Below are 55,727 nucleotides of genomic sequence, written 5' to 3' on the forward strand. Positions count from 1 at the left end.
TGCTTCCTCAAGCGCCTTTCTGATCTGCCTGATCTTCCTCGCCACCTCTCCCGAATCCCCGAAGCGCCTTACCGCCTCCGGGTGGGGCAAAACAAAATCCGCCCGGTCTCCCAGAGCGGATTTGACGGTCTGGCCCAACGCCACTATGATTTGCGGGCTGGCTTTATTCAGCTCTTCTTCCAGCCAACTGCGCCATTCCTCGATTTCCCCTGCAGTCGGTTCGCGCACGCGACCTTGGTCATCGGTAAGATACACCGGCACGGCGTTGGTCAAGAAAACCTCCCGGCGGTCTAGCCCAAGAGGCTTAAGATAAAGCTCGTTCAAAGTCTCACCGGAGGGGCCTACGAACGGTTTGCCACGGGCCGCCTCGACCGGGCCGGGGGAAGCGCCAACAAAAGCAATCTTGGCTCCTTTCGGCCCGGCGCTCGGGATGATTTCCTGCGCCGCCTTCTGAAGCACCTGGCCGCGCTTGGCTACGTCAATGGCTTGGGCGGCAGTATACGGCTCCTTGCGGGTGGCATCTACATCCACCACGCGGGCACCGAGCCAGGCAAGCTCTTTCTTATCCTCATCTGGGATAAGCTCCAGGACCTCGCATGTGATGATGTCACCAATCTTGGCCCTGATGTTCGTGGAGAAGGTCTTGCCTAGGTCAATATACTCATTACCATCTACCTTGCGGGTATTGCGCCACTCCATGCCTACGCTCGGCAGGAGGCCGCCCCAGTAGTTGTAATCACCTGCCTTGGTACGCTGGACGTCAAGGACGATAACCTTAAGCTCAATCACGCGCTTAAGTTTGAACCATTCGTCAGTTGCCCCACCAGTCTCATATGTCCCCGCAACGGACTTCGCCACGAGGCCCTCCGAACGGTCCTGGGCGAACGCCCACCGGGCCGCAACCTTCGCCTGCTGGGCCGACTTGCACCACCGTAGCGGAGAGAGAACCAAGGGTATCTGGAGTTTGATCGATTCCAGTACCTCACGCCGCTCGCGGAACGCCTTGCCGCCCAAGTCCTCGCCCCAGTAGAGCACGTCAAACACGGTCAGGACGGGCTCCTCTCCCTCGGCGAACTCGGGTTTCTCCGCATTGAACTTCATCAGGTCGGGCCGGGCCACCCGCTTCCCGTCTCGAAGCATCCCGAGATCGCAGTCGAGGATGAAATCCTTGTCCAGTTTCTCCAGGGTTGCCTTGACGGCCGGGAACTTGTGGAGTTGGTCCTTGCCATATTGGCCCTCAAACCACAGCCGCAATTGGTTGCCTTTACGCTCAGCTATGCAGCGGAACCCGTTGTGCTTCGGTTCTATGGCAATGGGCCACCGATTCTTAGCCCATTCCAACAGCTCGTCTATCGTATAGGCCTCCGTATATCCCGCCATGCTTGGCTTTGGTGGCGTGAACTTCTCGAACGGCACCAGTACCGCTTTGCTCACCGTTTCCGGTTTGCGAAGGACACCGCGCACATAAACCAAATCTCCATTCTCGACCTCTTCCAACTTCTCAATCTCAAACTTGGGCCTGCCTTCTAGCAAATCATCCTGAGTCCAAAAAACGAAGCTGGATTTATTCCAGAAGCTTTTATGACCTGGGTGGTTGAAAGCTCCCTCGCCTTTTGTGCTCGGCACTTCGAAGACAAGCCTGCCGCCGGGCTTGAGCACCCGGTGGATTTCGGCCATTATCTTCTCCTTGTCGGCCAAGTGCTCCAGAACATGGTTCGCCCGGATCTCATCAGCGCTGTTATCAGGATATGGGATACCTTGCTCCAAGTCGTAGACAACATCCACCTGCGGGCCAGGCTCTTTATCGATGCCCACATATCCCTCTGGCTTGGCATCGCCGCAGCCGAGATCGAGCCGAAAAGCACGCAAAGCATCCGCCTTTTCCACATCTTTGAGCTGCCTTCCCGCACAAGGGACCCGCAATCCCGCCTTCCTCGCCTCCTCTTCGCTCCAGAGCACCTCCTGCCCCCGCTCCAGCCCCGCAAGCACATGATAAATCTCCCCGCCATGATCCAGGTGCTCGATGCGGTACTTGTTCCCCAGATGGTCCACCAGCACGCAGTGATGGGCCTCATCATCCGGTTCATGCATGTGGTGCAGTAGGTACTCCCAATCTTCCAGGGGATCGCCCGCTCCCTTCACCACCTGCCGCTTCAGCCCCTCGCGCCTCAGCACCAACGAATAGCAGGGTATGTAATCGGCATGGCTGCCCTGGGGCGAATCGATGAAATGCAGCCCGCCTTTCTTCTCCGGGTCCAGCACCTTCCGCACCGGGAGCCACACATTATCTGCCTGAATCAGGAAGTTCTCGCCGGACTCGTCCCTGTGCGCCCGGAATAGCACATCTATATCTCCGGGATTCTCCTTGCCGGTGGCTGCGGAGCCTACCACGCAGACGAAGTTCGGAACCACAACCACTTCTTGCGGGAGCTGGGCTAGCTTCGCCTCTAGGCTCTGAGCCTTCTTCACATCACGCAACTTCTTCGCTTCCTGCACCAGCTCGCTGCTTTCGTCGTAGTCAAAGCCACGGCGGTCGAACTCCTCCATAACCCACACGGCGGCGTTAACCACGGGTTCCACAGCGTCCCCGCGCTTCTTGGCGTTGGAGTACCACTGGTGCAGCCTGAGCCACGCCTGCCTTACCTCTTCATCCGGAGCTTCTTTCAGCTTATCCGGCCTCATCTCGGACAGAGCCATTTTCTCCAAGAATGACGGCTCCTCCGGCTCGCGCCAGCGGGCCTTGCCGCCGGCGACGGGCATAGTAGCACGGTGGAGGTCGCGCATCAGCCAATCAGGGAGATATTGCTTTGCTTTTTCGAGAAGGGTTTCGAGATACTCTTTGCTGGGCATTACAGTCTTCCCACCTCTACCAATCCATACGCGCACCTACAGCGAACATGAATTGGGGGATACATCTTCGGTCCGTAAGGTGTATCAAACGGTGCGTCAATTGGCTTCCGCTGACCATCAATCGACAAGCATTTAGGGCATAATCTGTCGTCTGGAGTTGTGATATACTCCTTCATAAAATTAGCTGGTAGCAAACCTTTGTCTTTCGCATCTAACCAGGCCAAGTGCTGGCCAGCATTGCTTGCGGTCAATGTTTCTGTACGAGCTATGGTCTCCGCCCTATCACGCAGCATCCTCTTTGCATAAGCCTCTGCCCGCCTATCGGCCTCGGTTCTGCTTACACCCGCCTCCAGCTGCCTGCGCCGGAAGTTCTCCACCGCTCGGCTTTGTTTTTCCGTCAACCCGATGTGCTGGATAATCTTTCTCGCCTGCTGATACGGATGCCCGCCCTCTTCAAACGCCTGCCGGATTATCGCCCGGATCGCCTGGCGGCTTTCCTCCGCAACCTGTGTGATTAACTCGCCCGTATGCCGGTTTATAAACTCGACCGCCCGGGGGTTGAGCAGGTCGAATCGCAGTTCCATTTCCAGCTTCTTACTCAACTCCCGGGCGGTGGCTTTTCCCGCTTCGTCCACGATTTCCCGGAAGACTTCTCTTACGGTCATAAGCCCTGCCCCGAATGCGCCCCAGTCGATCATGCTTTCCACCGAAGCCAGGTCGCCATTCTGCAGGGCTTCGGCCATCCTTGCCACCACTACTTTCTCCTGGGTAGCGGCTACGGCAAGCAGAAATGCTTTTTTGACCTGGTCTAATCTGCTGTCGGCTATCCGGTGCAGCAGCTTCCATTCGGGATCTTCGGGCTTCACGGCCTTGAGAATTGGCCGTTTCCGGTTGGGCGGTCTTGACCTGAACATCTACTCCTCCTCCACGCTCCCGCTCGGCAGGTTGGCCGCTTCGAGCAGGTATTTCTCAAGCTCTTTATTCGGGAATAAAGTTGCGCCCGCTCCAGCTAACTTCGATATGAAGTTGCCCAATTCCTCCAGGTCCACCGATTCCACGTCTCCGTGCCTGATCTCCGGGTAATTTTCGACCTTAAAATCATTCAGCTTAAAGAGTCGCGGTATAGCATGGGTATTAAGAACGTCCTCGATCTCGTCCAGAAAGGCTCCTAACGCCACGGCAAACAACTCGGTCTTGGAGCTTGCCAGCGCAAAGCTCCCTACCTTCTGAGTTCCCAGCATGATGAAGTCAGCCAGCACCGTCTGCGCAATCTGCGTATTGTACCGCTGGATGATGGCGCTGGTATCGAACTGTCGCCGACTACCCGTGGATAGCAAGGTAAAGTCGTAAAGCTTGTTGCCCTTTTCATCGTAGGCAAGAGGCATTACTATGCCTTCCTGCTGGTCGCGCCGGACCTTGGTTACCAAGTCTTTAAAAGCCTGGAGCGCCTGTCTCTCCTGGTCCGTGCCGGGTGAGGCTACGTTGGGGGGCACCCACACCACGGGTAAACCCGCCAGGTCGCGCTCGATGCCCATGCCTTCGATAATCTCGACGTTTTTCTTGAAGAACCAGGGCTTGTAGCAGTTCCTCAGCAAACTCCGCCCTTGCGGTGAGTTCTTGACCGACTCCGTTCGAAAGAGGAGTAGCTTTTCGATCGGAATTTCCTGTTGCCTATAGTCAGGTGGTGCTACCTGCCTGATGCCCTGGATTCCGCCTTCCTCATCGAACACCCATTCCCGTATCGTGTCCTGGCTGCGGATCGAAAACTTCCGCCAGCCGATTCTGCCATCATTGTACTTGCTGCGCTTCTTCGGGTCCTGACTATCACCCATACGGCGCTTGTACACGATCTCGAAAACCGAAAACCCATATATCAGCATGGATAGCACTTCGCCGATGAAGTCCTGCCATGAATGGCTGGTGTCGTAGATGCATTCTTCCAGGAACCTGGCCGCCTCCCTATCGGCATTGCCGGTCCCGGCCGCCTCTACCCTCCAGGTAACCTGCCGGCAGAGCATCTTTATCGCGAAGAGGATGGCACCGATTACCGGGTCGTTGTCCGACATCTCCCGGTAGACTTTTATAGCCTTAATCCCCTGGAGATCCGGCAGCCACTCCTCGTAGATATTGCCGCCCCAGCGAGATAGGCCGGTGCTGCCTAGCTCAAGAAAAACGTTTGTCTCCGCCAAACTTATCGCCTCCAGCGGCTTATGCCGTCAATACCGATTGGGGTAAGGACTGCAGCTAGAGATCGAGAATTAAACCGATTCAGCGCCTGCGTCATAGCATCAACCTGGTCATCGTTTGCCCCGTTAGGGAACGCCGCGCACTCTTCGACGAAGTCGTGCACCCATGGCGCAATACTCGGATCGGGTAAATACACATTACCGGCCTCGATATCGGGCGAGACGGCCGCTGCTCGGGCCTCCTTGCTGCCCTGCGGCTCGACCGCGATAAGGCCTGGTATCTCCCGCTTTAGTGTGGCAATTACTGCAGGGCCGTTAGCCTTGTCTTCTACCAGCTTTGCGCGTGCCTGCGGCCACCTAGCCGATAGCTGCCTAACTGCCTGTAGCGTGGCCGGGAAGTCCATCCGGTCGCGCACCTGGTCCAGCAGGTACTTATCGGCTCTTTTCCGGCCCCAGACCTGGCCCACTACATAGCTCCCGCTTGTGGTCTCTTTGAAGCTCATGTCCCAGGACTGGATAACCTCATCAAACCGTTCCGGCAGTTGGCGGTAGTACCGCCACCAGGAACGCTTCAGAATACCGCCCTCCATTGGCGAAGGCCGCTGCTGGTATAGGGCGTTCCACCAGTAAGAGCCTAGGCGAATCTTAGTTGCCTCCAGCGTTTCCTTCGTAAACAGTTCTGGGCAAAGCGGCTCCCCCGGCTGTCGGCCAAGCATGTCGTTTTCTTCAGCCAAAGCAGGTAGGTTTACTACTTCCCACCTGTCCCCGCCCTCTTCTTGGGCTCTTAATAGACGCCCCGCTAGGTCATCTTCATGCCACCGGGTCATGACCAGGATAATTGCTCCTTCTTCCTGGATGCGGGTCGAAAACGTTGCCCGATACCAATCCCAGGTCGCATCGCGGTAGGTCTGACTCATGGCTTCCTGATCGTTCTTAACCGGGTCGTCTATAATTGCCACGTTGGCGCCCTTACCCGTGATAGGCCCTCGCACGCCCGCCGTGACCATCCCGCCTTCGTGCTCGGCTATGTCCCACCTAGCTGCAGCTGCCGAGTCGTCCGAGACTTTAACGCCAAATAAAGAAGGCCCGAATTCTTCAAGAAGGTTCCGGGCCTTTCTTCCCCAGGTAGCTGCAAAATCGGCTTCGTAGCTGGCCAGGATTATACGCTTGTCTGGAAATGTCCCTAGGTACCAGGCCGGGAAGTACCGGCTGGTCAGCTCACTCTTGCCGTGTCTTGGCGGCATGAACACCATAAGGCGTCTAATGCGGCCAGCCGCCACATCTACCAGTTTACGGTTTAGTAAAAGCAAGTGCTCAAACGGTGTCCACCGACCCTCGCTCACCGTGTAGGCGAAGTGCGCCGGTGTCACGGCCCGCAGCGCGGCGTAGGAGCGTTTCGGCAAGGTCGAGGGCTTCCGGATCGGCAATGATGCGCTGGGTGATGTCGTACTCATACCTGCTCGTCACCTCCGGCCTCGCTGTGGGCTTGCCGGAAAGAAGCTGCGCGTCCAAAATGCCGTAGTGCATAGCACCCACAACCGCCCGGAGCCAGGCAGCACTGTCACGGTCTTTGGCCTTTGGGCTGGCCATGAATTGGCGAGTCTCCCTAACCCCATTCTCGGCTAAAGCGTAGAGCTCATCGGCTAAGGCCTTAAGACGGTCAACGATATAATCTTTGACTTCGGCTACCGCAGCCTGAGTAGCCTGTTCGGCCAAAGCCTCCAGCTTTTTGGGCGTTCTGTTCCGTTCTGGCTGTTCCGTTCCACTAGCCTTGTTCCGTTCCGATAGCCAGCGCCCGATAGTAGCCAAAGGGATACCTGTAGCTTTGACAGCCTCACGAACAGAAGTTTGTTGAGCCAAGGCAACAGCTCTCAGTTTTTCCTCCTCTGACCATTTACTCCTAGCCACAGGTATCACCCCCAAACGAAAAAGCCGCCCCCCTCCCGGACGGCTCCCTGGTAGCATTATATATCAGCTATCTTCTTATGTTGTCGCAAAAAAGTCGCAGTTTCTTTGAACTGTGCATCAGACCAAGGCTTCTCTTTTGGAACAAATTCTTTCAACCGAATACTTGATAATTACAGATGGGGAAACATCTGTTTCGCCTTTTTTTAAATCCTTTTGCCATTGACTTTTAAACCTGTCCCAAGCATGCACAGCATTTTTAGCTTTTACTACAACTTTACCTGCCCAAACATTCTTACCTTCTTTACAGAGATACTCAATCAAATAAAAATCCATTTTACAATCTCTCCTTTCAAATTCACATTCTAAACATACTGTTCAATACCACCCCAGCCGCTCCGCTATACCATACACAAACCCGCTCCGGTAGCGGTGGAAGGTTGCCCGATCCATTGCCGCTATCCCTGCCATCTGGTCGGCGGTCAAGTCGAAGCGGTTTCGGCCCTCCATCTGCACCTTAATCTCCGGTGGTGGCTCCCAATCTATTGCAAGCCCATACTTTATCCAAATTACTTTACGGCCTTCCTCTCTTGCCCTGGCATAGGTATCAGCTATAGCCCTTGTAATTCTTTCCATCTCACGCAAAAGTAGACTATCCGCCAATCTCGTACCTCGACGCTCCACCTTGCTTTCCGGGTACAAATCCTGCCCCACGGCAACCGCAACCGGAGACTCGCCGCTTAAGATAATCTCCCGCCGCAGTTCCTCTATCTGCCGCAAGGTGTCATAGTAGGCATATATTTCCGCCTCGATATGCCTGTAAGTTGCTCGTTTAAGCTTCATTTTGCCACCCCCACCGGCTGTGTTATAATCTAGGTGTCAAAGCCCTTTTAACCCCGGCAGGGGTTGTTTTTTATGTAGCTGCCTCACCAGCCAGAAGTCCCCCGGTACCAGGCTTAGGTCTCTCGCGCATAAGTTGCTCCCACTGCCTAAAACTTAGGCTAAGCGTAAGCACAGGCTGTGGCCCCAGGCTGGAGCGCAAGCCAGCCCAGGACCATAAGAACGCCGCAACGCTTGGTTGGAAGTATTCAATATACTCACCGACAGAAATCAGGCCGAACATTCTTCCCGTTTCCTCTCCACCGTTACCACGCTCCAGTACCCATCGAGCTCCGGCACACAGACTGCCACCAATCCATCGCCCAGTGACACCTCAATTGCCATATCGCGAACCTCGGCGCCGCTCGGCAGCATCCCTAGAAGGTGCCGCCTCACCCGGGCCGCGGTAAGCTCGCCAGCGCCGCCGCGCTCCCTCCAGCGCTGGCGCGCATGGCTAGTAATCATCACCGTCGTAGAACGCCTGCGCCTCGGCATATCGCTCATCCTCCGCCTCCGCCGGTAACCATGGAATTGCTTCTGGGAGTTCGCTCAAGACTATTTCTGCCCGCTCATCTTTACGGTTGGCCGCCGGGTATATACCGGTCCCGCCGCCGTAAGCCACAATCTGCCTGTCATTTGGGATAACCCCAGCGTACTGTAGGCCATCCTCCACAGCTTTGAGGTAATTACTGAGGTCCCCGCGGCGCTGTCCGCAAAGGTAAAACCTTGCGGTTAGACACACCGGCCCGCTCAGCACCGGAACCCCCGCCGCCTTAGCGGCCCAGGCTACGGCTTCCTGGTAGGCCAGGCTCCTTCTGGCGCGGCTTGTCCACTTCCCCCGCTGAGTCATTCTTGCCGCCGGGACAGGGCGGCCGGGAACCACAAAGCTAACCATCTCGGTGCGCTCCTTTCTGACGGAGCCGTCCAACCCAGGCCTGAAGGTGCTCATCCCAGGTCGCCTCGTACCGGACAGCCAGGGTAAGCCCCCGGCGCTCAAGGGCGTGCACCAGCGCCGCGCAGGCGAAAACCTTGGCCATCTTGCTGTCCTGCCCCTGTTTCACCGGAGCCGGGCGGCAGGGTATGCCGTCATCCTCACGCCTGAGAGTAAGGATGGAGCCATCAGGGCTGAGGTAGCACGCAATCCTGTCCCCGGGTTTAAAGCTCGCACCAACCAGCCCGCCCATGTATACCTGATGTCGCTTGGTAACCGAGATAAACGCATCTTTGAGCCGTACTCCGCTGTGACCGCTCGCAAACCGCTCGCACAATGATAGGTCAATGGTAGTGTGCACCTCCCCCGCCGGCTCAGGCCGGATTCTTTCCTCCTTCTTTGCCGGCCCAGGCTCGCGCAGGGTAATGATGTCGCTGGACCTACTTCCGCCAATCACTTCGGCTAGTCTTGCCATCGTATCTACCTCCCTTCATCTCAGCCTCACGGGCAGCACCAGATACAGGCATGCAACTTCTTTTTCTTGTCGAGGTCTGATAATTGCCGGGCCTGTTGGGCCGTTAAATTCAATGACTACTTCTTCTGCGCCAACTGCCTGTAGCCCGTCCAGCAGGTAACGAGCGTTAAAGGCGATTTCCAGCTCCTCGCCTTCAATCTTGGCTGGAAGCTCTTCGTGCATTTCGCCTCTCTCCTGCCAGGCACTTTCGACAGACACGGATTGGCCGGACAGCTTCAGCCGCAGCACAGGCGTCTTGGTTTTGTCGTCCGGCCTGCCTATTACTAGAGCTCGCTGGACGCTGGCAGCAAGCTCACCAGCGTCGATCTCTATCCTGGTCTGCCACTTTTTCGGAATAACCTGCTGGTAAGCAGGAAATCTTCCCTCCAGCAGCCGCAATTCAGTCTCAAAATCTTTTGTTGATAGGGTACATGCGTTCTCAGCTATCCCGAAAAGAAATTGTTCCCTGCTTAAAAGCCGGATCATGTCCAGCAGGTTTTTACCGGGAACCAAAATGCTCCAGGGTTCAAGCGGGGTGTCCAAGACTTTGCCCCAGGCATAGGCCAGCCGATGGGTATCGGTAGAAACCACATGCAGAGTACCTTCTGCGTCCGCCTCAATAAAGATTCCGTTAAATACCCTACCGGTATCGTCTCTGGCTACAGCTGCGCCGCCCTTCTGCACTGCCGACCTAAAGAAATCGACAGGCAGTGAAAAGCCGTTGCTTGTTACTGCTGGGAATCCCGGAAAGTCTTCCACGGGGTAACCATTGATTTTCCAGCGCGAGTCTCCCCGGCTCAGAAGCACCGACCGAGGAGCATCGGGGTCGCTCTGTATAAAGAGCGGCCCGGGAGGCAGAAAACGTGCCAGATCGGCCAGATCTCGGGCGGGAAGAGCTATCTCCCCCTCTTCCTCCACCTCGGCAGTAATGCTAAGCCGGACGGAAAGCTCCAAATTGGTCGTGGTTAAAGCAAGCGTACTTTCCCAGGCCCTAAGCAACACTGCTCCCAGGATTGGTAAAGTGCTGGTGGGAGAAGAAGCCTTCAGGGTTATCTGCAATGCCTTATGGAGATCTTCCTGGTTAACACGAAGCCGCATTGTCTCCAGTCACTCCCCTTGCTCTCAATTCCAACTTCCTTATCCGCTTCACACTCTCGGCCATGTACTCTCTCCTTCTCTGCTCAATGGCCTCATGGCATTCCTTACAAACTCTCCGTCCGGGCATGGCCTGTCCGCCGCAGATGGTGCAGTCAGGCATACTCATTCCTCATGCCATCGTGCATTTTCTTGATCCATAACTCCTCAACCGGACACGGCACGCAATCAGGAAACTCCCGGCACACTAGGTCTTTCAACAGCACGTGCGCCGCATCTACATGCTCTCTAACTCGTTCCAACGCGACTTTTACCGGAATGGACATGACTCCTCGCCTTCTTTCTTCTCTGCCTCCAGCTGGCCCATTATCTTGCTAAAAAGGTGCTTAGCCAGCCACAGGCAGTAACAGCCGGTCACGTTTTCGCTGTTCCTGGACTGCCAGATAGCACAGTTGTCGCAGTGACCGTCAAACCGGTTGCATACATTGGTGTTCAATAGCTCCAGCGCATCATCGACCAGCCCCTTAACCCGCCTGATAACGTCCATTTCGGGTGTAATAACCACGGGGATCACCTCCCTCCATGCTTGCTCATGTACCTGCCCACCGGCACCAGCTCGCCCTTCTCCCGCCAGATGATCGTCCGCATGAGCAGGTCGTGCTCTTCCAGCGCCTTCTCCCAGCACTCGCGGCAACGGCCCGTTATGCCTATGTCCTTTGCCGCGAAAACATTTCCGCAACTTACACAGCGGAGCGGCCCTTCTATCATTGACATGGTTACTCGCCTCCTTTGACTTCAGGGCGGGCCGGATTCGAACCGGCTGTGGCGGTCACCCCGATATTTACCTCGGGGTCAGGGTGTCGCCGCCCCGACGGCAGTTTTCGCTGTTTTACGGAGGTGGCAGACGCGGTATCCTAGCGGTGTGCACCCCTGCCTATTCGTTCACCTGCTGCCATTTGCCATACCAGCCCCCCGGCGTGTTCCCACCACGCCGCCGCCCTGAAAACTTTACTCCAGCGGGCACAGACACATTTTTTCCTCGATCATGCGCTCGATGGCGTCTATGATGTTTTCCACCTGCTGACGCTCGCCGTCATGCCACGCCCGCTTCAGCCCAGCTTCCTTCCACAGCGTCTTGATGTAGTAGACTAACAGGTGCTTGGCCTCCTCTCTGGCCAGCTCGTAGCGTTCAGACATTTTGCTCATTTCCCCCTCGCAAATGACTCAATTCATAGAACGTTACCTGTACGTCTGCAACCATAATCGCCCTACCTATAACCTCCACCACCCACGGTACTACGGCATCACCCAAAGCCATCAGCCGTTGCCTCCTGTACGGGCCGCCCGACGCGAGCCTCGGCGGTTCCCAGCCGTACTGCTCGCACCCGAGGGGAGCGGGCCATCTATGGCCGTCCAGCCAGGGGGAAAGCCTTGTAAAATCTCTACCCACTCTGGATTGAGCGTACCCGTAGAGTGTTCCTTTGATCGGTGGCAGACCACTTCCGGTAAGTCCAGCGACAGGTTGGTTCTTTTCCTCTTCTCCAGCCTGGCGGTTATCTTCTCCGGATCCGTCCCGCCGCTCCGGTAGTCCCTCGCCTTGGGAGTGGGCCACATCTTTACCACCGTCTGTAAGTCCGGCCCGCCCGCCCCGTGCAGCCCCGGCCCGTTGGCGTTCTGAGCCTTGGGAGTGGGCCACATTTTGCCAGGATTGTGCCTCACCTGATCCGTCAGCGTTACCGCACTCTTGCCCGTCTTCAGGCACTCTTCGTAGAACTCCCTGCTCTTCGGCCCCTGGTTGGCGTTCCACGCCTGGGGAGTACGCCACAATCCATACCCTTGGCCGGACGTGCGGGGCACCGACGGCACAAGCCGGAATAACAAACGTCCCTGTTTCGTAACCTTCGTTTTCCAAGTCAGAAAGCACAGTGTCGAGTGCCAGATTGACGATGTTAGCAACGTTTTCGCCAAGCACCCAACGGGGCCTGAGGGCCTTGATGATTCTAAGCATTTCCGGCCAGAGGTAACGGTCATCCGCCTTGCCTCTTCGCTTCCCGGCAATGGAGAACGGTTGGCAGGGAAATCCCCCGCAAATAAGGTCAACTGACTCCAGTTCTGCTGGATCGATTGTTCTGATGTCGCCATACCGCTTCACCCCCGGCCAGTGCTTGGCAAGGACGGCCTGCCTGAACGGGTCGTTTTCCACCTGCCATGCAATCTGCATTCCGGCCCGTTCCAGACCCAAATCCATCCCCCCGATTCCGCTGAACAGGCTACCTACCCGCATAGATCCTCACCCTTACCCGCTTCCTACCCCACTCAAGCGCCTCCGCCCGGCTGGGCATGAACACATCTATCCTCCTGCCCCTAATCAGCCTCCCGGTATCGAGCGCCGTCCCCCACCCGTAGCCTTCTACCCACAAGCGCGTCCCCAGCGGTATCACCTTGGGATCCACCGCCACCGTGCCCACCTCGGGCCACGTCCCGGTGGCCGTGCGATTCCCGGTATGGGTGTAGGCGGTTGCCCACATGACAAGCTCCCGGTACTCCGGGGCCTCCCGCCTCGCCTGGTTGAACCGTTTACCCTGATAGACCAGGGCGCCTCTCGTATCGTCGGTAACCCGCCAGCAGCTACTGGCCAACGGTTATCGCCTCCTATCTGTCTGCTGATCACTCTCCTGTCCCGCCTCTCTCCGAGCCAGCCCGGGTTGTCCCTGCCGGCCCGGTAGCAGTGCTCGCAGATCGGCCAGGCCACCTCGGGGTTTTGGTCGCTCCAGCAGTACCAGAACTCCACCATATACACCGCCTTGTCCTCGCAGAAATGGCACCTCATGCCGTCTCATCCTCTCTCGCCAGGTCCCGGAACTTGGCCAGGTGCTTCTCAAACTGCAACTCCACCTCGAATGTCGGGCCGTTTCGGTGCTTCGCGACCGAAAGGCAGGCGATCCCCGGCCTATCCGTTGGGTCGTAGAACTCGGGGCGCCACAGGAGCCAAACTTGATCGGCATCCTGCTCGATGTTTCCGCTTCCGCGCAGGTCGGCAAGCTGAGGGCGCTTGTCCTGCCTGCTCTCCGGCATGCGGTTCAACTGGCTTAGTAAGAGCACCGGGATCCCGAGGCTTTTAGCCAAGTCTTTGAGCGACCTAGTTACCTGGCCGATCAGGTCGTTTGTAGACATCCCCGGCCTACGCGGCTCGTTGATGAACTGCAGGTAGTCGATTGCCAAAAACTCAATCCCGTACACCTTTTTTGCCAGCCTGGCCCTCCCGGCTATCTCTGCCGTTGAAAGTCCGCTGGAGTCATCGATGTAGAGCGGAACCTGTAGCTTTCTGGGCAGCTCAAATCCAAGCTGCCAATCTTCCGGCTGTAGAAGCCGAAGGCGCAGGCGCTGCTGGTTGATTCCTAGCTCCAGCCCGGCCAGCCTGTCCATGAGCTGGTTTGTAGACATTTCGAGCGACATGAACAGGCACCGCTTGCCGGCTCTGGCGGCGTGCAGGCATATTTGGAATGCCAGGGCGGTTTTGCCCATGGAAGGCCTAGCCGCTAGAACCACCAGGTCGCCCGGGGCCATGCCGCCAAGCCTGTCGTCAAGATCCGCAAAGCCAGTGGTGATCATGCCGGCCAGCGGCTCCTCCCTGGTCTCGTGGAGGTACTGCCAGCGTGCCTTAAAGCTCTGCGCTATGTCAGCCGGGCCGCGCCTGTCGCGAGCAAGCCCGAGGCTGAATATCTCTTCTTGAGCCAAGCCGATAACCTGCTCCAAGTCTGCATCACTGTCGTAAGCCGCCTGGGCTATTTTAGTCGCCGCCTCGATAGCCCTGCGGCGTATGCTGGCACGTCGGACCTGCTGGATGTACTCCGCCACGTGTCCCAGAACCGGAATGTCATCCGCAAGGCCGACAATATAGCTGGCGTTGCCTGCCGCGCCGAGCTTCTTGGCCTCGGTCAGGCTGTCGATGACGGAGAGCGCGTCCACCGGGCGATCCTCAAGGAGCAGGCCGGTTATGCTGTCAAAGATCAGCCGGTGCTTCGGGTCGTAAAAATCTGCCGTATCAAGCTCTACGGCCATCCGGAGGGCCGCGTCCTGGCTCAGGAGAGCTGCGCCCAGGACGGCTCTTTCGGCCTCAAGGCTATGGGGTGGCACGCGCGCCATTGCCTGCAATCTCCTTTCTGCGCCGACGGTGTTCCGCTACAATCGCCTCAAGCTCCGGGTCTGTCTTTAGGGTGGATGACGCCGGCGCGTCCCTTGATCTGGCCGCCTGGCGGCGTTCTTCGTATTCGCATACCTGTTGGAGAGTGAAAAGCCGCTGTTTCCGCCAGCTGTCTAGGATTCCGGCCACATAGCGCAGGTTGAACCTGCTTGCCGTTACCGCTCTCCTGAGCGCTTCGCGGGTAAGTTCAGGGCCGTGGACGGCCTCCAACGAGGCTATTTCTTCAGTCTCCATTGGCGACAACAGGCGGCCGAATTCCTCCTCGAAGGTTCTTAACAAGTCAGGACTTGGCGGCGGCTGCGGCGGCGGGATCTCTTCTCCCGTTACGCTGGTGCTTATAGATCCCGCCGCCGCCGATTCTGTAACGTTTGGGTTTAAGATCTCAGTTTGCGAATCCGAAGGTGAAGGTGAAGGTGAAGGTGAAGGTGAAGGTACGGAATCCTCGGGATTCCTCGGGAGTCCTGCGGGTTCCTCGGGATTCCTCGGGTTTCCTAAGGAATCCTCGGGAATTTCATCGGGGGGAGCAGGGCACTTTGGCTTGCAGCGAAAGAGCTTACCCTTATTAATATACGTCTGATATCCTAACCACTTCTGCAGCGATGGTATGCACCAGTAAGGCTTTCCTTCAACCTCGTAGATCTTAATCAATCCGGCCTCATGGTACATATACAGCACCTGCTCTATATAATCCGGCCCAAACGGATACGCGGGGAACACGGCCAGCTTTATCTCGGTCGGCGCGAACTTGGCCCGTCCCCAGTCGTCAAGCGCCGTGAGGAACCACGGCCACAGAGCAGCCGCTAAAGGATCTTTCGCCGCTATCTTTGCAAGTTGCTCATCGGTGCTTATATCGCTTGTAATAAATCGCTTGCGTGCCAAGTGCCCGCGACCCCCTTTAAAGACCCCTGGTCCAGCGAAACGTTTTTCCTGCTCCGGTTAAGCCATAATTGCTACGCCATAAAGGAGTATCGCTGATGTATATAGCAAAGCGGCCGTTCCGTTCTTTCAGCTCTCCAATCCTGAACTGGCCTGCCAAACGAACACCCAGGTCCCTAACAGCGGCGAAATAGCCTTTATGGGTGGGTCCCGAAAGGATGCCGGGATACAGGAGCACCAAATCCGGCAATCGCCCCTCAAAGCGACAGAGACTGTAGTCGATCGCCTGCTTTAATGCCGCGGTATAGTCGCCGACAGAGACGTCCGACCGGGTTTCAAAAGCTTTCACTTCCAGACCCAGCATGACGTTTTCTACGATGAATCTAGGCTTTAGTAGCGCATCTATCCGGAGCTTCTGGCCGAGAAGATGCCACCCAGTTACTTCGGGCCGGATGTCGAAATAAGGAACTAGTTTTCGGAAGAGCACTGCTTTAAAAGTTGCTTCGTTCTGGATCTCCAAGGCCTCATTACCTCGCTATCACTAAGCTGCTATGCGGCTCTTTGATCTGCCACAAATGGAAGCAGTTTTTGTGGACATTCACATATTCCGTCTTAGGCGGCAGTAGCATCGCCATGGTTACATTGTCAGGCACCAGCAGATACCGGGCTTCCTTTATCTCGTCCCAGGTCGGATACCGGTCCGGGTGGCTGATGCTGAGGTGCCAGCCGGCATCCGATCGGCCCACGATCACCGTACACCCGCCCAGCCGGAAAGCCCGGGCACCAGGCTCAAGCTGTGCTTGAAGCCAGGCGGGAATGGGGACCTCGGTTAAACTATTCATGCTACCATCACCACCTTCCCGGTGAGCTCCTGGATCTCGCGCTTAAACCGATCCGCATCGCTGTTGCCGTCGCTCAGATGCAAGAGCCAGATTTCCTGCACCAGGCTGAGGTCGTTGGCCGCAAAAAAGTCCTTAACGTTGTTCAGGCTGAAGTGTGAGCGGAGAATTCTGTTTTTTAGCTCAGCCGGAACCGCCCCCGCCTCAATGTTTTGGCGCAGGATGTCTATGGCATAGTTGCATTCGACCATAATATGGGTCAGACCCTTAAACCGGTACCGGATATAATACGTATCCGTGGCGTACAGCAGCTTTTCGCCAGCCCGGTTTGCGAGCAGAAAACCTAAGGGCTCTGCCGCATCGTGCTGGGTCTCGAAGGGCAGGACCGTCCAGCTCCCGATCTGGAACTGCCGCCTTGCTTCTATTACCTTCACCCGGTGGCTGTCCAAGCCCAGGGCCTCCTGCGTGCCTTTGCTCATGTAGCAGTCCACGCCGGCCCGGAGCATCTCGCGTACCGCTTTGGCGTGATCCTGGTGCTCGTGGCTGACCAAGCAACCACCTAGGTCCTGCACCCGGAACCCGAGCCACTTTTGAATTTCCCTGAACTTTACGCCGCACTCCAGGAGGAGCGGGGTGCTACCGTCTGTAACCCGGTAGCAGTTACCCCAGCTCCCGGAGGCCAGAACCGAAATCTCTATCAAAACGCCGGACCCCTCTGCTCAAGGTTTAACTGCTCCTGCTGTTCCACCGCCGCACTACCGGCAGGCTCCGGTTCAACGTCAATAACCTCACCGTTGGCCTCATTGGCTATCTCCTCGGCAACCTCGGCCTCCACATCGCCGTTTCTTTCACTGGTCAGGGCCGCCACCATATCGGTCGAGAGGATTCCGTAGTGAGACAGCAGTTTTCTGATGACCGTCTTCATGGCCATCTCTTCAAAGTTGCTCTGCCAGGCAGACCCGGGGCTGCCGAAGCTCTTGCTGTACCTTTTTGCGTGGCTCAGGACCTCATCATGGGTCATGTAGACGGTCTTCCTGAAGCCATTAAGTAGCTCCATGTAGGCGAAGTACCCTTGAGGCTTCTGGCTGGTCGGCTCGCCGGAGAACCGGACCTCGCCGGTCAGGATGTCGCGCTCCACCTTGACCCCTTCGTAGATAACCCCGGCGTTGAGGCACCGGTACTGCCCGGTCCTCATGGCCAGCTGGATGTAGCCCTTATAGCCGATCTGGAACTGAGGCACCGCCTGGCCCTTACTCTTGTAGGGCACGATGTACGCGAACCCCAATTGCTTATTGATGGGCAATTTGAGGGTTGCGGCCTTCAAGGCTTCCATGATGACCTGCGCCGGCTCGCACTCCTGGAGGTATTTATCCGAGCCGTAGAGGTCGATGATGCTGGCTATGAAGGCGCCAGCGTTCTCCTTGAGGGCGTTTTCAAACTGAGCCCTGACGCTTTCGGTGCTGAGGACCCTTTTCAATCTCTCCATGGGGCTCCTCTGCAGCTGTACCACTTCTTGTGCCAACTTAGACCGCCTCCTTGTACGCGATACCTTGGTCGTTTACTTCAACCCTCAGCGCTTTATCCGCCTCGCTGACGAACAGCCTTATCTGCTGGCCCCGAGTAGGGAGAAGGCATGTGATGGCTTCGGCGTTGTCGATAAATACAGGCGCATCAAAACCGTAATGCTCCGAAAGGACATTAATGATGTCGAGGCCCACGTTGATTCGCGCGGCATTGTTAAGCCCGCCGCTGTAGGGTACACCCTGATACAGCGTTTCGCAGCACTCCACCACGCCGCCGTTCACCTGGACATCGAAGAGCTTGAACCTCGCCAGCTTGAAGCGACTGTTAATCTTCTCTTCCAGGAGCCGGACCTTGGTACGGATAAACTGCTCGGTCATGTAAAGCTCCTGCTCCAGCCGTTCGTATTCCGCCGCCAGCTTGCGCTCTTCGGCCTTCAGCTCTTCAATTCTGGCCAGCCCGCGGTCCCGGGCATCGATCTGGGCCATGGCCTTTTCCAGCGCTTCCACAGCCGCATCCAGAGTAGCTATGTCCTGTTCGAGCCTGTAAACGGCTTCGGTGTTGCCGGCCTTGATAGCGCTCACCTGCTTTTCGAGCTCGTCCCGGGATTTCTGCAGGGCAATCCACTTTGGATCAGATGAGATATCGAGGGGTTGGCTCAAACGCTCTATCTGCTGCCTGAGCTTGGCAGCCTTGGCCGTAAGGGCGTCTATTGCCTTTTTGAGTTCTTCGCGCTCCTGGCCCAACTTGGCGATCTCCCCGGCCAGGCGCTCGGCTTCGGCTTTTGCGGCTCTGCCCTGTTTATTGATGGCTTCCAGCCGCTCCGCTTTCTGTCGATTGAAATTGGACCGGGCCTCCTCGATCTGCTCCTGGGGCAGTGGTTGGCCGCAGGTGGGGCAGATATCAGGCCCTTCAAAGGCCTCGGCATCAACCCGGTACCATTCTTTCCGAAGCTCGGCCATATCGGCTTCGAGCTTTCTTATGTGCAGGGCGTAGCTATCCGCTTTTTGCTCGTTTTCCATCAGTTTCGCCCGCACTTCCGAGAGCTGCGATTGCAGCGTCTCGTAACTGGCTCTGGTCTGCGCAAGCTCGGACTCAACGGCCTTTGCGACAGTCTGCTTTAGCCGTAGCATTTGGCCCTCGATCTCCCACATTTTGCTTACGGCTTCAGCCGTCGGACCACCGCTCTTTAGCTGGGCCAACTCTTCTTGCTTCTTGGCCCGCTCCGCTTTGGCGCGGGCGATATCATCGGCCAGTGTCCCCTTGGTAGCCGACGTATCCAGTTTGGGCAATCCCTGCTGAACCTCGTCGATGCGGACCGGGATCCGCTCCAATTCCTTGTTAATCTCGGTCCTTCTGGCCATGATTACCTTGCGGTGGTCATCTAGCTTGCGGCCCTGCAGGATTTCCGGCAGTCTAGATAGGCTTTTATCGGAGGCAATGACTTCTTGGTCAGAAATATCGCCACAAACTTCAAGCAGGATTCTGCGGCGCTCCTGCCAGTGAAGCTGTTCGTTAAAGTAGGTGGGGTTGGTTAGAAGTTTAAAGACGGCCTCATCGGCGATCTGGGCTACCCTTGCATCGTATTCGTTCTTCTTAACCGGCACACCGTCGATGTAGTAATCGGTGGTGTGCCCGGTAAACTCGGCAGTGGCAGAACCCCGCTTCTTGGTCCACTTCTCCTTGAAAACCTTCTTCAAGGTGATGGACCTTCCGCCGGCTTCCAGGACTGCTTCAACTTCATGGTCCAGTCCATGGACGGGCTGGCCATCTGGCCCTAGGGTCTTGATCTCAAAATCCTTCCGGTTCTGGCTGTCCTTGTCGAAAAGCAGCCAGAGGAAGGCATCGAAAAGGGTGGTCTTGCCGGTGGCGTTGTCACCGTAGATGTCAACATCATAGCCATCGGCTTCCAAGGTAAAATCTCTGATGCCCTTAAAGTTTCTGAGGGTCAGCCTTATGAGCCTCATCGCCTACCTCCTTCCTTCCAGTACGCGCCGCAGATTCTCTCCCGCCATGACAACATCGATTATCTGCTCTTCTATCTCCGGCCGGATCTCGCGGAAAATCACCCCGGCCATCCAGGAGATATCATCGGAGATATCATCATGGTATACGTTGCACTTAATAAGGGCCCGCTCGATGGCCTCGTACAGCTCGTTATCATTCATAGTCCCAGGCTCCTTCCCATGCGGACTAACTGCCAGAACAGGTACAGTACCGTACCCCCGGCCAGCAGGTTAGTCACCCATGCTATCCTGAGCGCCGCGCGCTCGTCTTCAAGCAGACGGGCGGCAGCCTCAAGGAACCGGTCAAGCGAACTCATTCCGACACCTCCCACCGGTTAAAGACCGCCCCGCACTCTTTACACCCCCACGACCAGAGGCCCCATTCGTGGCCCTCCTGCTGGGTGCAAAGATACCGCCATCTCCGCATGTCGGAACCGCAGTCCGGGCAGGCCTCAAGGACGACCGTGCGCTTGGGCTCGATCCAAACCCAGCCTTCCTCTTCGGAAGTCAGGTATACGCGGAAGGTCCGGGTATCGAGGCGGGTCAGGCCCTCGGACTCCAGAAGGCCGGCGAGGGCCCTCCGCATGGTGACGTGGGAAAACAGGTCGCCCCGCCTGAGCCACATCCGCAGGGTCAGCTCGGCAGTCTGAACTGCCACCCGGCGGCTCTCAAGCGAGACGACTTGACAGCCGCCCTCCGTGGTGGTAACCTGGAGGCGAGGGGTTTGAGCCGCGCTGAATGCGGCTTTTTCTTTTCTCTTTTGGAGAAAGTCAACGACAACAGCACTCATCTAGGCCACCTTCCTCACGTCCCGGTGCCGCACCCACTCGCGGTAAACCGGGCACTCCAGCAAGCAGTCTTCTAATAGGTCGCTCCGGCCCAGCACCCGAGATATGCAGGCCACCACGTCGCATGTCGCCCGCCGTCTCCCGTGCTCGATGTCGCACAGGTAGGACGGCGATATGTGAGCGCGCTGGGCCAGCACGCAGGCGGGTACTTCTGCCCGTTCCCGGATGCGCCGGATCTTCGCTCCTATGTCCAACGGCTTCACCTCCCTTCACAGGTAGCGCAGTTTTATGGACAGGCCTCCGCGCCGCTGGTAACTTATGAGGCGTAACCCACCAGCGGCCCCCAAGTTGCCCTCCGCGGGGCCTGCTACCTACCGCCCCTTAAGCCGACCCCGTATGGTGAGCATGTCATCTGCCAGGTAATTCACCTCTGATACAAGTTGCCCCAAAGCAAGGGCGATAGTTGCCAGGGCACAACGCGGCGATTCGCCAGTATCACCGCTAATATACAAGGCGCACTCCGGCTCACATTTCACATAACTGTAATCAGCGTTGCCGCACGGGTTTTGAACGAGCTTAAACGGGCATACCATACAAATCACCTCCTCCCGGTTGCTCTCTTCTTCCGCTTGGCCTCCCGTTCCCATAGGAGCCTCAAGTTCCGCTCCATCCTCGGCTCATCCGGGGTGGCCAGCCACTCATCCAGGGCCCACTTCGGGATGATGTACTTCCCGCCCTTGCCCTGCCCCCGGCTGGTCACGATCCGCTTTGCCGGGAGCTGGCCCGTGTAGACCATGTCGTACACAGTCCGCTCGGACAGGTTGAGCAGGCGGGCGGTTTCTTTGATTGAGAAAGCAAGCGGAGCCGCTTCTTTTATGTCGGCCATGTTTACCTCTCCTAACGGCAAAAACCGGCACAAATGGGCGCATTAAGCACCATCCGTGCCGGTGGGCTGGGTTTCCCCTCGCTGAACTTTAGCGCACAGCAAATCTTCTAACGGAATGTTGAATTCCTGATAGACTTTCAGCGCAACACGTTTAGAAAGGCCATGTTGTCCGTGGATAATCATAGAATAATTGCTTTTTGAAATCCCTAGTCTCTTGGCCATTTCCGTCTTGCTGATTTGAAGCTGATTCCTGATTTGCTCTAACTTATGCATCCGGTTCACCGCCTCTGAACCCATTATAGTTTAGCCAATCTGAACCTGTCAAGGGGTAAATTTATTTTTCCTGAACCAAATTGTAATTTCAGGTTACCTGAACTATACTTGAAAGTGGGTGGTAATAATGACTTTTGGCGAACGACTAAAAAAGATAAGAACAGAACGTGGTCTGCGTCAGGAAGACATAGGGAAAGTAGTTCACGTAGGAAAATCCACGGTATCACAGTGGGAGAGTAATACCCATGTTCCGGATTTAGAAACCGTGGCTAAAATTGCCGACCACCTCAACATTTCTATAGATTACCTTCTTGGCCGGACGGATAATCCTGTTCCTCCTGTAGACAAAAACCGTTACGAGACCCTTGCCGCCCACCGGCGGGACGACCCTATAGCTGACCTGCCTCCCGAAGCCCAGCGCTCTCTTGAAGAATTCAAGGAGTACATCATCAAGAAATACGGCCAGAAGAAGGAGTGACACCCAGGTGCCGTTTACCCTGCTCAAGCTGGCCGATGCTTATGGCATAAAAGTTGAATATTGGGATTTTCAGCCTCCGCTTGAAGCCGTCTATTGGTTCTCTCCCGGCCTGCCGCCGGTGATCGGCCTGGCAAACTCGCTGTTCGAGAACCGACGCTATTTTCGTTGCGTGCTGGCGGAAGAACTCGGTCACCATTTCACCACGGTTGGCGAGGCTGTGCCAAAAATGTTTTACCGCTACGGGGATCGCCTGGATATAAGCAAAGCTGAGCACCGGGCCATGGTTTGGGCTGCCAAATACCTAATGCCAGCAGACAGGTTGCTTGGAGCACTCAGCTTTGGCATAGTAGAACAATGGGAACTGGCAGACTACTTTGAAGTCACGGAGGATATGGTGAGGTTTAGAATGGGGCTATGGGACATGCGACAAATTTGTTTGGCAGGGTAAGGAGGGCGCCGAATGGGTTTTAAAGAGGACATGCAGAAGCTGTCGGCGCAGATCGCCGAGCGGAAAAACCATGTTGTCAATGAAGAAATGGGCAAGCAGGTCCTGGTTATGCCTTTTATCCAAGCTTTAGGCTTTGATGTCTTTAATCCTCTCGAAGTCAGGCCCGAGTACATAGCTGATTTCGGCAAAAAGAAAGGCGAGAAGGTTGACTACGCCATATTCAAGGATGGAACGCCGGTAATGTTCATAGAAGCAAAGTCCGTTACGGAAAATCTGGAAAACCATGATGCCCAGCTTGCCCGCTATTTTAATGCCACTCCTGAAGTCAGGATTGCTGTTCTTACTAACGGCGTAGTCTACAAGTTCTTTACCGACCTAAATTCAAACAACATTATGGATCAGTCGCCTTTTCTGACTCTTGATATAACTAACTTAACCACTTCGGATATAGAGATATTGGCGAATTTCAGAAAGGACCGATTCGAAACAGAATCGCTAGTCAGATATGCCGAAGAACTAATATACACGTCCAATCTAAATGCAAAACTAAAGGACCTATTTAAGAATCCTCCGGACGATTTCATACGCTTTCTGATAAGAGACTTTAGTGATACAAGGGTAACCAGTAATGTCATCGAGCGTTTCCGACCTATCGTAAAGAAGTCAATTTCTCATGCCATACTTGAGATAGTCAGCCAAGGGCTTTTCCCACAGGAGGTTGCATCCAACGAGGAAGTGGCTCAAACTTCGGATCAAGTAGAAGAAAAAACTACCGAGGACAAAGAGCCAGAAGAAACCGACGCAGGCAGAAAAATAATTACCAGCGAAAAAGAAAGAGCTAGTTTTGATCTAATCAAGAGCATCCTCGAAAAGCATGGCCTAGATACGTCTAGCCTAAATTCCAAAGACACAGTGAATTACTACGGCATCTTTACCAAGAACATCTTTCATTGGTTTATTAGGCTCAATCTGGATAGCGCGAACGAGCACATTATTACCAGGCTGCCTCTGGAAACGGCCCAATCTTTAGCGCCTGGGTTTAAAGTGGAACCGGCTCCTAAAGGTATTGGAGAAAGTAGGGTGTACATAAACTCCTATCATGATCTGGTAAAGCTGGAGGAGCTTATCGTAACAGCCTTTAAAGCAGTTATGCCAGAACAAAGCAAAGAAACCCAGCCATAAACTGTCTCGCGAGGTGACATCATGCCCGGCCACATCAGACCAGTTAAGGGACAGGAGAACGTCTGGAGAGTTGTTGTCGAAGCCGGCATCGATCCAGGAACCGGAAAGCGCCGCCGGGTAGTGAGGATAGTCAGAGGCCGGCTTGCGGAGGCGCAGGCTCTCCTGGGCCGGCTTCTTCAGCAGTACGAAGAACAGCACCTTGAGCCCACCAAGCTGACGGTCGGTGAGTGGGTACGCATTTGGCTTGACGACTACAAAAAGGTAGAGCTGAGGCCAACCACGTGGGAACTCTATGACGGCTACGCCCGAAATCACCTTATTCCCGCCCTGGGCGCGACCCGCCTCGCAGATCTTCGCACGTCCGACATCCAGAAAGCGTATGCTCAGATGTACCAGTCCGGTGTCTCGGCAAGGAGCATCCGCATGGTCCAGCAGGTACTCCACGGCGCCCTTGAGCAGGCCGTAGCCGAGCGAAAAATCCCCTACAACCCATCGGACAAAGTCCGCCTGCCAACTTACGAACCTCAAAAGCGCCGGGCTCTCACACAAGAGGAAGAGGCGGCTTTTATCCAGGCATGCTTTTCGGACCGCCTGGGGCCTGCCTTTCTGGTGGCATTAGGTGCAGGTTTGCGGCGCGGAGAGGTTCTGGCCCTTCGGTGGAGCGACATAGACTGGGAGAATGGTATCCTCCGCGTGGAGCGGGGCCTGACGCACACCACGGAAGCCGGTACGACGATCCAGGGCCCCAAGACCGCGCACTCCAAGCGGCCTGTGCCCGTGCCGGGCACAGTACTGCAGGTACTTGCCTACCACCGGGACAGGATGCAAGCCGAAGAGAACTACCGAGCAAACGGCCTAGTGTTTGTCACCAGAAAACGGACGCCTATCATGCCGCGCAATTTCAACCGCAAGTTCTACCAGCTCCGTGCTAAGGCCGGCATCCCGGAAGATGTTACCCTCCACGGTCTGCGGCATACCTTCGCCACCCGGCTTTTGGAACTCGGCGAGGATACCCACGTTATCCAGTCCATGATGGGGCATACCCGCTCCAGCATTACCCAGGAATACGCTCATGTCACGATGAGGCTCATGCGGGAGGCCGCCCAAAAGATGGACAAGCACCTCTCGGGCACAAATCGGGCACAAAAAAACGGCCCCGGAGAGGGGCCGGAGCCACAAAGCCCTTGATTTTCTTGGTGGGCGATAGTAGATTCGAACTACTGACCCCCTGCTTGTAAGGCAGGAGACCAGGCATTTTGACCATCTCTTGCCGGATCTCGATTCCTGCATCCCTTGAAAATACTAGCTTCCGTGACAGGCTTAGTCAGCTTTGCACTCATTTTGACGGGTTAAGAGGCCACCTCAGGCACAAATCGGGCACACAGACACGATCCCGCCGCGAAGACCCCACCAAAAATTTTTTTAGATCTTTTTCAAAAACCCCTTGACGGCTACGTGTATACGTATATAATTATAGTAGAACGAAGGTTGAGCCCCGGTTGGGCGGAAAGGAGAAAGGTAATGATGCAGGAGAGAGTAAACCAGCTAATCGATAAGTGGCAGATCATTTTATTAACCGATGGACGCTTGATGGTCCAGGGCAAGCCTGGGCCCAAGACTATGGCCGAACTCAAGGCCCTCAAAGAAGAAATCAAGGCCGAGCTTCTGCGCAGGGCTGAGGAGCAAAAGGCCCGGCGCGAGGCTGCTGAGGCCGAGCGGAAGGCTAGGGAAGAGGCCGAGCGGAAAGACATTCTTGAAGGCCGCCGCCCGATAACCGTTTACTGGTATGATGGCGAGGTCCTGAGCGCCTATATGGCCGGCGGAATAGCCGCTGGGTTGCTAGAAGAACTTGGCCTCGCCAAGTACATCGAGGGCTGGGGTTGGAAAGTTAACAAAGAAGTAGTGGAAGCTCTCGGCACCGAATTCACCTATCAGCAGGCCTATGAATTTGCCCGGCCCGCTATCGAGGCCAAGGCTGAGGCTAAGGCCAAAGCCGAGGCCGTGCAGCAGGCCAAGTTCCAAGAGGCCAAGGCGACCGGCAGGCCGGTGGTTCTGGCCCATTGGATGGAGCCCTGCAATGATCCGCGTGAGGAATGCGATCTGGATAGCGTGACCCAATTGGCTATGCCAGATGGCAGCATCCAAATACAACGAACACATACTTGGTGATTGTGGAGGCTGGCGGGGGTGCAACTCCCCCCTCGGTTCCGGAGACACCGCCACACCGTGCGGGGTGCCGCACAGCCCCCACGGTGGCGCGTGAGCGGTGGGGCCACCAGGTGGAGGGGTGCGGCTCAAAGCCTGGTCGCGGGCCAGTGCCCGGGGCCTCCAGTACATAACCTTTAGGAGGGATTGGCATGGAGACATGGAAGCTCGAAGTCCGGCGCGCACCGGACGGGTATCGGGGAGATCTCGACTGCATCGAAATCGTCACCGATAACAATGTCCAAGTTGTTCCTCGACTCTCTCAGGAGCAAACCTGGGATGGGCACGAGGAAGAAACGGTTGTTTGGAACGGCCGTCCGGTCGCCATACTGAAAACCTGGTATGGCGACGGTGGCCGGAGCTACCGGGTAGCAGCACAGGAAATTGAACCGCTGCCTGGGACGGAAATTGTGTGGATGGACTGAAGGGAGGTGAGAAGATGGGCTGCGCAATTTGTGGCAAAGAATTAAACAAAAACGCCACGGCGATCAATTTCGCCGTGGCCAGCAACGGATGGGTCTGCCCCGAGTGCGCCCGCGTGCTGCACCCGTTAAGGTGTAGCATTTGCGGGGCCGATCTCGGAGGGGTAACTGAAGACCCCTCCGAGGTTATCGGGCCAGGCGCGCTCCTGCGCCTGGCCCAGGGAGACCGGTCGGCGCGGCCTGGTGTCGCGTGCGACCGGTGCTGGGATCTGGTGTTTTTTGCTGAATTGCTCGGGCGTATACCCGAGCTGATTCAGCAGAAAGATCTAGTCCTCCAGCGTATTTTGAAGCTGGAGGACTAAGGCCATCACCCCGATGACGGCCCGGCCTGAGGGGAAAGGAGGAAACAATGATGCGGTTCAACTGCAGGCGGGAAAATACTCCCGCCGAGACTGCGCGGACTCTTGTCTGCGCAGGATGCTGGCAGGATAGGCCAGAGTGCCCTGGCCGAACGCCAGCCTGTGAGTTCCGGTTCAAGGAGCTACAGCGGGCAGGCTGGAAAGTTCGCTCGCGGGACGTCGTTGCCCATGCTGGGGCAAGCGCTCGCGGGCACTGGGCAACTTTCCGTGTAGTTATTGTCACCATTACTTCCCCGGACGGGGAAGAGTATACGTTCCACATTTATCCCCGATGACGATCCAGCCCGAGGGGAAGGAGGTATGCAAATTGCTCAGGATAGCGCGCGGGTTGTATGACGATGATGCCGATCTGTCCGTCGGCATCATCAGGATCGAGAAAGAGATCCAACTGCATAGGACTGCCGAGAGGAGTCTAGTCAGGCTTCTCCCTGGAGATTTGTTCATTTGGGTCGATGATGTCACGGAGTATGAATACATCCAGGGGTACTTGGTTCGACAAGGCCCCGATGGGTGCAGATTTATCTACTGCGAATTCGACAAGTACGGAGCGAATTATTCCGTACTTGACCCAGCCGAGGCCGAGCAGAGCATGCAAGCCCTCCTACAGGCGTATATGGAGTTCGAGAAAGAACAAGACGAACTAAACAAGGATCCGACTTATGACCCGCCTAGGTACCTAGTGTCTGGAAGGAGGTGATACCATGCCGGCAAAGACCATTTATATCCGCGAATCCGACCTTGAAATCTTCGACCGCGCCGAAAAGCTCGGTACCGCCGAGAGCCTTTCCGCCGCCATCGCCGAGGCGTTGCGGCGGTACGTGGCGGCGGAGGAGGCGCGGCTGAAGGGAATGGAAGAGATTACCCTGACCGTTGGCACCTGGGGTGGCGGTCAGGGCGAACCCGACACCAAGAAGGTCCGGTTCACCGGGCGGCTCCTGGCCGATGGAAGAACCTACGCCGACCGGGACACTCGGGGAGTGGACTGGGCCATTTACCAGACGAAGAAGGGTCAGATCTTACTCTACCGGGAAACCTGGTCCAGGTGGCAGGGCGAGGAATCTGCTGCCGTCTACCGCGTCTACCCCAGCCTGGGCGAGCTGGCCGATGCCAACCCGGACTTGCCTGGATCGATTTTGGAGCGGGCTAGGGAAGCGCTGGGGCTAAAAACTGTCGAGGAATTGGACGTTTAGAAGGAGGCGGGAGAAAGCCGGGCACGAAAGCCCGGCTTTTTTATTTTTCCCGGAGCCGCCGGGGAGATTTGAACCCCCAACCTGCCGATTACAAGTCGGCGGCTCTACCGTTGAGCTACGGCGGCTCAGTTCTAATCACATGCCATTCTGCCTGCCCCGTCAATCTCCGCAGTGCCTCTGCCTGCTCTTCGGCTATCTTTCTATCCCACCATGCCTTTGAGACTACTCGATAAGGACCGGAGGCTACCCGGATACTGCCCTCATACTCTTCCGGCTTGGTGGAACCTAAAAGAGCCACAGCCAGCACCTCATAACCCATGGCTTCACCCAAGGCGCGGAATTTTTCCTCGGCCTCTCCCGGTGTAACCGCTCGCACTCTGGTTTGGATATACCAGCTCTCACGCTGGCAGGAAGGATAGAAAGGGCAATCAAGCTCGACCGGGCAGGACATGTAAGTCCCTCCTAACCCTTCGGCTGGAGCCACACCGGGTACCAGCGGCCATTACCGACGCAGATATACAGTCCCCGGCCCCTGTACCCGTCTCCGAACCACAGCTCGCCGGCTACGTTTTGCATCTTCGCATTCGGGACAAGTACCACTCCAGCCTTTGGCCTGTCGGCATCCGTAGCAGGAGCAGGAGTTCCAGTATTGTCTCCCGGCTTAGGGGCGGAACCATCTTCTTCCGTAGCCATGAGATCGCTGAGATAATCCCGGACTATGCTTTTCCCGTAGTCCGGGTTGGGTGCCCATTTATCTTTGCCGCCGAGCGCTTCTACAGTTGTTGCCGTGCCCTTAATCCTCTCGAAGTGTCTCGGGTCAGGGGTATTCTTCAGTGGATAACCAGGAGCCCCAGCATAGAGAGCCAAATGATCGCGGTGGGCCTTGACCCCGGTCAGCCAGTCGGGAAATCTTGCGTGATCTTCCCTCGCATCCCCCTTGGGCTTGGTGACTTTGAGGCCGCACGGGTTGTGCATGTCGGGAGTCACCGCGCCGCCGAACTTCCCAAAACCCGTTTCCTTGGCTGCTTGGGCATAGGCCACTTCGGGCCGGACAGGAGAAGCTATGCTCCAGTACAGATTGGCAAGGTTTATGAACTCCTCTGTGGCCCCGCGCTTTTTCGCCCACGCTTTGGCCTGCCCAACAGTAGCCTGCGGGCTGCCGAGGATGGGTGTCCCTACTGGTGCCTGGACGAACGGTATTCCGGCCCACCTGAGAATGCCCTTGGCATCGGCGATGGCGCACTTCTCGCGGAAGTCGCCGGACTTCAACAGCTCGCATTCTTCCTTGTTGGTGTAAAACCCATGCTCAATAAGCACGGCAGGCATGTTGGTTTCCCGGAGGACGTAAAAGTTCTCTTCCTTAACCCCTCTGTCCTTGAGGCCGAGAAGGGGAATGCTTTCGGCCCGGATAGCTTCCGCTATTTTCTCCGCCTGCCCGCCGCGCTTCCAGATGTAGATCTCCCAGCCCCGGACATCATTCCAGGTGGTGCCATAGGCATTGGCGTGAATCGAAACGAACACGTCAGCCTTGGCCTCGTTTGCTATCCTGCGCCGCTCGGCCAAGGACACATCGGCATCAGTAGGAGCAGTAAGCACCACCTTCACGCCGGCCAGCTCAAGGTATTTCTTCAGCCGCTGGGCCACATCCCGGTTGAACTCGTACTCCCGGAGCGTCCCGTCAAAGCTCCTTTTGCCTGCCGTCTCAATGCCGTGGCCAGCATCTATGCACACCAACATAGCCCATCACCTTTTCACTGTTCTTGTTTTTCTTGGGATAACTGCCCCAGCGCATTCTTCAGGGCATCCGGCACCGGTATGCCGCACCGGGAAAGGTTTTCGATGATGCTCAGTCCCTCGTTGGCCAGGTAGAAGAATATGGCCAGGTTGCGGAATACCTGCTGACCCAGCACCTGGTCCAGGTAGTAACCCAGCGCCACGGGAACGAATAGCAGGATTTTCTTGGCAATACCCTTCAAGCCAATGTCAGAGTTTAGCTTCCTCTCGAACCAAGCCGCTGTTACTCCTGTTGCATAGTCTAATATGACGAACACAACCAGGACTTTCAGCGCCAAGTCCCACCCCCCCAGTGCAGTCGAGATGGCGGTACCAAGGACCGCAAAGACGGTTTTGAACCAAACCAGTGCCTGCTCATTCATAAATACCCCTCCCATCAAAAAAGCCGCCTACTTCGGCGGCCTCAAATCATGTTTGGGTTTCCACTTCGGGTCTCGGGCGGCCTCGCGCTCCTGGAGTTCGGCGAGAGCGGCTTCGAGTTTTTCCTCCTTAGTCAGCTCACGTATTACTACAGTAACCGTTTTTTCCTGCCTTTTTTCCTGTACTTCTTTCATTCCACTTTCACCCCTACCCGTTGTACTCCGTGGTGTTCGCTGGAGACTGCAATGCTGTATGCACCAGGCATGGTAAAGGCATAGGCATGGCTTGCCTGCCCGTTTAAAACCGGTTCGGTATAGGCTTGTCCGCCAGCCAATTGGAACACCACTGCTGTATCGGGTGAACTCGGAGGCAAAGTAGCAGTTATTATCACAGTTTCATTTACTGCCGCCGGATTAGGTGCGGCTTCTGCCGTAAGCCGGGCATAAGTCTTGACTCCAATAGGTGTTTTTTTATCATCAAACAGGAGTTCGTATGAGCCCGCTTCCATTATCTCCTGTACCAGCGGGTTACTGTCGTTCAATCTGTATTCCGCGTAATCTTCCGGTGTACCGCCGTACTTCCGAACGGCATTCTGTACTTCTGCCTCAAATGGTGGCCCATCGGGAAGATAAGAGTTGGTGCCACTGTTTGAGGCAATCTTGCCGTCTGATTTGCAGTAGATTATCAGCATGTACTTCCCTCCTATCCTAATGCTACCCAGTAATAAGTTGTACCACTGTAATTCAGGTGGCTAGGATCAGCACTATAGCCCACGGTAAAGCCGTTGGTTGTTATTCCTGGAATCTGGTATGGGGCATTTCTCGTAGCAAAAAACTTTGCCGAAACATATTGACCAGCAAAGATCCCCCATGCACCGCTACTGGGTCGCAGGCTGATTTGGTGGCCGTCAGTGCCATTAGCCACGCCGGTGTTTACGATAACAAACTTAGGAGTAAATCCAACAGTGATGGTTCTGCTGGATGCTCCATCGCCTACATACGAGCCAGAGGCGATCCTGCCAAAGTTTGCACCGTGTATTCCATCGACGGTGTCTGCATCTAGTCCGCTCCCCGCACCGTCGTTGCCTGCATGCCATGCAGTGCTGCCGCCGATGGTCGCTCCAGCAGGTAGGTCAAGAGGCAACTGCGCCCAGGCCGTGCCATCGTCGCGGTAAATCTTTTTAGTGTCCGTGGCGATGTAAATTCTTCCCGCCACACCTGCAGCAGGTTTGTTTGCGTCGATATCAGCCATTATACTCGGCGTCGCACCGGCGTTTTGGATTGCCCCAATATCCCCCGGCGTCAGCGGGTCTGGGCCGTTGGTGGCGTGGCGGCTTTTGTGGGCCTTGAGGTCTGCCAGCGTGAGGTCTGGCGCATCATACCAGTTGGTCTTGCCGGTGATGGCCTTTATCCTGTTGGCAAACCAGTCCAGCAGTTGGCGCAGGGTCCCGATGTTGCTGGTTGGTGCCTGAGTCGGGTCAATAGTGCGGGAACCTTCCTCCACGGCTTGGACATTACCTTCTATCCGGTTGAAATCTTGGGCCGTCGGAATGTTCCCGGCGGCCCAGTTGGTTTTTGGGGTTTGGTAGCCAGTCGGTGCAGTTCCCACTTAGCTTGCCCTCCTTCCCGAAAGTTTCGCTCGTAAAGCGCCACTGAATTCCAGCTCTTGCTTGGTCACAAAGTAATCGTTCCGCTCGTTCTTATCCACCACGGTTATCCTGTCAGCCAAAAGTAACGCCGGGTTACCCCGGCCTTATTCAACATTCGCTCCCCGTTAGTTATGCAACCAACACTTTCGCTGCCCTCTGTGCATCAGGGCCATCGAAATCAAGTTTTAAGGTCGTATCTGCGTCCACGGGCAGTGGCGCATTGCTGGCATAGGCATCCGCTATCTCTGCATCTGTGCGGGCACGGCTGGAGATGCGGAGGTCGTCGATAAGACCATTCCAGTAGTAGGTATTTCCGTCCCAAAAACCAACAAACAACTCGTCAGGAAAGTTACCAGCTAGCGTTGCTGCTGTGATAATAACTGCAACTCCGTCTACAAACAATTTAACAGTTGTTCCGTCATACGTTAGCGCCCAATAGTGCATAGTTGTCGGTTCAGAAAGTGTACTGCCTGTTTTTGCTACAACCGTACTTCCGTTCCAGTACGAGATATAAGGCCGATTACTACCGTCTAAGGCTACATCAATGTAGCGGTTGGCCGCATTTGCCCCAGTGCCCTTAACAAGTGCTATAGGAACACGATAAGTAACTCCACTAACGTTAGTTCTTCCAAGCCATTCAATAGTCCAAGGGCCACCCGCCGACAGCACCCCCGCCGTGGGGATGGTCAGGGTTTCGGGGGAGCGGGTGGAAGGATGAAATGATGTTGCATATGCTTTCTGCTCAACTTGTAAATTATCAACATAGATACTTGCATTGGTAATATCCTGGTAGATTTCTATGCGGAAGAAAATAGCATCCGCATCGCTCCGCATTGTCCGTATAACGGTTAACCTTTGCCAGGTATCAGTAGCGGTTGCCGCTTGACTATTAGTTTCCTGATAGCCCACCGTATTATGGTCAAACGCCCTCAAGTATACTTTGCTAGGGTTTATCCCTGAAGCAGAAGGAATATAAACGTAGACAGAAAAAGCGTAAACCGCTCCAGCAGTTAAACCATTTAAACTTGCTTGTGAGCCCAACCCAAAGTACCTATCTACTCTTCCTGCCGTTGCATCTGTAGTAATCTTTAATGAACTTGCACCGCCAAATTTCTGGGCAGTATCTAAAGTAGGTGTAGCTATCCCCGCATGACTTCCAGCAACTCCCCCTAGAGTCGGAACAGCAATCTCACAGTCACCATTGGCCAGCTTGTTCGTCGTCCCCTCCTCCACCATCACCGCCTGGCCGAATTTGCCAGTCTCGTAGCGGGCATTATGGAGGTGATAAAGCTTCCCTTTGCTATCATAAGCCAAGCTTTGGCGGCTAAAGCTATATCGACTGTAAATGTCAACGATTGAACGCCTGATTACCTGGATCATGCTGGCTCACCTGCCGGTTCTTGCACTTCCCACGGGAAAACAACCCCTCCAATCTGTTTCGGAAAGTTCATCCGCAAATCCGGCAGAAACACTTTTTCGGCATACTCGTATACTTCTTGCTCTGTCTCGCAAGAAACAGTTGTTCTTCCCTCCAGCACCACATTGCTTGCTTCATCTTTTACTGTTATATCCGCCTGCCATAGCCAGTCGCCAATATTGCTAATTACAATTTCATAAGTCATGCTAATTCCACCACCCTGACAGCCGCGTTAGAAGCGGCGATAAAGTAAATCGCTGTGGCTACAGATGAGTTGAACTGGAACACAACCGAGTCCTGCGGCAATAAGGGAAAGCCTGTTGCTGCAGTCACTCCTGAGGGCCCCCAGTAAACGGGAACAGAAGATTCATTGTACACGATCATGGCATAGCGGTTGGCCAGCCGTGAAGCACTCGCAAAGAGCTCTGCCGCCGTGGTGGTCACGGTCTTTGCACCAACAACAGGGGCAGAATCTATTGTTGCATAACTGCCCGTTAGTTGAACAGGGGCGGAACCTGTCCCGGTTCCCTGGAGCTGCTTGAGCAGGCCTTTCAGGAGTGCGATCACGCTGGCCGAAGCTGCCGGATCAATCACGGCAGTGGCCGCAAGCGCCCCTAGAGCGGCAATGGCGTTATCTTCGGCGATAATCTTGCCAAGGGCGCGGGTAGCCCGGTCTATAACGTCCACCTGGTCTTTGACTGTACCGCCACCCTGGTGCTGTTTGAGAAGCCCTTTCAGGAGCGCGATGATGGTCGCGCTGGCTGCTGGATCTGTTACAGCGGCGTCGGTTAATGCGCCAGCTAGAGCCTCGATCTCGCTGGCCCGGACATCGAGCTTGCCCGAGGTTGTGGAAATCGGATTCCCGTCCGGGCCGTACAATTCAACCCTATTCGCATTGTTGCGGCCATAGAGAGGTTCGTAAGCATCGGTAGTGGGGTTAAAATACTGCGGCACGGGAGCGCCAGCCGCGTCACGGATAATGTTCTTGGTATTATAAGCCATATATCCACCTCCTAAGCCCTTAACTCGCCAGCTCTTCTTCCGGTAAGCTTCGCCCGCAATGCACCGGCAAACTCAAGTTCTTGTCTGGTAACCCAGAAGTAACCTCGCACATCTTCACCATCCCGCTGGTAATCCGGAACGCATATAACATCGCCCAGAAGCAGGGCCGGGTTGCCCCGCCATTCTACCTCCACGTCCCGTCGGGGGTTCTTAAAACTCGCCAGCAGTTTATCCGCTATCGTTTGTGCCATCGAAAGCGTTTGCACCAGTGGGTTTCCGGGGAAGGTATATTTAATTAATCCGTTGTCGGTAATGCTGGCACTATCCTGAGCTATCGCTTTTTCTTTGTTCAGCACTTTCAGCGGTTTTGCATTTATTACTACTATTACGCTTTCATCGGAAGCGCCGCTGTTTGACAAGGTAAGGTCAGCCCCCCAAGCGTAGTACGTTACACTGCTTATTGTTGTGTTAGTTGCGCCCTCTAGAGAGGCCGAAGCCTCAATGCAAGGAACTTCGTTGTAGTATACAGTTAATGACTTTTGCCCGCCGGCAGGAATAGTGGCTGGCTCATTGCTCCGGTAGACTTCCTGAGCCGTAGTAACGGGCCGTAGCGGCTGCGTCTCGACCTCGATGTAGTTGGCGATTTCGCTCCATTTTACCGGGTTATCCTTGCGGAAGAAGTCATCCAGACCTATTCCGTAGGCGTCAATAACATCAATGTTTGCCGGGAATGCGCTACCCTGGATAAAATACTGCCTGGTAACCGGACTGGCAGTTAGGTATGATGGCCCTTCCACCCGGATTACGCCGTTCCTGTCGGCATAGACCTGGCCTAGGCAGGCTTCCGCTATCTTACGCAGTGCCTCCCGGTGGCTTTGCGGCTCGAAATAGGCGTAGGGAACGGTGTACTGCTGGAGTTCGGTATCTACCCAGTATTCTTCCGGTTTCAGGCCTGCATCCTGGAGCACGGCTACAGCAAGGTCATACAGGGTCTTATTTACCTGCACCTGTGAAGTGGAATAGGTGCTCACCCGCAGATGTTCTAGCCTGTCCCGGCCGGTTGTCTGGGCGTATATACCATCTTCAGGAACCGACCAGTCGCCGGACCAGAATACACCCAGGGGCACGTATTCGATATCTGCGCCTACTTGCACCCCCAACCAGGCCCTTATTCTGCGATTTTGCTTCAGGAGCTGATAAAGCGGCGATTGCGTATTCCCGACATCAAACTTTCGGGTGCTGTTGTCCAGCCGTACGTCTATCTCGTTGGCGCTGATATTGCCGACGGGCAGGCTTCCTTGACTAACCTCCCGCTCCTCCAGCAGGTGGATGAGGATAACGTCATCGCCCTCATAGGTCTCCTGAATGCTGGTGAAGAACTCCAGTATCTTCACCTGCCGACCGGGATGGCTCCATTTGCTTATTTCGAGCGTCATCTTCGTGACCTGGGTCACCGCGCTCGCAAGCGTCTTTTGCCAGGTTACCAGGGTATTCCCGGTGACCGTTTCTGTATAGAGCACCGTATTTGCACTGTCGTAAAGCTTTATCACGAAATCAACGGGGTACTCACCGCGTTTAGGATCCCCGACAACCTTCAGCTGGGTAATCGGGCGGCTGAAAAACGTCACCGTCAGCGTCGGGTACGGCGATACAAAGCTGCCATCCGCTCCGGCAAGCTGGCTCCCCCACCAGCCCATCTGGCGGGTTTCTGCTTCGCTCGGGTCTGGTGCAAGTGCAAAGGTACCGTCTAGTACCCATGAGCCGTCCAAGCTTGCTATCTTTGCAAAAGGCTCAGCAACGGCGTCGGCGGTCTGGGAGGGGTAGGATACGTTAGCCTGTTCAGAAGCGGTAACGGTGATGGACTGGTCCAGAAAAGGATCCGTGTAATCGATTTGTATGCGTCCCAGCACTCGCCGCTCGCTAGCTCTGATTTTGTCGAGGAAATCCTGTGTTACGGGGTACATGCGCACCACCTACTGCTCGATAAGCGCCAGTGAAACATCTTTCCAGTACCGGGTTCCGGCTATCTTCTGCCAGGCCGCCTGGTTTATGTCGCCCACGTAGGCCGTTATGGTGGCAGTCTCGCCTTTTTGAGGGTCAGGATACTGCACGGTATGGAAAACCTTGCTCTCCAGGATGTTCAAGATGGTTTGCAGGTCGCTGTTGGCAATAATCTCCCAGCGCATGTCCAGCCGCCGCTTGACGGCTATAATCTCCATGGCCATCTTGCCGGAGGCAAGCCGTTCTGCTTTCGTCAATCGAAAGACCCCAACCTTAAGCTCGGTTGGGGTCTTGATTTGGGTTCCGTTTATGCTCACTCCCAAGAGGTGTCACCTCTTTTCTTGCCCGAGGCGTTGCTCCTCAAAGATGCGGATCTCTCTCAACCGCTGCTCCAGCTTCTTAAGGCCGTAATCGTCGGCAATAAGCGTGCCGATGTGCAGGTGAATTTCCGGTGCGGTTACAGGAGTAAACCCTCCTCTGGCTCCACCCCCGCCAGCAAACACAGGTGCAGGGGCTGCCGTTACGCCAGCCAAGCTCTCGGCTACCGTAGCTACTGCAGCCTTCACCATGCCAACGTTGCTCAGGATACCTTCGGCATACATCCGCATGAAATTAGGTGCCCATCGGTCGGCATACCGCCCCGGGCCTTCTTCGGTGGGAGAACTGAAGCCCAGGAATCGCATTAGCGCAGTTGCGACTGCTCCGCCGGCGCGCTTTACAGCATCGATAGCGCTGCGTATACCGGCAACGATGTTGTCTATGAAATTTCTGCCCCATTCTCTTGCGGTGTCCACAATGCTCAAAATCTTTTCCTTCGCACGTGCAAACGGATCCACCAACCGGCTGTAAAGCAGGTCTTTCAGACTCGTTACCTTGGACAACATGTTGCCCCACGACTGGACAACACGGTCCTTGATCTGCTGTGCAGCGTCCACCACTCTGTCCCTAGCACTTCCAAACCGCGAAGTGATAGCCTGTTTTATGTTCTCCCAGGTTCCCGGAGCGCTGGCTTTAAGCTCCTCCCACCTGGTAGATATACTTGTCTTAATGCTTTCCCACATAACAGGAGCATTGGCCTTGAGCGTTTCCCATCTACTTGCTATGGCGGTCTTGATGTTTTCCCAGGTAGGCCCCGCGTTTGCTTTGAGGTTATCCCACCTCGTAGATATGCTTGCCTTGATATTCTCCCACGCGATCGGGGCATTGGTTTGCAGTTCCTGCCATTTCATTTGGATGGTAGCCTTGATGTTCTCCCAGGCCAGAGGCGCATTGGTCTTTAGCTCGTTCCATTTGTTGGCTATGGTAGTTTTGATGTTTTCCCAGAAACCGGGGGCACTGGTCGACAGCTCCTGCCATTTACTCTGCACTATGTTCTTTATGTTGTTCCATAAGATCCCGGCCTCATCTTTGAAGGCGCTCCATTTCGATGATACCCAGGCGGTAAAATCGCCCCACTTTCCTTTTGCGCCTTCCCATAGGTTAGCGGCCCACTCCTTGAAGCTGCTCCACTTTGCCTTGATGCCGTCCCACAATGGACCGGCCCAGTCGGCAATCCATCCTTTGAAGCTGTCCCATTTCGCCTTAACCCCTTCCCAAAGTCCGCCGGCCCATTCCTTGAAACCTGCCCATTTGGCTTTAATGCCATCCCATAACGGGCCAGCCCAACTAGCAACCCATTCCTTAAAGCTATTCCATTTCTCCTTGACGCTATCGACTATCCACTGCCAGAAGCCGCTCCAGGTCGGCTTTGCCTGTTCCAGTGCACCCATGTCAATTTCTGGCAAAGCTATTGCGCCTACACCAGTGGGAACTTCCAGAGACGGTGCTGCAACCTCTCCCAATCCAGCCGCCGCCCCTTCTGCAGCATCGACGGTCTGCTCCATAATCTGGTGTACCTCATCAAAGGACTGTATGTTGTCGTTGGTTGCCTTGTTTTGTTTCTTCTGCGCCCGACCGAGTTCGTTTAGCGCCTTGGACTGCTGCTGGGTCGCGGATGTGCTGCTCCGGATGCTTTGGTTAAAGCTATCCGTTGCACTCTTGGTTGCTCCCAGGACCTTTGCAGTATTGGCCCGCATAACTGCTGCGCTGTACTTTGACCAAAGCCCTATCCCGATACCTAGAGCTGCCGATATAGCCATAATAATAACGCCGAGAGGCCCTAGCGCTGCATAGAGCGAATACAGTGCCGTTCTGAGTGCCTGAATAACACCAATGTGGGTAATTCCCGCCATAGAAGCAAGGTGTAGCTGGAGCTGGTAGATCTGGATTGCGCGGGCTATAAACGTAAATAGCGGTGGCCCGGCTGCCAGCGTGCCGTTCAACGCCTGGACTACGAGGGTAAGCCCGTTTATGATCGGGATAGCGACCTTGAACGTTAGGAATGCGGTCGCAGCCCAGATCACAAGCGGCCTGATAACCGACCAGTGTGCGATAATTGCCTTGGCAACTCCTACTGCGAACGCCCAGAATGAACGCAGTGCTCCAGCAACCATGCTTACCGACGCGGCGACATTCGGGCCAAACGCTTGTGCAAGTGCAATCTGCAACGCCGAGATTGTGTCCAGTCCCTGCCTCCTGAGATTGCTGAACGTTGTATAAAAGGTAGTTGCCAGGTCTCGAATTCTTTGGAGCCATCCGGTTAGGCCCCTGAACAGGCCAGAGGTAAGCGCCCCTATGGTCATTCGCCATACGTCTTTGATGGTGGAAGTGACACCCTGCCAGGTGTTTTGCATGTTCTCCATCATATTAGGAAAGCGTTTCTCCATGCCTTCGATAAGTACCTGGATAGCCTGACTTGCCGGGATAAGCCCCTTCTCAGAGAGCTTCATGACCTCGGCAGTGGATTTGCCCATCGCTTCGGCCAGTATTTCCCAGGCAGGAACTCCTGCCTCCGTGAGCTGGCGCATTTCTTCGCCGGTCACTTTAGCCTTGGCCCGCATCTGACCTAAAGCCAAGGTGATGCGGTCGATGCCTACTTTACCCAGACCAAGGCCGGCAGCGGCATCACCCACAGCCCGCAACGTGGGTAAAACTTCCCCAGCAGCAAAGCCCATTGCCATCATCCGCCTGGAAGCTTCAAGCAGGTCCGGGTACTCAAACGGCGTCCTTGCTGCGAACTCGCCCATTTGCTCTAAGAAAGCCTGCGCCTTCTCCGCGCTACCAAGCATGGTGGTAAAACCTATCTGGGCCTGTTCCATCATGGAGTTGAAGTTGATGGCCTCGCCTACCACAGCCTGGAAGCCACGCCGTATGGCCTCGAAGAAGCCTATGCCTAAAGTAACGGACAAGGCCCCTTCGAAGATGTCGCCTAGCCTGAGACTCGATGCTCGGGTTTGTCTTTCCACCCGGGCCAAGCCCTGTTCGTATGGGGTCGTATCTATTCCGAGTTTGGCCAAAAGTTCGCCGACGGTCATCGGTTTCTCTCTCCTAACAAGTTAAAGGACAACTAAAATAATCAACGAATACAATTAGAGACGACTTTTACCACAAAGGAAGGTGTGACAATGGAACTAGTCAAGCGCAAGAAACATTCGGTACTTGCCCGCTGCGAAGCCTGCGGCAAGGAAATGGAAATTCCATATGCAAATACCCTACGCCCACATATGCCCGCCATAGACCTAAAAGCTGCCGTCCGGTGTGCTTGCGGTGAATACCATAATTTGATTGTTGAACCCGAAAATAGCCGAACAAAAACAGCATATTACCAATCAGAAGACAAGCCCTTGAAATGTCCGCGTTGCGGCTCTTCCCAGCTTCACGCCGGAGATAAAGGATTCAGCCTTGGCAAAGCTGTAGCAGGTGGCGTTCTAATTGGCCCTATAGGATTACTTGGCGGCTTAATCGGCAGCAAGAAAACTATGATTACCTGCTTAAAATGCGGCTATAGGTGGCAAGCAGGAAAAGGATAATTCCTTGCCAGCTACCACGGTCCCTTCAACCCCTTGGCCCTCGCCTCCCGGATAAGCTCGGCCCAGCCATCTCTCTGCTGGGCCTTTTTCGTTAACTTCTCCACTGCCTTCTTCATTTCCCTGCCGATAAACGCATCCGGTTCTACCTGCTTCAGCCGCTTCCTGGCAAGCATACCTGCTATGGCACTGAAGCCGTTGGTAATCACGGCAGCCAGAAAAGCCCAGTGGTTTCGCATCTCATGGTATTCCTGCATGAGTTTCTGTCTCTTGAGCTCCTGCAGGATGGCCACCAGTTCGCTGGGCCTGAGCTGCCGCATCTCCTCCAGCGTCCAGCCGAACTCTCGGGCCAACAGCACAACTACTTCTGGGGCAAGCCAGCCTGCGCCAAGCTCAGCATGGGCTTCAGCAACCTCTTTATCCCCAAAAAATTTACGTCAACCAACGCCTCGACCAACGCCTCTAGCTCGCTCATGTAGGCGTTCTTCACGTCCTCCTTGGTAAGCTCCGGGAATATCTTCGGAAGCTTTGAGTAAAGCAGGTCAAAGTTGGCTTCACCCAGCAGCTTGCCCAGATCAACCCTGGAGATATCGCCCTTACTCTCGGGGAAAAGCTCCCGGATTAGGGCCTCCAGCTCACCTATCTTTTTCTCCTGGACGTTTATATCCTTCCCGGCAAAGCTGACTATCCTGCTCCGCATCTAATCACTCCCTACAGCCTGAAGTACAACGGGCCTACGCCTTCAAAGTCGATGCTTTCCTTCACCAGCTCATCGACAGCGGTTTCTATGCCTTCCGAGTTAATGAGAGCAAAACCCTCCAGGCACTTCTGGGAAGCACCGCTGTCTACGAAAAGTTTGACTACAATTATCTCGCCCAAACTCTTGAAAAAACTGTCGTCGCCCCAGTAGGCCTCGGCGCTGCCGGACCAGCCCTTAACCGTGCTGATGTATTCCTTCCAGCCCCCGCTAGCAAATGTAGTTGCTTCCGCGTCTTCTGCTTCCATGTCAACACTCCAATTAAAAAAGCCGCCACACTGCACCAGCGTCAGGGCCTGACCGGAAACGGTTACCACGTCGGTGTCCAGCAGCGGAGCATCGAACACCACATAACCCCCGGCCCGTTCGAGGGTAAAGCCTGTTGTTATGACCACGTCATTCTTTTTAACCGTTATCGCAGCATCGAGCGGCCAGTAGCGGTAAGTCGGATTGGTTACCTGGTAACGCCTATAAGTCGCATCCGGCGTGGTCGCCTGATTAGTAAAAGAGACGGGGGCGGTATTCACGTCGCTGACGTAAACCGCCCCTACTTTGCCTGCTATTGCCATGCTAAATCACCCCGCTAGGTCAGGGTAATGGTAAGTTGTCCTGTGCCCTGGAAGTCGCAGGAGAAACTGCCTTTATCATCTACAGGCATCTCTATCGAGGGTTTTACAAAAGCGTTTCCTGAGAACTTCCTTGTTGCATCAATTCTTAACTCCAGGCTAACGGTTTGCCCGCTGTTCCAAGCGTTTATCAGGGCTACTTGGCCGGTAGTATCGGTTGGTACGAAGTTGCCTTCGAAAGAGCCTGACCACTCTTTTAGGCCGGCCAGATACTCTTTCCAGCCGTTGCTATCAAAAGACGTGATCTCGATATCATCTGCACCAAGGTCAAGTGACCACGTACCTATTTCAGATACTTTGTTGGCGCCGATATAGACGGCTCCACCTTTGCCTGCGATCGCCATTATCAGCCAACCTCCTTAATCACTCTGAAATTGCACACAAATAAGGCCCTGCCGTTTTCGTCTCTCGGTAGGGCCTCCGGACTTTGTCTTGCCCGTACGAGCAGATATCTGCGTCCATTAATCGTCGCTTCGGTTAATCCGTGCAGTACGTTTCGGGTCTGTTCTATTTTCTGCCTTCCAGCGACATAACTTTTATTTCGCACCAGTACCTGCAGTCCAGGATATTCCACGCTGCTGTGTAAGTCTGGCGGCTCCCCGGCATACTCGAATAAGGCAACGACATTATCGGGAGCTGCAGGTAACTGCCCCAAAAAAATATCGGTGCCGACCGTGCCGACACCGTTTATCTGGAGATAGTTCCCGATGTCCTCCGAGAGCACTATTCAAACACCTGCCTCAGCCGCCTAGTTAGCCTAGCGGCAAGTTGCGGCGCAGCTTCATTTACCGGGTTCTCAAGATATTTCTTGCCCGCAAAACCTGGATGGTGGACAGTTTTGCCCAGAATGACATAATTGCCGTCCTTGCTGTATTTCGGCAATTGCTTTGATTCGTACTCATTGACCGGGCCGCCTTTCCACTTGTTTGCAGGGGCCGCCAGCACTTTAGCGTTTTTTGCCGTTATGGCATGTGGGCCGTATCCCTCGTGCACAATAACGGCATACGGCGCCGCCGGTCCTCCATAGCCCATCTGCACCGTCACCTGACCACCACTGTATTTCGGCTGTTCAACGTAACCGGTACTTTTCAGCGTTCCGGTATCCACCGGACACTGCTTTTTGCTCTCCGTCATAATGAGCTCTGCTTCGGCATAGAGCGCCTTACCTGCCTCGACCAGCGTACGTTTGCCCAGCTTCTCCAGGGCGCGCCGCAACTCTCTTGTGCCTTTGACCTTAACCGTTATCCTCACATGTTCACCACCTTGTGGTGGGCGCTCCCCGTTTCATCCGGCAGGACTTCAACCGAGAGGACAACTGGCTGCGAGCCGTCCGGCAGGGTAATCCGGTCCTGGACGCCGACGTTCACCGAGCCGTCCAGGTAGACCTGGGCTGTACTGACGACCTCCCTTCCGGTCCTGTCCCGTACCAGCTTCGTCTTGCGCTGCACAAAGGCAGAGTATGTCACAGGAGCACCGTATACAGGCTCGCTGTAGGCGTTGGTTCCCGAGAACGGCTCCACCGTCACCGTCTGCTTGAACCATGCTAAGAAGTCGCGCTCGGCCATCCCATCATCCCCTTGGCGAACAGGAAGTCACCCTGGTCGGCAAACGACGGCGCGGCTACCGAGCCAGCCCGCTTCTCAAGGTCGTCCGCCAGCTTGCGGTAGGCCTCGGCCTTCTGGCTCAGGCTCACCCGCAGGTCGCCCACCTCTTTATCTGCCTGCCGGCTGAACCTAGCGGCGACCGCTTTTGCGGCGCGGCTTGCCGCTAAGAGGACGTTTGTCGTCTCGGTCAGCAGGTACGTTATCTCCTCGTCCTGGAGGAGCTGGTCGGTCTGGTCCGTGTCTCCGATCAGGAACCTCACCTTGTCCTTGTCGCTCGCCGCCGGGTTGTTGCTGTACGACCAGGTCATCTTCGCTCACTTCCTCTATCCATCCCAGCACCCTAAGCTCCCGGAAACACGCCCAAAATTCAGCGCCGGGCGGCAGGAGTTCACCCGGCGCTATCATTCTGTTTCCGGCAGGAATTGGTACTCTAGCCCTATATCGCATCGTAGAACAGCACTCCGAGGTCGGGAGCTACTACCTTCATATCATAAGCCATCTCGCCTTCTACCCTATCCGAAGATAGGTGCTCCATGCGGAACCTCTTGATCCGGTTGCCCTGTGCACCCGCTCCGAGATAGCCCGTCCAGGAGAAGGTGTAGCCACCAGACGGCTTGAGAAGCGAAGGAGCAGGGGCGGCGTAGACCAGGAGCACTTTGCTCTTGAAGATCAGGTCGGTGTTCTCGGTCGCGCCCTCAGCGGCGGTGTTCACCACGCCCCAGGGAACCAGGAACTTGTCCACGCCGAACAGTCCGGCCAGGATGTCCTCGGTGATGACAGCCCGCTGGGTGTACTTCACGCGGTCAAGGATCTTGGGGTGCTCGGTCAACACATTAAAGACGTCCGGGGCAACTACCATAACATTGGGCTTGTAGCCCGTCTTGCTCGCAATAGCAAGCACGGAGTTCTTAACATCCAATACCGGGTTAGAGTTAGTAAAGTCGCTCCACTTGACGAACTGGTTGCCAGTTGCCCCGGAAGCGACACCCTGCCGATCGGTGCCCCAGACACCGGTAGTGAAGTAGTTATTGGCCCATTGGGTCTCGCGCTTGAGCAGCAGCTGCTGGGTTACCCACTCGGTAGCGTCCCGATCAAGGTTGATGGGCGCATCGGCATTGGCACGGGTTGGGTCGTCGATGTCCTTGTGAACGGCATAGATGGGGCAATAGTAGGTCGGCGTGTTGTCAACCCGCCAGCCGCTGCCAGCAGATTCGGTACCGGGTGCCCGCTCCTGGGCTTCTACGCGGAACCAATCTTCCTTGAGGTACTTAAAGTACCTGTCGGACTGTTTCTGCACCGGCACATTCGGAAATACCTTGTCGGCAATGAAGCCCTCAGCCGACTGGATGTAGGCAATCGAGATATTGGTAAGCGGTACGTTTACGTGTAGATCTCCAGGGGTTGGGTTGGGCATCTTCCTCTACCTCCTTACGTCAAACTCTAAGCTAGGCCGCCGTACCGGGGACTGCGCCCATAGGCAACAGAACAACGGAGATAATCTCTCCGCTGGCGGCCGCGCTCTGTAGCGCAATACCGGCAACGTGGCTTCCAGATAGTGCTCCGGTGGTGGTATTCGCAGTAGTCACCACGGCCGTCTTGGCTTTTCCGGTTGCGTCGGAGGCAACCAGAGCGCCTTTAGCGACCGCACCGCCGGCAACGACTTTGGTCACGCCGTAAATGCGCACCTGAGCCGCCTGGCCAGCAGTAGGCTTATTCTGGAGCACGCCCGTAACAGGCTCTCCTGCACCAGCTAAAACGGCTTGCCCGTTGGAATCCGTCTTGACAAAGCAGTATTGGTTCGCCGATAGATCCGCTCCAGCGATCAACGTGATGTCAAACACAGGAATTTCGTATGCCATGCTACATCACCCTCCTTTGGGTCTCCTGGAGGTACTCGGTGTATAGTTCGGGGTGCAACTCCAGGGCCTTAGCTATTGCTTGCTCTTTGGTCATATTGGCATCTTTCTGCACCAGCGAGTTAGCCACGGCCTCAATCTTGGACATAGCAGAGCCACCAGCCAAGCCGCCGCTGCGTCCGATTTCAGCGAATAAGGCACCCTTCCGAATAGCTTCATCAGCCGCCTTCAGCACGCCCTCCAGCTTGGCGTACTCCTCGGGAGCCTTCTCGGCCAGACCCTTCAGCACCAGGCCGAATTCTTCCGGCTTGGTCGGCAGGTTGGCGAACTCGGTCGCAGCCTTCTGGATGAACTCCTTGCGGGCCTGCTTGTCGCGCTCTTCCTTCAGGACTTTCTCCAGCTCCTCGGCCTTCTTAACTGCGCTCTCGTGCTCTTTCCAAAGCGCCTCTATTGCAGGCCGAACTTCTTCGGGAATACCGGAAAAGTCCCAGCTACCATCCTCCTTCTTGGTGGGAGCGGGGTAGCCGTACTTTTCCTTTTTCTTTTTGTCTTCTTCGCTCTTGGCCTTCTCGGCAGGCTCGGGGTAACCATAACCCGCAAGACCGGCCAAAGTCTTGATGATGTCTTTCGGTAGCTCATCCTTGTATGCATTGAGAAGTCGTAAGGCTCCTTTTACGGCGTTCTGAGCCTTATCGCTGAGCTTTGCGGCCTTGAGCACTTCGTCTACCTTCTTCTCGTCCTCCAGTTCAGTCTCAAGCACGGCTTTTAGAATTTCCTCCATCGAACTTCCCTCCTCAGATTTGAAAAGTAAAAAGCGCCGTTTGTTGGCGCCTTTTGGTACCAGCGAGACTTCAACTGCTTCCAGATCACGTAGCCTGTTCACACGTTAAGCCACCTCCTCGCGTATGCCGAAGCCACCAACAGAAAAGCCGGTGTATTCACCGGCCTTGATAGCATTCCATAACCTGTCATCCGAAACGTGCACACCTAATACCCAGCTTCCCTTCTTCACCTTTTGTCCGCCCATTTCGAAGTCATCGGGCGCGATGTAGCTCTCCACTACTTCGGCTTGGGCCTTCTTGCTGTGCCTGTCGCCAACCACGCGCGACTTTACCAGGAATCGGTGCGCCGCTTTTTCGATTTCATCAGCGGAGATGATGTCTCCCTGGCTGTCTACAGTGTCGGGCTCTAAAACCACTCCGTAAACCAGTCTACGTTCCTCGTCCGCTTTAAGTATCGCGGCGTGATACTCCTTGGCTACTTTCGCCCTGGCTACGTCTATCTTCTGCGGTTTCTCTCCTGGCTTTGCCCACACCAACCACTTTTGACCCTTCTGCCTCAGCTCGCTTATGACATCAGCGAGGTCATGCTTTTCAGCATAAGGTGTCTGGTCTTCAGGCTTATCGATCAGCCAGACTCGGCGACCGCCGGGGACAGGCGCATACTCGATAAGAAAGCGGCCCTTCAGCCGCTCTCCATGCAAGAATATCTCGAACATATGCTCGCGCCAGACCCCGATTTCATACTCCCCGTGATCCAGCGCGAAGAACTTGGCATAGCTATCCGCCGCCGCTCCCGCTCCTCCGGGTTCGGCTACATAAGGCTCCTTTACTCCGACCTCCAGCCACTCATCCGGCTGCGCGAGCTTGAACTGCCCCTGAAGATTATCATCCGGCGGGAGGCTTATCAGCCTATCCCCGCCTGCCTCCCGGTTATCCTGGGTCCGCCCGAGAAACACCGAGAATCCCCACAGCTCTCCTTCCCTCGCCTCGAACCGGAGATCTCCATGCAGGCTATGATCGGTCTTGAGCAGGTCCTCTTCCTCCATTTTCGCCTCTTCCTCGCTTAACCCCCGCCAATGGTGATGGTAGGTGTTGTGCGAAATCACCGGGCAAAGGAACGTATGGGTCAAAGTGGTAATATCTACGAACTCAGTCTCCTCATTCTTCACTTTCACTTCTTTGACCAGTGCACCCCAGCGCCCGTCGCCGAGGTCATACCAGCGACGCATCTCGCGTTGCCGGGCCTCACCATCCAGCCATTTCTTTGATATGGCCAATCGGTATTCTCCATCACGAACGCTTCCAAGAGTAGCTGGGACGCCGAGCGACGCCGCGAGCAATAGCACTCCATAGGCCAAGCTTAACGAGGAGGTGTAAAATACCTCGTTGCGTTTGTCGCTTGTCCCATCACCTGCAAGCAATCCCTGGAGCAACGCACGTCGGCAATCTTCTGGTAGCGAATAAACAAAAGGCGGCAGCTTCTTTTCTAGAGCAATTCGCCCAAAATCGTAATGGAGGTTATCCAGGAAACTATTCGGTTTAAGCAGTATATCAGCGCACCTATTCGGATGTTGATACTCAAGAAAATCACAGCCAGCTATTTGTACCAACTGCTTGATTCTCTCGAATTTAGGCCTAGGCTTTTGGGTAATATGGAGGTAACTCTGGCGCCCATCCCCCCGGAAGTTATAACACCCTTCGCTTACATACCAGCCAACGAGTTCCCAGAACTCCGGTGTTACAGGATAGCAACTCGGCACAGGTTCGGCAGGCGGCCTCCCTAATACCAAGGCATCTCCCGGCTTAATATCTTTAGCGTCCTTCCATTTTATGGCTTGACGAAGCTTCTGCTTCAACTCTTGCTCCTTTTCCTGTCTTCTCCAACGCTTGTCTCTGTACAACCACCGAATTCTAGAGGCACCATCAATCACCAATAACGGATGATCAGTTGAAGCCCGAATTACGCCAATCCCTAGGGCCTTTATTTCGACAACCGCCCCTTGCTTGCTTGTGTATACCCCCTCCACCTTGGTTAGCCGCCCATCATCATACAAAACGTCACCAGGCTTAACCTCGCAGATTGGCACTATCCGGCCGTCCTTAAGAAATACAGGAGTCTTCGGGTCTAAGCAGAATCGCCCTCTGCCATCGGGCGGGAACATCTTATGCCAATTCTCGCTCCAGAACTCCGCCGCCGCTTCTGCGCGCGTGTCTCCTTCCTCGAGGTCCGCTTTCTCGACCAAGCCCTTGAGCCATGTCGCGAGAGCCCGATCCCACACATCATCCTCCCAGCCATGCTCCTTAACCCAGTTCTTATCGATCAGATCAGCGACTTCGGCCTCAGCATGAAAAGCCCCCACATCCGGCATCTTCACCGCCAGAGGTCGCGCCTTTTCGCCTTCAAGCAGGTAATACCGCTCGCCCCAGCCGTCTTTTACCCGCCAGACCGACTTTCCGCCTTCCGAAGCGATCTTTTTCAGATGCCGCCCCTCATCCGGCTCCTCGCCGAATTTCCGCATGCTCGCAAAATACGCCCGCTCCACCGCCCGCTCCTCGGGGCTCTTTGCTTCCTCAAGCGCCTTTCTGATCTGCCTGATCTTCCTCGCCACCTCTCCCGAATCCCCGAAGCGCCTTACCGCCTCCGGGTGGGGCAAAACAAAATCCGCCCTCTCTCCGAGAGCGGATTTCGCAACCTGGCCTAACGCCACCACTATCCGTGGCCCTGCCCTATCGAGCTCGCCCGCGATCCATTCACGCCACTCTTCGATCTCCTGCTCTTCCAACCCATTTCTTTTTGCCACCGGGACCACACTGCCGATCCAAGCCTGCTCTCTCGATACGCCGAGCGGGTCGAGATAAAGCCGCCGAAAAACCTCCCCCGCCGGCCCAGAAAGCATCTCTCCCCTCGCCGCATCGATCTGAGAAGGAATCGCGCTTACGAATGCTATGGGCGCTCCCTGCCTGCCTGAAGGAGGCACCACCTGCTCCACCGACTTCTGCAGTACCTCGCCGCGCTTTGCCACATCTATCGCCTGCGCCGCCGTATACGGTTCCTTCCGGGTCGGGTCCACATCTACCACCCGCGCCCCGAGCCATGCCAGCTCCCTTTTTTCCTCATCGGGAATGAGCTCAAGCACTTCGCAGGTAATCACATCGCCGACCTCTGCCTCAACCTTGGTCGAAAACGTCTTGCCGAGATCGATATACTCCTTCCCGCCCACCTCGCGGGTGTTCTTCCACTCCTGCCCCATGCTCGGGAGCAGCCCGCCCCAGTAGTTATATGCGCCACCTTTGGTAATCTGCTTAGCCAATACCTTGACCTTGAGCTCTATGACCTTCTTGAGCTTGAACCAGCCCTCTTCTGCCCCATCGAGACTATATCTGCTATCCGCCTTTTTCGCCACCAGCCCCTCCGAGCGGTCCTGCCCGAAAGCCCACCGCGCCGCCACCTTTACCTCCTGGGCCGACCGGCACCACTTAAGCGGCGACAGAACGAGCGGGGCCTCCAGCTTCAGCCCCTCCAGCGCCTTCCTCCGCTCCGCGAACGGCCTCCCGGTCAGATCCCCGCCAAGATACGGGGCATCGAATACCGTCAGCACCGGGACCTCGCCGGCTCCGAGCTCGGGGTTCTTCTGGTTGAATACCGCGAGATCCGGCCTTGCCACTCGCTTCCCTTCCCTCAAAAGCCCGAGGTCGCAATCCAGCACAAAATCGCGGTCGAAAGCCTCCAGCGCCTTCCGGATCTCCGGCAGCTTCCCGAGCTGGTCCTCTCCCGCCTGCCCCTCAAACCAGAGCCTAATCTTTTCACCCCTCTTCTCTGCCACGCATCGAAAGCCGTTATGCTTCGGCTCCACCGCCACCGGCCAATCATCACCGATCCAATCCAAGAGCTCTTCCACCGTATACGCCTCGGTATAGCCTGCCATCGAAGGTTTCGGCGGGACGAACTTTCCAAAGGGCACGAGCCTCGCTTTCTCCACCCGCTCCGGCTTTCTCAGCACCCCGCGCACATACACCCGGTCGCCCTGCTCGACTTCTTCGAGCTCTTCGACCTCGAACCGGGGGCGGTCCTCCGCCAATTCCCCGGTCCAAAACGCGAAGCTCGACTTATTCCAGAAGCTCTTATGATCCGGGTGCGCAAACGCACCCTCACCTTTAGTGCTGGGCACTTCAAAGACAAATCGCCCGCCCGGCTTCAAGACCCGCCAGATCTCCGACATAATTTTTTCTTTATCGCTCAAATGCTCGAGTACATGATTCGCCCTTACCTCATCTGCACTCGCATCAGGGTACGGTATTCCATTTTCCAGGTCAGCCACCACATCTACTTGCGCCCCCGCCTCCTTATCAATGCCGATGTACCCCTCTGGTTTGGCATTTCCGCATCCGAGATCGAGCTTCACCACTTCGCCTTTTACTACTTGCCGCTTTAGCCCCTCGCGCCTCAACACCAGCGAGTAGCAGGGTATAAAATCCGCATGGCTCCCCTGGGGCGAATCAATGAAGTGCAGCCCGCCCTTCTTCTCCGGGTCCAGCACCTTCCTTACCGGCAGCCAGACGTTATCCGCCTGGATAAGAAAATACCTCCCGCTCTCATCCCGGTCCGCCCGAAACAGCACATCTATATCATTCGGATTTTCCTTTCCCGTTACCGCCGAGCCCACCACCGAGACGAAATTGGGGATCACCATGACCTCCTGCGGCAGCCCTTCGAGCCTCGCCTCGATCCCTTTCTCCTTCTTTACCGCCGCGAGCTTTCTCGCCTCCCGCACAAGCTGGCTCTCTTCATCGTAATGCCAGCCGCGCCGCTCGAATTCCTCCATCACATTGAGCGCCGCATTGACCACATTCTCGACCGCCTCGCCGCGCTTCTTCGCCGCCCCGAACCACTGATTGAGCCTGAGCCACGCCTGCCTTACCTCCCCATCCGGGGCTTCCTTGAGCTTCCCCGGTCGCATCTCGGCCAGGGCCATCTTCTCGAGAAAAGATGGCTCTTCCGGCCCCCGCCAGCGGGCCTTTCCGCCCGCCGAGGGCACCGCCGCCCTATGCAGGTCCCGCATCAACCAATCGGGAAGGTACTGCTTGGCTTTTTCGAGAATGCTTTCCAGATACTCGAGGCTCGGCACTCCCATCACCCCATAGAAAAAGCCGGACCATAAAGCCCGGCTTTCTTACCCGCTTCTTCTTCCGCTTCCGTGCAAACTTTATCCGCCTAGATCTCCTTCAGCCACTCGAATCCCGGCTTATCCTTATTCCACCGGTATACGGGCAGCCGCTTGAACCAGGCAACACTCTGCTGGGTCCGCTCCAGCCACTCGAGCAACTTCTCTTTCGAATCGATACCCACCAGATCCCATGTCCGCTTGGTCCAATCGGCGTTTTCCACCCTAGCATCGAGGTTTACCGCCTCATCCCCTTTGGGCCTCCTTTTTCCTCTCCCGGCCATCATGCCTCCTCCCTTCTCACCGTGGCAGTATCAACTCCACCGTTACCTCTTTATCCTTTCCCCCAAGTACCACTAGCTCCGCCTCGGTTAGGCATCCGTATCCGGTTCTGCAGGTGGAGATAATCCTCTCCCGGGGGATCGCCGCCGCGAACACATATCCGATTTCGCCTTCACTCGGCCACGAGAACGACTCGGCAACTTCATAGATTCTCGAGAATGAATTGAGCGGCTGCAGGCTGACTTTTCCCGCCTGCCCTTTGCTGGCGCTCCTGAGCCATTGGGGTGCCTCCTCGGTCCTGAACGTGTGCCCCCGGTACACCACGACCTTATCGATGCCCCGCCGCTTCAGCTCCTTCTGGGTCCAATTATACATCTCCCTCAAGATTCTGGCTACGGCCCGCCCGTAGCCATTGACCAATTTATCTGCCTCTTCGCTCGTGTAATCCGGCCAGTGGTCGGTCGGGGCATCGATGCCGAATTCGATCATCGCCACCTTCTGCATGGCGATCGATTTACTGCTGTTATCGCCCGAGGTGACTGCCCACTGGTGAACTATGTCGTTTACCGCGCTGTAGGCGATCCTCTGAATGCCCACTCGCTCCGCCACCGCCGCATCTACCGCCTCCGTGCCTCTTATGAACTTTGCTGCCTCCAGCGCTTCATCCCGGCTGAGCCTCCTGGCGATGTGTTTCACGAGGGTGTCCTTTGCATACGCGCGCTGTTCGCCGTCTGCGAATCTCTCATCATACTCATCCCTTTTGAGCCTCGGCCACTCGCCGACAAACATATCTTTGAGCGCCGACCTCGCCTGCTCCGCTTCATTCCAGGACATCGCCTGCTTGGGCGCTAGGTCCCGCCCTTTGATCTTGGGGCCGACCGGCTCCCAGAGCCTCCTCGCCTCCACCGCCTTCCCCCATAACGGGGTCCGTTGGATCCTCATCATGCTCCGGTTGACCATGCAGATCCTGGCCCCGTATTTCCCGTATTTCACTCCGTCATATCCCATAAAGGCCGCATAAGCCGAAGGGACGTTACCAATGTGCTCGAAAATCTCTGCCGCTTCGCCCAGCCCCGCTTCCCTCAGCCGCCGGGCCATGTCCAACGCCTGATTTCTCTCCGCCATCTCCTTGGCAATATCATCCCACTCCGCGATCTTCGCCGCCGGATCGATCACCACCCTAAACACTCCGGCAGGCGGAGCAACCGATCTCTCCACAGACTTGGGGTCGATCCATACCCCCGCCATCTGCACATAGGGCGACGATTCCGGGATCAGCCTTTCGCCGAGGAATTTTTCAATGTCCTCATCCACATCGCTGAGCACCGCCCTGTACTCGGCCCACCCCTGCGCGATTGCGGCATCCACTTCGCCGCTCTCCATCACCGCCGCCGGTTTGGTTATCCCTCTCGCCTCCGCCACCGCCAGCGTGATCCGGGCCTGGGGGTCGTCCACGCCGCGCGCTCCATTCCATATTGCGACCATCCGCTTGGCATAGTCTATCTCCGCCGCGCTCAGCGGCTCGGGGACCTCCGGCACCTCCACCTCCGCCTCCGGCTTTTCCCGGAAGCTCGGCGGCTTCACCCTCACCAGCCCTTCCGCGCACCTGCATCCAGGATGAAGAGGAGGGCCGCCGCTGCCGTCGGGGTATGCCCCGTGCACCTGCGCCCGCTTGTCCTCTCTCGCCATGCAGAGCGGGCAGAGCCGGTCATCCGGAGTGACGATCCACTTCCTCTCCCACTCCTCCTCTACCAGCAGTCCCGAATCTACCGCCTGCCGCCATGCCTCCCGCTGCCCCTCGCACGCCGCCGCGATGGTCTCGGTCCTCGCGATCATCTGCGCCCGCTGCTTGAGCAGTTTCTCCCGGTACTTATCCACCCGCTTCTGCACTTCTGCCGGGTCGATCCCCTGCCCGAGCTGGGCCCGCTCGTAATTGGCCAGCGCCGCCGCCCTCCTTGGATCGAGCCCGATCATCTGCCTGATCTGCTTCGCCTGCTCATAGGGGTGCCCGCCTTCCTCGAAAGCCCTCCTGACCACCACCTTGATCGCATCTTTGGTGTTCTGCCCCACCCCCGCCACCAGCTCCGCCCCGTGGGCCGCGATCCACTGCAGCGAGCGCGGGTTGCGCATGTCAAAGCTGAGAGCCAGGCGCGGGCCTTTGGGGGCCGCTTTCGCCACCGCTCCGGGGATTTTCCCCGCGAGATCCTGCATCGCCATCCTGCCCGCCGAAGCTGCGATCTCCCGCATCAGCTCCTCCATCTTCTCCGCAAACTTTTCCTCGAACGCGCTCATCCCCGCCGCCGCGAGCGCCGCCTCAGCATCCCCGCGCTCGACCGCCTGCGCCAGCTTATCGAGGTCGGTTTCCTGCCGGGCCGCCGCCACCGCCGCGAGGAACGCCCTCTCCACATCCGGGACCGCCGCATCCGCAATGCCGATGATGCGCCGCCACAGCTCTCCCCCGCCTGCCTTCTCAATTCTTTTCCCATACCTCGCCCTTTCGACCGCCACCAGCGCCATTACTACCCCTCGCTCGGGAGATTTGCGACATCGAGCAGATACTTCTCCAGCGCCTCATTCGGGAACAGCTGCGCTCCCGCTCCTGCCAGCTTGGAGATGTAATTGCCAAGCTCTTCCAGATCTACATCTTCGATATCCCCGTGCCTGATCTCCGGCAGATTCTCCAGCTTCCACCCATTCAGCTCGAACAGCCGGGGTACCGCATGGGTGTTGAACACCTCTTCGATCTCATCCAGGTACGCCCCGATCGCCACCGCAAAGAGGTGGGTTTTCGAGCTCGCCAGCGCAAAGCTCCCCACCTTCTGGACCCCGAGCATGATGAAATCCGCCAGCACCGTCTGCGCGATCCGGGTATCATACCGCTGGACTATAGCAGTCGTATCGAATTGCCGCCTGCTTCCGGTCGAAAGCAGGGTGAGGTCATACAATTTATTGCCCCGCTCATCATAAACGAGCGGCATGACCGCCCCCTCCTGCTGATCCCTCTTCATGCCCGTGACCAGCCGCTTGAACGCCTCATAACTCCCCCGCTCCTCCTCGGTCTCCGGGTTCGCGATCTTCTCCGGCACCCACACCACCGGGAACCCCGCCAGATCCCGCTCGATTCCTATCGCCTCGATCACCTCGATATTCTTCTTAAAATACCAGGGGCGGTACGCATTCCTCAGCACAGACCGCCCCTCGGGGTTATTCTTGCTCGACTCAGTTCGAAAAAGCAGAGCCTTCTCGATAGGGATATCCGTAAGCCGGTAATCCGGCGGCGCGAGCTGCTTCATCCCTTGAATGCCGCCATCCTCATCGAAGATCCAAGCATTGAGCGTCTCCTGCGCCCGGATCGGGATCTTCCGCCAGCCGATCCGCCCGTCATTGTATTTGCTTTTCCTGGTCGGGTCTCGGCTAGCCCCCTCCCTGCGCTTATACACGATCTCGTGGTAAGACCAACCGAACACCAGCATAGAAAGGATCTCCGTAACGGTATCATGCCAGGACTGGCTCATGTCGTACATGCACGACTCCAGAAAATCCGCCGCTTCGAGATCTGCCTGTTTCGATCCGCCCGGCTCTACCCGCCAGCTCGCCTGCCTGCAAAGCATCTTGATCGCGAACAAGATAGCCCCAATGATGGGATCATCATCCCGCATCTGCTTATACACCTTTACCGCCCGCGGGCCTCCGAGATCGAGCAGATGTTCCTCATAAACGAGCCCGCCCCACCGCTGCAGCCCGGTAACTCCGATTTCCGCAAAATAATCTTTCGGCATGCTAACGCCTCCAGACGCTTTCTCTCTCCACTATGCCCGGCCTCAAGACCGGGACAATACCCCGCTCCACTTCCATGACCGCATACCGCATGGCATCCATGAGGTGGTCATACTCCTTGAGCGGCACATTCGTTCCTTCTTTCCAGCGGTAATTTTCGATCTCATCGAGCCAATTCGGCAGCCCCTTAAAAGCAAAAAGCCGATCATTCCGGAACATCCCGGTCACCGTCTCGATCCCGAACTCCACCGCATTATTCGCGCTCCTCGCCGGAAGCTTATGCCGCTTGAAAACCTCGATATTCGCCGGGCTCTCCGGGTCGCACGCCACCGCATCGATCCGCTCACCCGCCGAGAGCTTTTTTATATCCTCCGCGATCTCCTCTGCGATCCTCCCCTGCCGGTAATACTCGCGGTAGATATACAGCTTCCTCCCCGGCGCCACCGCTACCCAGACCGCTGCTGCCGGGTGCTTCTCGCCAAATCCCCAATCTACCCCGATGACCCGCTTCCACTCCCTGGGTATCGCAAACGGCTGGACCAAATGCTTCTCCTGCCTGAAATCCTGATATATCAAGCCTTCGGGCCGGGTAAACATTCCGAGATAAAACATCTTGAACTTCCACTCGGGCATCGTTTTCCGCGCCCGCTCAAATTC

At 56.1% G+C, this 55,727-nt stretch carries 69 protein-coding genes and 1 tRNA gene (1 of these 70 running past the window's edge); 11 read left to right on the forward strand and 59 right to left on the reverse strand.

The genetic code is table 11. From position 1 onward, the window contains the following. The 30 genes from H5U02_00005 to H5U02_00150 form a co-directional block, all read right to left on the reverse strand. A partial coding sequence (locus tag H5U02_00005; GenBank protein ID MBC7340834.1) for a methyltransferase domain-containing protein occupies window positions 1–2,850 on the reverse strand: 2,850 nt, incomplete at its 3' end. After that, complete coding sequence (locus H5U02_00010; protein MBC7340835.1) at window positions 2,850–3,764, reverse strand: hypothetical protein; 915 nt, start codon at window positions 3,762–3,764, stop codon at window positions 2,850–2,852. The genes H5U02_00010 and H5U02_00005, both read right to left, overlap by 1 nt. Beyond that, entirely contained in the window at window positions 3,765–5,039 is a 1,275-nt protein-coding gene (locus H5U02_00015) for a hypothetical protein (protein MBC7340836.1), read from the reverse strand. 2 nt (window positions 5,040–5,041) lie between these two features. Next, complete coding sequence (terL, locus tag H5U02_00020; GenBank protein MBC7340837.1) at window positions 5,042–6,490, reverse strand: phage terminase large subunit; 1,449 nt, start codon at window positions 6,488–6,490, stop codon at window positions 5,042–5,044. Between the two features lie 571 nt (window positions 6,491–7,061). Then, on the reverse strand, window positions 7,062–7,277 hold the full coding sequence (locus H5U02_00025; protein ID MBC7340838.1) for a hypothetical protein: 216 nt from the start codon (window positions 7,275–7,277) through the stop codon (window positions 7,062–7,064). A gap of 42 nt (window positions 7,278–7,319) precedes the next feature. After that, window positions 7,320–7,784, reverse strand: coding sequence for a hypothetical protein (locus H5U02_00030; GenBank protein MBC7340839.1), 465 nt, complete (start codon window positions 7,782–7,784; stop codon window positions 7,320–7,322). A 267-nt stretch (window positions 7,785–8,051) separates the two neighbouring features. Beyond that, on the reverse strand, window positions 8,052–8,315 hold the full coding sequence (locus H5U02_00035) for a hypothetical protein (GenBank protein MBC7340840.1): 264 nt from the start codon (window positions 8,313–8,315) through the stop codon (window positions 8,052–8,054). Further along, the gene (locus tag H5U02_00040) at window positions 8,275–8,715 is read right to left on the reverse strand and encodes a RusA family crossover junction endodeoxyribonuclease (GenBank protein ID MBC7340841.1); all 441 of its coding nucleotides are present in this window, start codon (window positions 8,713–8,715) and stop codon (window positions 8,275–8,277) included. Before H5U02_00040 ends, H5U02_00035 begins: the two co-directional genes overlap by 41 nt. Then, on the reverse strand, window positions 8,708–9,226 hold the full coding sequence (locus tag H5U02_00045; GenBank protein ID MBC7340842.1) for a hypothetical protein: 519 nt from the start codon (window positions 9,224–9,226) through the stop codon (window positions 8,708–8,710). The genes H5U02_00040 and H5U02_00045 overlap by 8 nt, the downstream gene beginning before the upstream one ends. Before the next feature lie 15 nt (window positions 9,227–9,241). After that, window positions 9,242–10,363, reverse strand: coding sequence for a DNA polymerase III subunit beta (gene dnaN, locus H5U02_00050; GenBank protein MBC7340843.1), 1,122 nt, complete (start codon window positions 10,361–10,363; stop codon window positions 9,242–9,244). 152 nt (window positions 10,364–10,515) lie between these two features. After that, window positions 10,516–10,686: a hypothetical protein gene (locus H5U02_00055; protein ID MBC7340844.1), complete on the reverse strand. Its 171-nt coding sequence runs from the start codon at window positions 10,684–10,686 to the stop codon at window positions 10,516–10,518. Beyond that, entirely contained in the window at window positions 10,671–10,925 is a 255-nt protein-coding gene (locus H5U02_00060; protein MBC7340845.1) for a hypothetical protein, read from the reverse strand. Before H5U02_00060 ends, H5U02_00055 begins: the two co-directional genes overlap by 16 nt. 5 nt (window positions 10,926–10,930) lie before the next feature. Further along, window positions 10,931–11,134: a hypothetical protein gene (locus H5U02_00065; protein MBC7340846.1), complete on the reverse strand. Its 204-nt coding sequence runs from the start codon at window positions 11,132–11,134 to the stop codon at window positions 10,931–10,933. Between the two features lie 234 nt (window positions 11,135–11,368). After that, window positions 11,369–11,557 carry a hypothetical protein gene (locus H5U02_00070; protein MBC7340847.1) on the reverse strand — a complete coding sequence of 63 codons (189 nt, stop codon included), beginning with the start codon at window positions 11,555–11,557 and terminating at the stop codon, window positions 11,369–11,371. Further along, complete coding sequence (dcm, locus tag H5U02_00075; protein MBC7340848.1) at window positions 11,550–12,644, reverse strand: DNA (cytosine-5-)-methyltransferase; 1,095 nt, start codon at window positions 12,642–12,644, stop codon at window positions 11,550–11,552. Before dcm ends, H5U02_00070 begins: the two co-directional genes overlap by 8 nt. Beyond that, window positions 12,631–12,888, reverse strand: coding sequence for a 3D domain-containing protein (locus H5U02_00080; GenBank protein ID MBC7340849.1), 258 nt, complete (start codon window positions 12,886–12,888; stop codon window positions 12,631–12,633). Before H5U02_00080 ends, dcm begins: the two co-directional genes overlap by 14 nt. A gap of 298 nt (window positions 12,889–13,186) precedes the next feature. Further along, complete coding sequence (locus tag H5U02_00085; protein MBC7340850.1) at window positions 13,187–14,506, reverse strand: replicative DNA helicase; 1,320 nt, start codon at window positions 14,504–14,506, stop codon at window positions 13,187–13,189. Then, a complete protein-coding gene (locus H5U02_00090; protein ID MBC7340851.1) occupies window positions 14,484–15,443 on the reverse strand; it encodes a DnaD domain protein in 960 nt (319 codons plus the stop codon). Before H5U02_00090 ends, H5U02_00085 begins: the two co-directional genes overlap by 23 nt. 16 nt (window positions 15,444–15,459) lie before the next feature. Continuing rightward, window positions 15,460–15,960: a hypothetical protein gene (locus H5U02_00095; protein MBC7340852.1), complete on the reverse strand. Its 501-nt coding sequence runs from the start codon at window positions 15,958–15,960 to the stop codon at window positions 15,460–15,462. Window positions 15,961–15,967: 7 nt separating this feature from the next. Continuing rightward, on the reverse strand, window positions 15,968–16,282 hold the full coding sequence (locus H5U02_00100; GenBank protein ID MBC7340853.1) for a hypothetical protein: 315 nt from the start codon (window positions 16,280–16,282) through the stop codon (window positions 15,968–15,970). After that, the gene (locus H5U02_00105; protein MBC7340854.1) at window positions 16,279–16,980 is read right to left on the reverse strand and encodes an MBL fold metallo-hydrolase; all 702 of its coding nucleotides are present in this window, start codon (window positions 16,978–16,980) and stop codon (window positions 16,279–16,281) included. Before H5U02_00105 ends, H5U02_00100 begins: the two co-directional genes overlap by 4 nt. After that, on the reverse strand, window positions 16,977–17,765 hold the full coding sequence (locus H5U02_00110) for a recombinase RecT (GenBank protein ID MBC7340855.1): 789 nt from the start codon (window positions 17,763–17,765) through the stop codon (window positions 16,977–16,979). Before H5U02_00110 ends, H5U02_00105 begins: the two co-directional genes overlap by 4 nt. Before the next feature lie 37 nt (window positions 17,766–17,802). Then, on the reverse strand, window positions 17,803–19,767 hold the full coding sequence (locus H5U02_00115; protein MBC7340856.1) for an AAA family ATPase: 1,965 nt from the start codon (window positions 19,765–19,767) through the stop codon (window positions 17,803–17,805). Window positions 19,768–19,770: 3 nt separating this feature from the next. Beyond that, entirely contained in the window at window positions 19,771–19,968 is a 198-nt protein-coding gene (locus H5U02_00120) for a hypothetical protein (protein MBC7340857.1), read from the reverse strand. Beyond that, window positions 19,965–20,123, reverse strand: coding sequence for a hypothetical protein (locus H5U02_00125; protein ID MBC7340858.1), 159 nt, complete (start codon window positions 20,121–20,123; stop codon window positions 19,965–19,967). The genes H5U02_00120 and H5U02_00125 overlap by 4 nt, the downstream gene beginning before the upstream one ends. Beyond that, window positions 20,120–20,596 carry a hypothetical protein gene (locus tag H5U02_00130; GenBank protein MBC7340859.1) on the reverse strand — a complete coding sequence of 159 codons (477 nt, stop codon included), beginning with the start codon at window positions 20,594–20,596 and terminating at the stop codon, window positions 20,120–20,122. The genes H5U02_00125 and H5U02_00130 overlap by 4 nt, the downstream gene beginning before the upstream one ends. Next, on the reverse strand, window positions 20,597–20,848 hold the full coding sequence (locus tag H5U02_00135; GenBank protein MBC7340860.1) for a helix-turn-helix transcriptional regulator: 252 nt from the start codon (window positions 20,846–20,848) through the stop codon (window positions 20,597–20,599). It lies immediately after the preceding gene. Window positions 20,849–20,965: 117 nt separating this feature from the next. Further along, entirely contained in the window at window positions 20,966–21,187 is a 222-nt protein-coding gene (locus H5U02_00140; GenBank protein ID MBC7340861.1) for a hypothetical protein, read from the reverse strand. Window positions 21,188–21,192: 5 nt separating this feature from the next. Next, window positions 21,193–21,480, reverse strand: a complete 288-nt coding sequence (locus H5U02_00145; protein MBC7340862.1) for a helix-turn-helix domain-containing protein — start codon at window positions 21,478–21,480, stop codon at window positions 21,193–21,195. 42 nt (window positions 21,481–21,522) lie between these two features. Next, on the reverse strand, window positions 21,523–21,753 hold the full coding sequence (locus H5U02_00150) for a helix-turn-helix transcriptional regulator (GenBank protein ID MBC7340863.1): 231 nt from the start codon (window positions 21,751–21,753) through the stop codon (window positions 21,523–21,525). Window positions 21,754–21,880: 127 nt separating this feature from the next. Here H5U02_00150 and H5U02_00155 point away from each other — a divergent pair, with 127 nt between their 5' ends. From H5U02_00155 to H5U02_00200, 10 genes are all read left to right on the forward strand, one after another. Then, a complete protein-coding gene (locus H5U02_00155; protein ID MBC7340864.1) occupies window positions 21,881–22,231 on the forward strand; it encodes a helix-turn-helix transcriptional regulator in 351 nt (116 codons plus the stop codon). A gap of 7 nt (window positions 22,232–22,238) precedes the next feature. Continuing rightward, a complete protein-coding gene (locus H5U02_00160) occupies window positions 22,239–22,679 on the forward strand; it encodes an ImmA/IrrE family metallo-endopeptidase (GenBank protein ID MBC7340865.1) in 441 nt (146 codons plus the stop codon). A 12-nt stretch (window positions 22,680–22,691) separates the two neighbouring features. Beyond that, entirely contained in the window at window positions 22,692–23,861 is a 1,170-nt protein-coding gene (locus H5U02_00165; GenBank protein ID MBC7340866.1) for a type I restriction enzyme HsdR N-terminal domain-containing protein, read from the forward strand. A gap of 21 nt (window positions 23,862–23,882) precedes the next feature. Next, window positions 23,883–25,049 (forward strand): site-specific integrase, encoded by a 1,167-nt coding sequence (locus H5U02_00170; GenBank protein MBC7340867.1) that lies wholly within the window; start codon window positions 23,883–23,885, stop codon window positions 25,047–25,049. A gap of 333 nt (window positions 25,050–25,382) precedes the next feature. Continuing rightward, window positions 25,383–26,030 carry a hypothetical protein gene (locus tag H5U02_00175; GenBank protein MBC7340868.1) on the forward strand — a complete coding sequence of 216 codons (648 nt, stop codon included), beginning with the start codon at window positions 25,383–25,385 and terminating at the stop codon, window positions 26,028–26,030. Window positions 26,031–26,218: 188 nt separating this feature from the next. Further along, window positions 26,219–26,491 (forward strand): hypothetical protein, encoded by a 273-nt coding sequence (locus tag H5U02_00180; GenBank protein ID MBC7340869.1) that lies wholly within the window; start codon window positions 26,219–26,221, stop codon window positions 26,489–26,491. A 14-nt stretch (window positions 26,492–26,505) separates the two neighbouring features. Further along, window positions 26,506–26,850: a hypothetical protein gene (locus H5U02_00185; protein ID MBC7340870.1), complete on the forward strand. Its 345-nt coding sequence runs from the start codon at window positions 26,506–26,508 to the stop codon at window positions 26,848–26,850. Between the two features lie 47 nt (window positions 26,851–26,897). Then, window positions 26,898–27,182 (forward strand): hypothetical protein, encoded by a 285-nt coding sequence (locus H5U02_00190; protein MBC7340871.1) that lies wholly within the window; start codon window positions 26,898–26,900, stop codon window positions 27,180–27,182. A gap of 32 nt (window positions 27,183–27,214) precedes the next feature. Continuing rightward, window positions 27,215–27,604, forward strand: coding sequence for a hypothetical protein (locus H5U02_00195; GenBank protein MBC7340872.1), 390 nt, complete (start codon window positions 27,215–27,217; stop codon window positions 27,602–27,604). 4 nt (window positions 27,605–27,608) lie between these two features. Next, a complete protein-coding gene (locus H5U02_00200; GenBank protein ID MBC7340873.1) occupies window positions 27,609–28,097 on the forward strand; it encodes an EXLDI protein in 489 nt (162 codons plus the stop codon). 53 nt (window positions 28,098–28,150) lie between these two features. On the opposite strand, the gene H5U02_00205 is transcribed toward H5U02_00200, so the two are convergent. The 13 genes from H5U02_00205 to H5U02_00265 form a co-directional block, all read right to left on the reverse strand. Further along, window positions 28,151–28,222, reverse strand: a tRNA-Thr gene (locus H5U02_00205). After that, on the reverse strand, window positions 28,213–28,548 hold the full coding sequence (locus tag H5U02_00210; protein ID MBC7340874.1) for a hypothetical protein: 336 nt from the start codon (window positions 28,546–28,548) through the stop codon (window positions 28,213–28,215). The genes H5U02_00205 and H5U02_00210 overlap by 10 nt, the downstream gene beginning before the upstream one ends. 11 nt (window positions 28,549–28,559) lie before the next feature. Further along, entirely contained in the window at window positions 28,560–29,423 is an 864-nt protein-coding gene (locus H5U02_00215; protein ID MBC7340875.1) for a glucosaminidase domain-containing protein, read from the reverse strand. 425 nt (window positions 29,424–29,848) lie between these two features. Beyond that, window positions 29,849–30,253 (reverse strand): phage holin family protein, encoded by a 405-nt coding sequence (locus tag H5U02_00220; protein ID MBC7340876.1) that lies wholly within the window; start codon window positions 30,251–30,253, stop codon window positions 29,849–29,851. Window positions 30,254–30,280: 27 nt separating this feature from the next. Next, window positions 30,281–30,445 carry a hypothetical protein gene (locus H5U02_00225; protein ID MBC7340877.1) on the reverse strand — a complete coding sequence of 55 codons (165 nt, stop codon included), beginning with the start codon at window positions 30,443–30,445 and terminating at the stop codon, window positions 30,281–30,283. Then, entirely contained in the window at window positions 30,442–30,942 is a 501-nt protein-coding gene (locus tag H5U02_00230) for an Ig-like domain repeat protein (GenBank protein ID MBC7340878.1), read from the reverse strand. Before H5U02_00230 ends, H5U02_00225 begins: the two co-directional genes overlap by 4 nt. An 11-nt stretch (window positions 30,943–30,953) precedes the next feature. After that, window positions 30,954–31,859, reverse strand: coding sequence for a hypothetical protein (locus H5U02_00235; GenBank protein ID MBC7340879.1), 906 nt, complete (start codon window positions 31,857–31,859; stop codon window positions 30,954–30,956). Window positions 31,860–32,028: 169 nt separating this feature from the next. Beyond that, complete coding sequence (locus H5U02_00240; protein ID MBC7340880.1) at window positions 32,029–33,279, reverse strand: hypothetical protein; 1,251 nt, start codon at window positions 33,277–33,279, stop codon at window positions 32,029–32,031. After that, window positions 33,276–33,521 (reverse strand): hypothetical protein, encoded by a 246-nt coding sequence (locus H5U02_00245; protein ID MBC7340881.1) that lies wholly within the window; start codon window positions 33,519–33,521, stop codon window positions 33,276–33,278. The genes H5U02_00240 and H5U02_00245 overlap by 4 nt, the downstream gene beginning before the upstream one ends. Then, on the reverse strand, window positions 33,518–34,318 hold the full coding sequence (locus H5U02_00250) for a hypothetical protein (GenBank protein MBC7340882.1): 801 nt from the start codon (window positions 34,316–34,318) through the stop codon (window positions 33,518–33,520). Before H5U02_00250 ends, H5U02_00245 begins: the two co-directional genes overlap by 4 nt. Before the next feature lie 11 nt (window positions 34,319–34,329). Further along, entirely contained in the window at window positions 34,330–36,282 is a 1,953-nt protein-coding gene (locus H5U02_00255) for a hypothetical protein (GenBank protein ID MBC7340883.1), read from the reverse strand. Between the two features lie 9 nt (window positions 36,283–36,291). Further along, window positions 36,292–36,636, reverse strand: a complete 345-nt coding sequence (locus H5U02_00260; protein MBC7340884.1) for a hypothetical protein — start codon at window positions 36,634–36,636, stop codon at window positions 36,292–36,294. Between the two features lie 12 nt (window positions 36,637–36,648). Further along, window positions 36,649–39,732 (reverse strand): tape measure protein, encoded by a 3,084-nt coding sequence (locus H5U02_00265; protein MBC7340885.1) that lies wholly within the window; start codon window positions 39,730–39,732, stop codon window positions 36,649–36,651. A gap of 90 nt (window positions 39,733–39,822) precedes the next feature. On the opposite strand from H5U02_00265, the gene H5U02_00270 reads away from it, so the two are divergent. Next, window positions 39,823–40,227: a hypothetical protein gene (locus H5U02_00270; protein ID MBC7340886.1), complete on the forward strand. Its 405-nt coding sequence runs from the start codon at window positions 39,823–39,825 to the stop codon at window positions 40,225–40,227. Window positions 40,228–40,238: 11 nt separating this feature from the next. On the opposite strand, the gene H5U02_00275 is transcribed toward H5U02_00270, so the two are convergent. From H5U02_00275 to H5U02_00350, 16 genes are all read right to left on the reverse strand, one after another. Next, window positions 40,239–40,577, reverse strand: a complete 339-nt coding sequence (locus H5U02_00275) for a hypothetical protein (GenBank protein ID MBC7340887.1) — start codon at window positions 40,575–40,577, stop codon at window positions 40,239–40,241. 8 nt (window positions 40,578–40,585) lie between these two features. Beyond that, on the reverse strand, window positions 40,586–40,924 hold the full coding sequence (locus H5U02_00280) for a hypothetical protein (GenBank protein MBC7340888.1): 339 nt from the start codon (window positions 40,922–40,924) through the stop codon (window positions 40,586–40,588). Between the two features lie 11 nt (window positions 40,925–40,935). After that, a complete protein-coding gene (locus H5U02_00285; GenBank protein MBC7340889.1) occupies window positions 40,936–41,550 on the reverse strand; it encodes a hypothetical protein in 615 nt (204 codons plus the stop codon). 14 nt (window positions 41,551–41,564) lie between these two features. Then, window positions 41,565–41,951 (reverse strand): hypothetical protein, encoded by a 387-nt coding sequence (locus H5U02_00290; protein MBC7340890.1) that lies wholly within the window; start codon window positions 41,949–41,951, stop codon window positions 41,565–41,567. A 2-nt stretch (window positions 41,952–41,953) separates the two neighbouring features. Next, the gene (locus H5U02_00295; protein MBC7340891.1) at window positions 41,954–42,331 is read right to left on the reverse strand and encodes a hypothetical protein; all 378 of its coding nucleotides are present in this window, start codon (window positions 42,329–42,331) and stop codon (window positions 41,954–41,956) included. Beyond that, complete coding sequence (locus H5U02_00300; protein ID MBC7340892.1) at window positions 42,331–42,858, reverse strand: HK97 gp10 family phage protein; 528 nt, start codon at window positions 42,856–42,858, stop codon at window positions 42,331–42,333. The genes H5U02_00295 and H5U02_00300 overlap by 1 nt, the downstream gene beginning before the upstream one ends. Beyond that, a complete protein-coding gene (locus H5U02_00305; GenBank protein MBC7340893.1) occupies window positions 42,855–43,172 on the reverse strand; it encodes a hypothetical protein in 318 nt (105 codons plus the stop codon). Before H5U02_00305 ends, H5U02_00300 begins: the two co-directional genes overlap by 4 nt. Further along, complete coding sequence (locus H5U02_00310) at window positions 43,151–43,519, reverse strand: hypothetical protein (protein ID MBC7340894.1); 369 nt, start codon at window positions 43,517–43,519, stop codon at window positions 43,151–43,153. Before H5U02_00310 ends, H5U02_00305 begins: the two co-directional genes overlap by 22 nt. 128 nt (window positions 43,520–43,647) lie before the next feature. Continuing rightward, entirely contained in the window at window positions 43,648–44,625 is a 978-nt protein-coding gene (locus tag H5U02_00315) for a major capsid protein (GenBank protein ID MBC7340895.1), read from the reverse strand. Between the two features lie 31 nt (window positions 44,626–44,656). Next, window positions 44,657–45,070 (reverse strand): DUF2190 family protein, encoded by a 414-nt coding sequence (locus H5U02_00320; GenBank protein MBC7340896.1) that lies wholly within the window; start codon window positions 45,068–45,070, stop codon window positions 44,657–44,659. Window position 45,071: 1 nt separating this feature from the next. After that, window positions 45,072–45,848: a hypothetical protein gene (locus H5U02_00325; protein MBC7340897.1), complete on the reverse strand. Its 777-nt coding sequence runs from the start codon at window positions 45,846–45,848 to the stop codon at window positions 45,072–45,074. 105 nt (window positions 45,849–45,953) lie between these two features. Further along, window positions 45,954–50,975 carry a methyltransferase domain-containing protein gene (locus tag H5U02_00330; protein MBC7340898.1) on the reverse strand — a complete coding sequence of 1,674 codons (5,022 nt, stop codon included), beginning with the start codon at window positions 50,973–50,975 and terminating at the stop codon, window positions 45,954–45,956. An 86-nt stretch (window positions 50,976–51,061) separates the two neighbouring features. Further along, window positions 51,062–51,298, reverse strand: a complete 237-nt coding sequence (locus H5U02_00335) for a hypothetical protein (GenBank protein ID MBC7340899.1) — start codon at window positions 51,296–51,298, stop codon at window positions 51,062–51,064. Window positions 51,299–51,311: 13 nt separating this feature from the next. Next, window positions 51,312–53,810 carry a hypothetical protein gene (locus H5U02_00340; protein MBC7340900.1) on the reverse strand — a complete coding sequence of 833 codons (2,499 nt, stop codon included), beginning with the start codon at window positions 53,808–53,810 and terminating at the stop codon, window positions 51,312–51,314. Between the two features lie 2 nt (window positions 53,811–53,812). Next, window positions 53,813–55,072: a hypothetical protein gene (locus H5U02_00345; protein ID MBC7340901.1), complete on the reverse strand. Its 1,260-nt coding sequence runs from the start codon at window positions 55,070–55,072 to the stop codon at window positions 53,813–53,815. A 1-nt stretch (window position 55,073) separates the two neighbouring features. Continuing rightward, window positions 55,074–55,727: the 3' portion of a hypothetical protein gene (locus H5U02_00350; protein ID MBC7340902.1), read on the reverse strand. The gene runs 567 nt beyond the window's last position; only the last 654 of its 1,221 coding nucleotides appear in the window; its start codon lies off the right edge, out of view; the stop codon is at window positions 55,074–55,076.

The sequence above is a fragment of the Clostridia bacterium genome (genome assembly GCA_014360065.1).
Lineage (GTDB): Bacteria > Bacillota > DSM-521 > Neomoorellales > JACIYF01 > JACIYF01.

Coding starts and splice junctions, on each gene's coding strand:
- H5U02_00125 (MBC7340858.1), bottom strand. CDS start 20,123: ATGAGTTCGCTTGACCGGTTCCTTGAGGCTGCCGCCCGTCTGCTTGAA.
- H5U02_00085 (MBC7340850.1), bottom strand. CDS start 14,506: ATGGCGCGCGTGCCACCCCATAGCCTTGAGGCCGAAAGAGCCGTCCTG.
- H5U02_00280 (MBC7340888.1), bottom strand. CDS start 40,924: ATGCGGAGCAGGATAGTCAGCTTTGCCGGGAAGGATATAAACGTCCAG.
- H5U02_00040 (MBC7340841.1), bottom strand. CDS start 8,715: ATGGTTAGCTTTGTGGTTCCCGGCCGCCCTGTCCCGGCGGCAAGAATG.
- H5U02_00335 (MBC7340899.1), bottom strand. CDS start 51,298: ATGATGGCCGGGAGAGGAAAAAGGAGGCCCAAAGGGGATGAGGCGGTA.
- H5U02_00290 (MBC7340890.1), bottom strand. CDS start 41,951: ATGGCGATCGCAGGCAAAGGTGGAGCCGTCTATATCGGCGCCAACAAA.
- H5U02_00215 (MBC7340875.1), bottom strand. CDS start 29,423: ATGCCTGCCGTGCTTATTGAGCATGGGTTTTACACCAACAAGGAAGAA.
- H5U02_00245 (MBC7340881.1), bottom strand. CDS start 33,521: ATGACTTATGAAATTGTAATTAGCAATATTGGCGACTGGCTATGGCAG.
- H5U02_00055 (MBC7340844.1), bottom strand. CDS start 10,686: ATGTCCATTCCGGTAAAAGTCGCGTTGGAACGAGTTAGAGAGCATGTA.
- H5U02_00265 (MBC7340885.1), bottom strand. CDS start 39,732: ATGACCGTCGGCGAACTTTTGGCCAAACTCGGAATAGATACGACCCCA.
- H5U02_00210 (MBC7340874.1), bottom strand. CDS start 28,548: ATGTCCTGCCCGGTCGAGCTTGATTGCCCTTTCTATCCTTCCTGCCAG.
- H5U02_00080 (MBC7340849.1), bottom strand. CDS start 12,888: ATGTGGGCAACCGCCTACACCCATACCGGGAATCGCACGGCCACCGGG.
- H5U02_00230 (MBC7340878.1), bottom strand. CDS start 30,942: ATGCTGATAATCTACTGCAAATCAGACGGCAAGATTGCCTCAAACAGT.
- H5U02_00035 (MBC7340840.1), bottom strand. CDS start 8,315: ATGCCGAGGCGCAGGCGTTCTACGACGGTGATGATTACTAGCCATGCG.
- H5U02_00340 (MBC7340900.1), bottom strand. CDS start 53,810: ATGGCGCTGGTGGCGGTCGAAAGGGCGAGGTATGGGAAAAGAATTGAG.
- H5U02_00155 (MBC7340864.1), top strand. CDS start 21,881: ATGACTTTTGGCGAACGACTAAAAAAGATAAGAACAGAACGTGGTCTG.
- H5U02_00240 (MBC7340880.1), bottom strand. CDS start 33,279: ATGATCCAGGTAATCAGGCGTTCAATCGTTGACATTTACAGTCGATAT.
- H5U02_00065 (MBC7340846.1), bottom strand. CDS start 11,134: ATGTCAATGATAGAAGGGCCGCTCCGCTGTGTAAGTTGCGGAAATGTT.
- H5U02_00030 (MBC7340839.1), bottom strand. CDS start 7,784: ATGAAGCTTAAACGAGCAACTTACAGGCATATCGAGGCGGAAATATAT.
- H5U02_00285 (MBC7340889.1), bottom strand. CDS start 41,550: ATGGCAATAGCAGGCAAAGTAGGGGCGGTTTACGTCAGCGACGTGAAT.
- H5U02_00255 (MBC7340883.1), bottom strand. CDS start 36,282: ATGTACCCCGTAACACAGGATTTCCTCGACAAAATCAGAGCTAGCGAG.
- H5U02_00010 (MBC7340835.1), bottom strand. CDS start 3,764: ATGTTCAGGTCAAGACCGCCCAACCGGAAACGGCCAATTCTCAAGGCC.
- H5U02_00070 (MBC7340847.1), bottom strand. CDS start 11,557: ATGTCTGAACGCTACGAGCTGGCCAGAGAGGAGGCCAAGCACCTGTTA.
- H5U02_00150 (MBC7340863.1), bottom strand. CDS start 21,753: ATGCATAAGTTAGAGCAAATCAGGAATCAGCTTCAAATCAGCAAGACG.
- dnaN (MBC7340843.1), bottom strand. CDS start 10,363: ATGCGGCTTCGTGTTAACCAGGAAGATCTCCATAAGGCATTGCAGATA.
- H5U02_00250 (MBC7340882.1), bottom strand. CDS start 34,318: ATGGCTTATAATACCAAGAACATTATCCGTGACGCGGCTGGCGCTCCC.
- H5U02_00145 (MBC7340862.1), bottom strand. CDS start 21,480: ATGGCCGACATAAAAGAAGCGGCTCCGCTTGCTTTCTCAATCAAAGAA.
- H5U02_00190 (MBC7340871.1), top strand. CDS start 26,898: ATGATGCGGTTCAACTGCAGGCGGGAAAATACTCCCGCCGAGACTGCG.
- H5U02_00270 (MBC7340886.1), top strand. CDS start 39,823: ATGGAACTAGTCAAGCGCAAGAAACATTCGGTACTTGCCCGCTGCGAA.
- H5U02_00175 (MBC7340868.1), top strand. CDS start 25,383: ATGATGCAGGAGAGAGTAAACCAGCTAATCGATAAGTGGCAGATCATT.
- H5U02_00100 (MBC7340853.1), bottom strand. CDS start 16,282: ATGAATAGTTTAACCGAGGTCCCCATTCCCGCCTGGCTTCAAGCACAG.
- H5U02_00140 (MBC7340861.1), bottom strand. CDS start 21,187: ATGGTATGCCCGTTTAAGCTCGTTCAAAACCCGTGCGGCAACGCTGAT.
- H5U02_00165 (MBC7340866.1), top strand. CDS start 22,692: ATGGGTTTTAAAGAGGACATGCAGAAGCTGTCGGCGCAGATCGCCGAG.
- H5U02_00110 (MBC7340855.1), bottom strand. CDS start 17,765: ATGGAGAGATTGAAAAGGGTCCTCAGCACCGAAAGCGTCAGGGCTCAG.
- H5U02_00185 (MBC7340870.1), top strand. CDS start 26,506: ATGGGCTGCGCAATTTGTGGCAAAGAATTAAACAAAAACGCCACGGCG.
- H5U02_00315 (MBC7340895.1), bottom strand. CDS start 44,625: ATGCCCAACCCAACCCCTGGAGATCTACACGTAAACGTACCGCTTACC.
- H5U02_00025 (MBC7340838.1), bottom strand. CDS start 7,277: ATGGATTTTTATTTGATTGAGTATCTCTGTAAAGAAGGTAAGAATGTT.
- H5U02_00045 (MBC7340842.1), bottom strand. CDS start 9,226: ATGGCAAGACTAGCCGAAGTGATTGGCGGAAGTAGGTCCAGCGACATC.
- H5U02_00325 (MBC7340897.1), bottom strand. CDS start 45,848: ATGGAGGAAATTCTAAAAGCCGTGCTTGAGACTGAACTGGAGGACGAG.
- H5U02_00310 (MBC7340894.1), bottom strand. CDS start 43,519: ATGACCTGGTCGTACAGCAACAACCCGGCGGCGAGCGACAAGGACAAG.
- H5U02_00305 (MBC7340893.1), bottom strand. CDS start 43,172: ATGGCCGAGCGCGACTTCTTAGCATGGTTCAAGCAGACGGTGACGGTG.
- terL (MBC7340837.1), bottom strand. CDS start 6,490: ATGAGTACGACATCACCCAGCGCATCATTGCCGATCCGGAAGCCCTCG.
- dcm (MBC7340848.1), bottom strand. CDS start 12,644: ATGCGGGTAGGTAGCCTGTTCAGCGGAATCGGGGGGATGGATTTGGGT.
- H5U02_00345 (MBC7340901.1), bottom strand. CDS start 55,072: ATGCCGAAAGATTATTTTGCGGAAATCGGAGTTACCGGGCTGCAGCGG.
- H5U02_00200 (MBC7340873.1), top strand. CDS start 27,609: ATGCCGGCAAAGACCATTTATATCCGCGAATCCGACCTTGAAATCTTC.
- H5U02_00130 (MBC7340859.1), bottom strand. CDS start 20,596: ATGAGTGCTGTTGTCGTTGACTTTCTCCAAAAGAGAAAAGAAAAAGCC.
- H5U02_00225 (MBC7340877.1), bottom strand. CDS start 30,445: ATGAAAGAAGTACAGGAAAAAAGGCAGGAAAAAACGGTTACTGTAGTA.
- H5U02_00180 (MBC7340869.1), top strand. CDS start 26,219: ATGGAGACATGGAAGCTCGAAGTCCGGCGCGCACCGGACGGGTATCGG.
- H5U02_00120 (MBC7340857.1), bottom strand. CDS start 19,968: ATGAATGATAACGAGCTGTACGAGGCCATCGAGCGGGCCCTTATTAAG.
- H5U02_00220 (MBC7340876.1), bottom strand. CDS start 30,253: ATGAATGAGCAGGCACTGGTTTGGTTCAAAACCGTCTTTGCGGTCCTT.
- H5U02_00115 (MBC7340856.1), bottom strand. CDS start 19,767: ATGAGGCTCATAAGGCTGACCCTCAGAAACTTTAAGGGCATCAGAGAT.
- H5U02_00170 (MBC7340867.1), top strand. CDS start 23,883: ATGCCCGGCCACATCAGACCAGTTAAGGGACAGGAGAACGTCTGGAGA.
- H5U02_00320 (MBC7340896.1), bottom strand. CDS start 45,070: ATGGCATACGAAATTCCTGTGTTTGACATCACGTTGATCGCTGGAGCG.